Raw genomic sequence first — 57,671 nt, 5'->3', positions numbered from 1 at the left:
AACGAGGGCGTCTGCGAACGGGCCAACGCCTATGGCGCGGCCTTGCGGGCCGAGATGAACCAGGTGCTGCGCGACGAAGGCGTGCGCTGGGCCGTCTATGGCGACTATTCCAGCTTCCATGTCTTCACCAACCCGAAGGCCCGGGCCGATGTGGGACCGGACACGTTCGACCCGCTGACCTATGGCTATGCGGAGTTGAAGGCGAACGCGCCGGGCGCGGTACAGAAGCTGCGGCTTGGCATGATCCTGAACGGCGTCGACATCATGGGCTGGCCCGGCGGCAATGTCTCCGCCGTGCACACGGACGAGGATCGCGCCCAGACCGTCGCCGCCTTCCGTGAGTCGCTGCGCATGATGAAAGCGGAAGGGGATTTGTAGGGGGTTCGGCCGGCGCCTTGCGCGGGCAGGGCGCCGGTGGGCGACGAGCGTGCCTAGTCTACCAGAAACCGCATCAACGTGTTGTCGGCAAAGATTTGCTGCAACACGTCGGTCAGGGAGGCGTTCAGCTTCTGGTCGATAGTGGCGCCGCCCGGCACGACGAGCGTGCGATTTTCCGATGACGAGCGGTAAATCTGGTGAAACCGCTTGCCGTTCTTCCTGGCCTCGATGGCGATGGCCGTATCGACGTTTTCGGCGCCGGTGAAAAAGCCGGATTCGATGAAGAACTTGAAGGATCGAAGGCGTGCCTCGACTTCGGGTCTTTGACCGTCGCTCTGATCGGTGACGTCGAACCCTTTGGCCCGAAAACCGGTTTCAAGCTGGGTCTTGAGCGCGGTCATGACCTGACGCGCGGTGATGTCGGCGCCTTGCATCCCCACGCCTCGCTGGCCGACCACGAGTGTTTCGCGATCGTCCAACGTTTCCAGGGCAATCGTCGTGCCCTTGCCGATATCGGACGGAGTGGCGGGAGCCTTGGCGGTTACGGCAACTTCATGGGGAGTGAAAGCGCACGAAGTCGCAAGCAAGGGAAGGATGATGGCAAAGGCCAGTAATCGCATAACAACACTTCCTGGTATGCCGGCGGGGCCGAAATTCGCTTACCCAAGCCTGAATACTCGCAAAAATTTCCCGAATTTCAATCAGCTATCCTGCTGTGGTGGGCGGTCGGACGGGCGTTCGGGCGAGTCTTGGCGAAGTTCGTCTGCGGGCCTTGAAAGCCCCGGCGTCGCATCCCAATTCTGGGTCATCCTCCAAGGGCGTGCCGCAGCAAGCGGGCGCCCGCCCGGAGGATAGGGCCGGCCCAGGTCGGGCGGTCCTTCGATCCAACTGCCATATTGCTCCGAAGAGGATGTGCGCAAATGACGACGTTTGATTTCTCCCCCCTGTTCCGTTCGACCGTCGGTTTCGACCGCATGCAGCGCATGCTGGAAGCCGCCACCCGTGGCGACGAGGCGAACGGCTATCCGCCCTACAATATCGAGCGGCTCGAAGAGAACGCCTACCGCATCACCATGGCTGTGGCCGGCTTCGCCGAGAGCGACATTGAGATCGAAGTGAAGGACGGCGTCCTGGTCGTCACCGGCCGCCAAGCCGAGGATCAGGCCGAGCGGACCTTCCTGCACCGCGGCATTGCCGGGCGCGCCTTCCGCCGCAGCTTCCAGCTTGCCGATCACGTGAAGGTCCAGGGCGCGGCCCTCGAAAACGGGCTGCTGCATGTCGACCTCGCCCGCGAGATCCCGGAGGCGATGAAGCCGCGCAAGATCGCGATCAACGGCCGCGCGCCGGTCGAGATCGAGGCGCAGGCCGCCTAACGGCCCTCGGGCCGAAACGCAGACGCCCGGTCCGCGGCCAATTCGCTGCGGACCGGCAGCACGAAAGGGCCGGGGCTTTGCGACACCCCGGCCCTTTTTGCGTGTGCGCCAGGGGCGCCTAGAGCAGTTTCCGTTCGCCTTGGCTCACGGCACCTGCTCTAGCCATTTGATTTCACGCAATTATCCGAGTCGCACAGTGATTCTATTGTGCTTGAAATTGCTCTAGCGCGCTTCCGTCATCAGCCCGCGCAGGATCGCCCAGCACATCAGCAACAGGATGATGGTGAAGGGCAGGCCGGTCGATATCACCATGGCCTGTAGCGCGCTCAGGCCGCCGCCGATCAGCAGCACGATCGCCACCGCGCCTTCGAACGTGCACCAGAACACGCGCTGGGGCACCGGGGAGTCGACCTTGCCGCCGGCGGTGATGGTGTCGATCACCAGGCTGCCGCTGTCGGACGAGGTAACGAAGAACACGATCACCAGCACGATACCGATCACCGACGTGATGGAGGCGAGCGGCAACCCTTCCAGCATGGCGAACAGCGAGAGTTCGGGCCGGTAGCTGTCGATCACCTCGGCTTTCACCGCGCTGGTTGCCGGATCGCTCAGCACCTGGTCGATGGCGACGCCGCCGAACACGGCCATCCACAGCACGCAGACCAGCGACGGGATGATCAGGACGCAGATCACGAACTCGCGCACGGTGCGGCCGCGGCTGACGCGGGCGATGAACATGCCGACGAACGGCGACCAGCTGATCCACCACGCCCAGTAGAACGCGGTCCAGCCCTGGCTGTAGTCCGTATCGGTCCGGCCGACGGGATTGCTGAGGGCAAGGATGTCTGCGGCGTAGGTCTCCAGCCCGACGACGAAATCGCTGAGGATCGTCACCGTCGGGCCGGCCAGCAATACGAAGGCCAGCAACAGCGCCGCCACGCCCATATTGATTTCCGACAGCACCTTGACGCCACCGTCCAGGCCGCGCAGGACGGAGATCAGGGCGATGGCGGTGATGCCCGTGATCAGGATGATCTGCACGGTCAGCGTGTTGGGAATGCCGAACACGAATTCGAGCCCCGCATTCGCCTGTTGTGCGCCGAAGCCGAGCGAGGTCGCCAGGCCGAACAGGGTCGCGAACACGGCCAGGGTGTCGATGACATGGCCGGTCCAGCCCCACACCCTCTCGCCAAAGATCGGGTAGAAGGCCGAGCGAATGGTGAGAGGCAATCCCTTGTTGAAAGTGAACAGCGCCAGCGCCAGGGCGACGACGGCGTAAATGGCCCAGGGATGCAGGCCCCAGTGGAAGATCGTGGCGGCCAGGCCCATGGAGCGGGCGGCCTCGACATTCTCCGGAATGATGGCCCCGTCGGCGCCGAAGGGCGAGGGGGTGCCGAGCGGCTGGGATATGGCCATGTGATACACCGGCTCCAGCACGCCGAAAAACATCAGCCCGATGCCCATGCCGGCGGCAAACAGCATCGAAAACCAGCCGACATAGCCATAGTCCGGCACGGCATCCTTGCCGCCCAGGCGGACCCGTCCCCACGGGCTGACGATCAGCACCAGGCAGAACAGCACGAAAATGTTCGCGGCGCCCAGAAAGAACCAGTCAAAGGTCTTGGTAAGGAACGGCCTCAGCCAGCCGAAAAACTCCGCCGCCTGCACCGGCAGGGCCAGGGCATAAAAGACGAAGGCGACAATGGTCAGGCCGGAAATCAGAAAGACCGGGTTGTGAATATCGAAACCGAACGGTCCCACCGAGCCCTCGATATTGTCCTGGCCGATGGTGTAGTCGGTGTCGATCAGATTGGCCTCGCCGTCGGGCGCAGGGATTCCCTGGTCGGCAGTCGGGTCAGTCATGGTTTCTCCCCGTTTTCGGATAGGATCGGTTTCAGGCCATGCGCACGATGAACACGGACGACTTGGCATGGCTCGCGATCCGGCCTCCGTTCGACGGCCAGAAGTGGTCCGTTACGTTCGGGATGTGCGAGGCCATGACCACCAGGTCCGCGCCGGTCTCGTCGATGCCGCGCATCAGGGTTTCGTCCAGATCGATGCTCGGGTCGTGCGAGACCATGGCGTGGGACGTGGCGCTGTGGCCGTGTCTGGCGGCCTGGTCGGCGGCGAAGCTCTTGAGCTTGCCGGCATACTCTTGCGGCGTGTGGGCGATGGCGCTGGGGGCGGAGGTGGTGACGCCCACATAGACCACCGCCGCCCCATAGAGCTTGGCCAGGTCGGCGGCCGTCGCCGTCGCGCGCTCCATGCGGGCGGCATGGGCGAGGTCGACGGGCACCATAATCTTCTGGAACACTGCTGCCTCCTTGCGTTCATCCCTCGGCCTGGCAACCCGCGCCGGAAGGACCTGACGGGCCGCCAGATGAAACAGGCGGGTAATGTGCAAGAAATACGGCGGTTTTTCAATGATTAAGTATTATTTCCGAATTAATGGACAAATGACCGTGTAATAAGTCATAATTAAGAAATGAATTATTGTAGGATTGAATCATTGTTTTATCGCCGTTATCGGGGATTGTATTGTTGCGTCGGCGACTGAAAATATCGATTGGTCGAGGGAATTCCTAAAATTTCCATCGAACATGAACTTTGTTGAATAGTTTGGCAGGGCCCAGGGCACGCCGACCCGGGAGGCCACCCGTATCCCGTCTACCGAATTGCGAACCGGGCCGGTTCGTCCGTCAGCAGCCCTCAGCCATTCCCCGCTTCGGAGGGCTCCCCCTCACGCAACCGCGCTGATGCGCCCGGGCCAGGGCCAGACGACCGACCTTGGGTCCAAAGGCTTGCCGCGAGCGGCGCGCTCGGCCGCCGGCAACACATCCTCGCTGGGCCAGAACCCGGTTTCCAGACAGGCGGCATAGCCGTCCGGCAGGCCCTCCGCGCGCATGCGGGCGGCGGCGGTCGTGTGGTCATAGGCGAGCGCGACCAGCTCGATGCGCAGGCCGCCCCGTTCCGGCGTCAGCACCGAGCACCAGACGCGCGGCGTGCCGTCATGCGCGGGCATGCCGATCACCCCCGGATTGTGCCAGAGCCGGCCGTCGAAAATGCGGGTGAAGGGCAGGCCGCAATGGCCCGCGATCACGCCGGAGAGAGGGCGGACGCGATCGGAAGAGGGAGGGCATCGCCGGAGGAGCAATGCCCGAGACATAACCCGCATGGCCCGGCGTCGGGATCACAATTGCGGGAGGGCTATACCGTCATTGCGAGGCGAAGCCGAAGCAATCCAGGCCGGCTTTCCGGCGTGGCTACGAAGTTCGATTGCTCGTCGCCTGCGGCCTCGCAATGACGCCGGAAGAGGCGGGCGCGATCGAAGAGAAGGCATCGCCGGGGAGCAATGCCTAGACATAACCTGCAGCGGCGTCAGGATCCATTGGAGGCTATACCGTCATTGCGAAGGCGAAGCCGAAGCAATCCAGGCCGCTTTCCGGCGTGTGGCTACAAGTTCGATTGCTTCGTCGCCTGCGGCTCCTCCATGACGCCGGAGAGAGGCGGCGCGATCGAAGGAAGGGCATCGCCGGGGGCAATGCCCGCGACATAACCGCATGGCCCGGCGTCAGGATCCACATTGCGGGAGGGCTATACCGTCATTGCGAGGCGAAGCCGAAGCAATCAGGCCGGCTTTCCGGCTGTGGCTAGAAGTCTGGATTGCTTCGGCTTCGCCTCGCAAGCGCCGGAGAGGGCGGGCGCGATCGGAAGAGGAGGGCATGCCGGGGAGCAATGCCGGAGACATAACCCGCATGGCCCGGCGCCGGGATCACAATCGCGGGAGGGCTATACCGTCATTGCGAGGCGAAGCCGAAGCAATCCAGGCCGGCTTTCCGGCGTGTGGCTACGAAGTCTGGATTGCTTCGTCGCCTGCGGCGCCTCGCAATGACGTCGGAGAGAGGGCGGACGCGATCGGGAGAGGGAGGGCATCGCCGGGCGAGCAATGCCCGAGACATAACCCGCATGGCCCGGCGTCGGATCACAATCGCGGAGGGCTATACCGTCATTGCGAGGCGAAGCCGAAGCAATCCAGGCCGGCTTTCCGGCGTGTGGCTCCGAAGTCTGGATTGCTTCGTCGCCTGCGGCTCCTCGCAATGACGTCGGAGAGAGGGCGGACGCGATCGGGAGAGGGAGGGCATCGCCGGGCGAGCAATGCCCGAGACATAACCCGCATGGCCCGGCGTCGGATCACAATCGCGGAGGGCTATACCGTCATTGCGAGGCGAAGCCGAAGCAATCCAAGCCGGCTTTCCGGCGTGGCTCGAGTCTGGATTGCTTCGTCGCCTGCGGCTCCTCGCAATGACGCCGGAGAGAGGGCGGGCGCGATCGGAAGAGGGAGGGCATCGCCGGGCGAGCAATGCCCGAGACATAACCCGCATGGCCCGGCGTCGGGATCACAATCGCGGGAGGGCTATACCGTCATTGCGAGGCGAAGCCGAAGCAATCCAGGCCGGCTTTCCGGCGTGTGGCTACGAAGTCTGGATTGCTTCGTCGCCTGCGGCGCCTCGCAATGACGCCGGAGAGAGGGCGGGCGCGATCGGAAGAGGGAGGGCATCGCCGGGCGAGCAATGCCCGAGACATAACCCGCATGGCCCGGCGTCGGGATCACAATCGCGGGAGGGCTATACCGTCATTGCGAGGCGAAGCCGAAGCAATCCAGGCCGGCTTTCTGGCGTGTGGCTCCGAAGTCTGGATTGCTTCGTCGCCTGCGGCGCCTCGCAATGACGCCGGAGAGAGGGCGGGCGCGATCGGAAGAGGGCGGGCGTCGCCAGGGAGGGGGCGTCCAGCCCCCGTCACTCTACCCCGCCACTCTACCCCGTCACGCCACCCCGGCCAGCTTTCCGGCCAGCAAATACGGCTGCAAATACCGCCCGGTATAGCTCTCGCTCACCTTGGCCACGTCCTCCGGCGTTCCCGCGGCCACGATGCGGCCGCCGCCGGCGCCGCCTTCCGGGCCCAGGTCCACCAGCCAGTCGGCGGTCTTGATCACGTCCAAATTGTGCTCGATCACCAGCACGGTGTTGCCCTGCTCGACCAGCGCGTGCAGCACTTCCAGCAGCTTGTTCACGTCCTCGAAATGCAGGCCCGTCGTCGGCTCATCCAGAATATAGAGTGTCCGCCCGGTCGCCCGGCGCGACAACTCCTTCGCCAGTTTTACCCGCTGCGCCTCGCCGCCGGAGAGCGTCGTCGCCTGCTGGCCCACCTTGATGTAGCCGAGGCCGACCCGCTGCAAGGTCACCATCTTATCGCGGATCGGCGGCACCGCCTGGAACAGGTCGGCGGCCTCGTCCACGGTCAGATCCAGCACGTCGGCGATGGAGTGGTCGCGGAACTTCACCTCCAGCGTCTCGCGGTTGTAGCGCTTGCCCTTGCAGACGTCGCACTCGACGAAAATGTCCGGCAAAAAGTGCATCTCGATCTTGATGACGCCGTCGCCCTGGCAAGCCTCGCAGCGCCCACCCTTGACGTTGAACGAGAACCGGCCCGGCTTGTAGCCGCGCGCCTTTGCCTCCGGCAGGCCGGCGAACCAGTCGCGGATCGGCGTGAAGGCACCGGTATAGGTCGCCGGGTTCGAGCGCGGCGTGCGGCCGATGGGCGACTGGTCGATGTCGATAACCTTGTCGATATGGTGCAGGCCGTCCAGGCGGTCGTATTCGCCCGGAATCTCGCGGGCATTGGTGAGCGTGCGCGCCAGCGCCTTGTAGAGCGTCTCCACCACCAGCGTGGACTTGCCGCCACCCGAAACCCCGGTCACGGCCACGAAGGTGCCGAGCGGCACGGTCAGGTCGACATTCTTGAGGTTGTGTTCGCAGGCGCCGGTCAGTTCCAGCGTCTTGCCGTTGCCCGCCCGCCGCATCTTCGGCACCGCGATCTCGCGCCGGCCGGTGAGATAGTCCGCGGTGATCGAGTTTTCGGCGCGCATCACCTCATCCGGCGTGCCCTCGGCGACCACATGGCCGCCATGGACGCCGGCGCGCGGCCCCATGTCGACCAGATAGTCGGCGGCGCGGATCGCCTCCTCGTCGTGCTCGACCACGATGACGGTGTTGCCCAGGTCGCGCAGCCGCTCCAGCGTCTGCAACAGCCGGGCATTGTCGCGCTGGTGCAGGCCGATGCTCGGCTCGTCCAGCACATAGAGCACGCCGGTCAGGCCGGAGCCGATCTGCGAGGCGAGGCGGATGCGTTGCGACTCGCCGCCGGAGAGCGTGCCCGATGTGCGCGACAGGTTCAGATAGTTGAGCCCGACCGCGTTCAGGAAGCCCAGGCGCTCGTTGATTTCCTTCAGGATGCGCTCGCCGATTTCCTTGTCCTTGTCGGTCAGCGCGGCGTCCAGCTTCAGGAACCAGTCGCGGGCGTCGGCCACCGACAGTTCGGAAATGCTGGAAATGGTGGCGGCCCAGTCGCGCGGGCCGACCTTGACCGCCAGCGCCTCCGGCTTCAGCCGCTGGCCGTGGCAGGTGGCGCAGGGCTTCTCGCTCTGGAACTTCGAGAGTTCCTCCCGCACCCAGGCGCTGTCGCTCTCGCGCAGGCGCCGCTCCAGGTTGGGGATGACGCCCTCGAACGGCTTGGTCACCTGGTATTTGCGCATGCCGTCCTCATAGACCATGCGCACCGGCTCCTTGCCGGAGCCATAGAGCACCGCCTCCTGCGCCGCCTTGTCCAGGTCGCGGAACGGCGTCTTCATCGAAAACCCGTAATGGTCGGCCAGCCCCTGCAATGTCTGCTTGTAATAGGGGGAGGGGGTCGTCGCACGCGACCAGGGCAGCACCGCACCATCGTCGAGCGACAACAGCGGGTTCGGCACCACCAGTTGCGGGTCGATGAACATCTGCACGCCCAGCCCGTCGCAGGCCGGGCAGGCACCGGCCGGGTTGTTGAAGCTGAACAGCCTCGGCTCGATCTCGGCAATGGTGAAGCCGCTGACCGGGCAGGCGAAATTGGCGCTGAACGTGGTCTGGTCGCCGGTGTCGGCATTTTCCACCAGGGCGATGCCGTCGGCGCGCTCCAGCGCGGTTTCCAGGCTGTCGGCCAGCCGGCCGGCGATGTCGTCCCGCACCACGAGCCGGTCGACCACCACCTCGATATCGTGCTTGAAATTCTTCTTCAGCGCCGGGACTTCGTCGACCTCGTAGAGCGTGCCGTCCACCTTGACCCGCTGGAAACCGGCGCGCTGCAACTCCGCCAGTTCCTTTTTGAATTCGCCCTTGCGCCCGCGCGCGATCGGCGCCAGCAGATAGAGCCGCGTGCCTTCGCCCATGGCCAGGACGCGGTCCACCATCTGGCTGACCGTCATGGCGCTGATCGGCTCGCCGGTCGCGGGCGAGTAGGGGACGCCGATCCGCGCCCAGAGCAGGCGCATATAGTCGTAGATCTCGGTCACCGTGCCGACGGTGGAGCGCGGGTTGCGGCTGGTCGTCTTCTGTTCGATGGAGATGGCCGGCGACAGGCCCTCGATCGAATCGACGTCCGGCTTGTGCATCATCTCCAGGAACTGGCGCGCATAGGCGGAGAGCGATTCGACGTAGCGACGTTGGCCCTCGGCATAAATCGTGTCGAACGCCAGCGAGGATTTGCCGGACCCGGAAAGCCCGGTGATGACCACCAGCTTGTCGCGCGGTAAATCGACATTGACGTTGTTAAGGTTATGTTCACGCGCGCCGCGTACACGAATGGCAGGCGCCTCGCGGTCGTGTATCATACCGGTTCGCTTTGTCGGCGGGGTGGTGTCGTCAGGCATGGGCGGCAGTCTAGTCGAAACGGTCCACAGGCCCTAGTCGCAATGGGGCGGCAAAGGGGTGGATTATCCCCAGCCCGCACGCCTAGTGTGTGACCGAGTCTTTCCGAGTTTTCCAGCAAGTGAGCGCAGCAGATGTCCGGAAGCGTCAACAAAGTCATCCTGGTAGGCAATTTGGGCCGCGATCCGGAGGTTCGTTACATGCAATCGGGCGACAAGGTGGTCAACCTGGCGGTGGCCACGTCCGAGCGCTGGAGCGACCGCCAGTCCGGCGAACGCCGCGAAAAGACCGAGTGGCACCGCGTCGTCATTTTCGACCAGAACATCGCCGACGTGGCGGAGAAATACCTGCGCAAGGGCAGCAAGGTCTATTTGGAGGGCCAACTCCAGACCCGCAAGTGGACGGGACAGGATGGCCAGGAGAAGTATACGACCGAGGTGGTGCTGCAACGCTTCCGCGGCACCCTCACCATGCTGAGCGGCCGCGGCGAAGAATCCGGCGGCTTTGGCGGCCCGTCCGGCGGCGGCTATGAGGACGACGGCGGCTTCGGCGCCGGCCCCGCCGGCGGCCAGAGCTATGGCGGCGGTGGCGGTGGCCAGCAGCGCCGCGGCGGCGGTGGGGGCGGCGGCAGCGCCCCGGCCAACGACCCGATGGACCTGGACGACGACATTCCGTTCTGAGGCCGGGCAACCCGGCTGACTTCGGCAATTTGCATCCCGGAGATGGCGCGAATATGTATCCCGGAGGTGGCGGAGCCGCCGTCCGGGGCCGGTGTCATCCATCGGACACCGCCATTGTCCGTGTCCGCACACTGATACCGGTCCCGGCCCTCGCCTCCGGCTCGGCCGGGAAGCACCGTGCCAATTCCCCTGTCCGATCCCTCGCGTCGATGTACCCCGGAGGTGGCGGAGCCGCCGTCCGGGGCCGGTGTCATCCATCGAACACCGCCGCCGTTCGTGTTCGCACGCTGACACCGGTCCCGGCCCTCGCCTCCGGCTCGGCCGGGAAACGCATGCCGTGCGGGCGAGGGCGGTGTAGACTGGCGGCATGACCGATCCCACCACCAGCATCACCGCCGCCGGCCGCCGCCTCGAACTCCGCTGGGCCGGGCCACCGCCGGAGCAGGCGCCGACCCTCGTCCTGCTGCACGAGGGGCTCGGCTCCGCCGGCCTCTGGCGCGACTTCCCGGACAAGCTGGCGCACGCCACCGGCTTCGGCGTCTGCGCCTATTCCCGCGCCGGCTATGGCGGCTCCGATCCGGAGCCGCTGCCCTGGCCCATCACCTATATGGAAGACCATGCGAGCCATGCCCTGGGCCCCGTCCTCGACGCTATCGGCTTCCGCCGCGGGCTCTTGGTCGGCCATTCCGACGGTGCCAGCATCGCCGCCCTCTATGCCGGCACGGTGAGCGATCCGCGCGTGCGGGGCGCCGTCCTGATGGCGCCGCACTTCTTCATCGAGGATCTCTGCATCCTGGCGATCCGAGAGGCGAAACGGGCCTATGAGTCCGGCGACCTGCGTCCCCGTCTGGAACGTCATCACGGCGCCAATGTCGACAACGCCTTCTATGGCTGGAACGCGTCCTGGTTGAACCCGGATTTCCATCACTGGGACATCACCGACGCGCTGCATCACATTCGCGTGCCACTGCTGGTGTTGCAGGGCCTTGCCGATCCCTATGGCACCCGCGCCCAGGCGGACACGGCCGCGGAGCTCTGCCCCGCTCCCGTCACCTGCCGCCTGCTGGCGGGCATCGGGCATACCCCCTGGCGCGAGGCGGAATCCGAGACCCTGGCCGCGATCGCGACCTTCGCCGCGCGTTTGCTCTGAGCGGCGTTGCCGCGCCTATGCCGCCTCGGCCAGGTCCCGGCGCAGCGTCTCCGGCTCCACCGTCAGGCCGGAGAAAATCGCCCAGGCGTGCACGCCCTGCCAGAAAAACAGCTCATAGCCGCTGATCGCCTGGAGCCCGGCCGCCGCCGCATCGGTCAGGAACCGGGTGTCGCGGGGCGTGTAGACCGCGTCGAAGGCCCATATCGCGCCCGCCATGGCCGGGGCCGGCAGCGGCGTGCCCGGATAGCCGACCATGCCGACCGGCGTGCAGTTCACCAGCCCGTCCGCGCCGTCAGCGGCGGCGGCGGCGCTGGGAGACACCCGCACCGCCATGCCGGCGTCCGCGGCGCGAAGTGCGCTCGCCACCGCCGCCGCGCGGCTGCCGTCGCGGTCGTAGAGGCGCAACTCCCGCGCGCCCAGATTCATCAGGCCAAAGGCGATGGCGCGTCCGACCCCGCCCGCGCCGATCACCGCCACGACACCGGGCGCGCTCTCACCGCGAGCGGCCCGATAGGCGGCCTGGAAACCGGAATAGTCGGTGTTGTGGCCCTGCACCGCCGTGCCGTCCGCAAAAATGGCCGTGTTGATCGCGCCGATCCGTTGCACCAGCGGGTCAGCGATCTCGGCACGCTTGGCCGCGTCTTCCTTATAGGGGTAGGTGATGTTGACGCCGCGATAGCCCTCCGCCTGCACCCGCGCGAACACCGCCGTGAAGTCCAGTCCCATTTCCTGCGGCACCAGCCGGTCATAGGTGACGGAAATGCCGTTCTGGCACCCGGCGAGTTCGTGCAGCAGCGGAGCCTTCGAGGCTGCGATATTGCCGCCGATCAGGCCGAGTTTCAGCGGGGAGGGGGAAAGCATGCAATGGATCCTGAACCGGGCGAGGGGGGCGCATAAATTCTCCGGTTCGCCGCAAATGTCAAACCGCCGGTTGCCGATCAAATGCGTTGCTGAGGCCGCATTGCCCCCCTAGGCTACGGATAACATTCGGCCTTGCCGGATGGACACACCGCCCGCACGGACAACGAGCACTGTGCCTATGGCAACGCGGCTTCGCCGGTTTCCGCTTTCGCCACTGGCCCTGGTGCTGCTGCTGGCGGTGGCCGGGCTGATTGCCCTGGCGATGCGCCTGGCCGAACCCGACTATGGCCTGCCCTGGCTTTACGCCTTTCGCGGCCAGAAATCGGCGCCGCCGGAGGCGTTGGTGGTCGGTCTCGACAAGGCGGGCGTCGACTGGCTCGCCTTCAGCGCCGACCGGCTGGAGACGGAAGCGCCCGGCCTCGCGGCCTGCCTGCCGGCGTCGGTCCGCCGCGAGCTTGCGCGCGCCAGCAATGTGGAGGACCTGCCCCGCGGTCTGCTCGGCTGTCTGTTCCAGGCCCTCGGCGCACTCGACCCGACCACGGTGGTGATCGACATTCATTTCTACGGTACCACCGACGCGGTCAATGACAGCTTGCTGGAGCAAGGCTTGCGCCACTTGCACCGGCCGATCCTGTTGGAAAAGGTGCAGGCCGCCTCGCTCGGCGGCGCCGCGGTGCGGGAGCGGCCGGCGGCCCGGTTCCGTGCCGTCAGCCAGCCGGGTTTCTTCGTCGTCGAGTGGCGCGACGGCGATACTTTCCGCTACGTCGCCTCGCAGCCGGACTTCCCGGGCCTCCGCAGCTTTCCGAGCCTGGCAGCGGAGGCCGAAGGCGTTCCGCTTCTGTTGCCTGGCACGGCCGAGCCGCATTTCCGCCTGCTCAACTTTTACGGCCCGTCGGGAACGGTCGAGACCGTCAGCTTTCTCGACATTCTGACGGGGCATTACACCCGGTCTCTGGCCGGGCGGGTGGTCTTTGTCGGCGCTTCGCATCCAAAGGGCATCGCCCGGCGGGACGATTTCGAAACCGCCTGGTCATCGTCCGGCGGCGGCGATCTGGCGGGCGTCGAGTTGGCCGCCACCGGCTTCCTGAACCTGTTGCACGGAGAGGCGCTGTATCGCCTGCCCGGCGCCGGCGATTGGGCGGCGGCCATGGCGGTGGGGCTGGCGATGCTGGCGCTCGCCGTGGCGATCACCGGGTTTTGGGGCGCGGTGGCCGCTCTGCTGGTCGCCGCGGTGTATGTGGTTGCCGCCGGCGCCGCCTTCGCCTCGGACGCCCTCTGGTTGCCGATTGCCGCCGTGCTCTATGCCTTCGCCCCGTTGTCGCTGCTGGCCGCCATCGGCCTTGGCTACCGCCAGACCTCGGCGGTGCTCTACCGTTTGTTGCCCCGCCGAATCGCCGTGGCCCTGGTGCATGACCACAGCCGAACGCGGTCGGATGCGCTGGTCACCGACGCCACGGTCATGGTGGTCGACCTGGTGAGTTCGACCGCGCTCGCCGAAGGCATGAGCGAGACCGAGTACAACCAGAAAATGACTCAATTCTTCAACCTTCTGAACCGCTCGGTTGAAGCCCATGGCGGCATGGTCCTGAAATACACCGGCGACGGGATCATGGCGGTGTTCGAGGCCCGGCGCCGGTCGGCCAATCATGCCGAACAGGCGCTGGATTCCGCGGTTGCAATCGCACGGGCGCTGGATTCCGCCGCGCAGACCGGGCCGGCGCTTCACGTTCGCATGGGGATCAATTCCGGTCGCATTGCGGTTGGCGAGATCGGCGCCGACACGCGCAGTTCCATCGATGCGATGGGCGATGCGGTGAACGTCGCGGCGCGCCTGGAGCAAATGGCCAAACAGGACTCGGACGCGAACCGAACCGTTATTTTGGTTGCAGATGCCACGATAAGATTGACAGACCAGTGGTTGGAAAGGTCAATCCCAGTGGGGAAACGTACGATACGGGGCCGTCAGGGCGAGGTCTGGGTGTTCCAGCTCGAATGGCGTCCTGCTTCGCCATCCTAGCACAAGGGTATGTCGGCTATGGTCAGGCCAAAAATCCGAACGACCTCCATTTTATCGCCATTGGTTCTTGCGTTTGTTACATTGGTACCGTTGCTTGCCGAAGCCCAGTCCGGCGATTGCCGTGCGGTCGAGGTGATTGCAACCGAAGGTCAGGTGGAAGCCCGGGGAAGCGACGGCGTCAGCTTCGCCGTGGATCAGGGCCAGTGGCTCTGTCCGGCCACGCTGGTCCGCACCGGCAGCGACGGCAAGGTGGTCGTCCGCTACGCCGACAAGAACACGACGCTGCGCCTGAACCACGATGCCGAAATCGTCTTGCAGCCCGCCGCGTCGGAGGACGATGCCAGCCTCGTCAGCGGCATTCTCCATTTTATCAGTTCGGTCCGCACCCGCTTCTCGGTACAGACCCGCTTCCTGACGGCCGGCATCGACGGGACCGAGGCCCTTGTTCACGTCGTTCCCGATCAGGGCACGGTCGTCGCCGTGCGCGAGGGCGTCGTCACCGCCCGGCAGGGCGACACCGCAGTGCCGGTGCCCGGCCACCGCGTCGCCTTTGGCGCCCCCGCCGGCGCGGTTCGCCTCGTCGGGGCGGAAGACGCCGGCAGCCTGCCGCCGGTCTTCCGGGCCTATGTCCTGAATTTCGACGGGCAGGTGGACTGGGCGATCTATTACCCGCCGGCGCTGCTGTTGAGCGTCCCCGCCTCCAACCCCGCCGCCGCCCTGGCGGCCGAGGGTCGGATCGACGCCGCCCTTGAGGCGCTGCATTGCGGTGCGGCCGACGAGGCGCCGGAAGGGGCGGCTCTCTGCCTGCTGGGCGCGGTCAAGCACAACCGCATGACGGAGGTCGAGCGCCGCCTTGCGGACCCGCGCCCCGACGATGGCGCCTGGCAACTGGCCGCCTCCTATGGCTATCAGCTGCGCGGCCAGCTCCGCGCGGCGGAGACGGCCGCGCGCGCCGGTCTGGCGCTGCGCCCGGACGACGGGTTTGCCAAGGCGCGGCTCGCCGAAGTGTTGTTGCTGCGGGGCGCCGTCCGGCAGGCGCTGGACGTGCTGCCACCTGCCGGCGCCGACTGCGGACCGCAGGCGCTGGTGGAGGCCATGACAGGCTTCGCCCTTCTGGCGGATCGGCATGGCCGCGCGGCGCTCGCCCGGTTCGATTGTGCCGTGAAACGGGACGGCGGTCTGCCGCTCGCGCGGCTCGGTCGCGGTCTCGCGCTGATCCGGTTGGGTCGCGTTCCGGAAGGCCGCGCCGAACTGGAGAATGCCGCGTCGCTGGACCCCCGCCGCGGCTCGTTGCGCACGGCGCTGGGCCGCGCCTATTTCGACGAGGGCCTGCCGAAAAAGGCCGTGGCCCAGTTCGACCTCGCCCGGGCCGAGAACCCGGACGATCCCGAAGCCGACCTGCTGACCGCCCTGGAACGCTTTGCGGCCAACGATCCCATTGCCGCCCTGCATGCGATCAGCGCCGCCAGCGCCAAAAGCAGCGCGCGCGCGCCGATCCGCGACCGTCGCGGCCTCGACGAGGATGCTTCGGTGAACGGCACCGCGCTCGGCCGTGCCTACGATGTCCTGGGCTTCGACCAGTTGTCCCGCCGCACCGCCTCGCAGGCGGTGGAGCAGGACCCGAGCAACCCCGGCGCCCACCGTTTCCTGGCCGAGTCCTATCTGGGCCAGCCCGGCCTGGAGGTCGCGCGCACCTCCGAGGCGTTGCAGGCCGACCTGTTCTCCGGCCCTTCGAAGGCACCGATCCAGTCGGAACTGGGGGAGGTGCAGTTGGGCCTGCTCGACAGCATCGGGCCTTCTCGCGTGACCTTCCGCGAATTCGGGCCGCTCTACGACGGCAACGGCGTCCGCTTCGATGCCTCCGGCCTGGCCGGCACGCAACAGCGCTATGGCGGCGAAGCGTCGGTGTCGGGCCTGCATGACGGTATCTCCATCGCCGCCGGGCAGTTCTACCTGACCGATGACGGCTTCCACACCAACAACGACCAGGAAGAGAAGATCACCGCCCTGCAGGTGCGTGTCGCGCCCAGCGCGGCCCTGTCGGTGTTCGGCGAGTTCCGCTATCGCGAGTCCGATACCGGCGACCTGACCGAGGATTTGCTCACCGGCACCAGCGACCTGAGGGTTCATCAGGACGACCGGCGGGCGCGTCTGGGCGTGAAGATCAGCCCGACGGCCGACCTGGACGTGGTCGCGCTCGTGACCTACCGCGACCGCAGCCTCAACCAGTCCCAGCCGAGTGCCAGCAAGACGCTGTCGGACCTGGACGAGCATGGGGGCCAGTTCCAGGTGCGCGGCGACTGGCGACCGCTCGATGGTCTGACCCTGATTGCCGGCGGCGAAACCGGGAGGACGGAAGCGGATTCCGCCGGGTCCATCGAGGTTCGGCTGACGCCGTTCCCGCCGCCGTTCCCGCCCATCATCCGGCGCGCCGCGTTGTTCGACTATCAAGACGAGACCAAGCAGGCGACCGGTTACGCCTACGCCTACTGGTCGCCCATGGCCTGGCTCGATGTGACGGCGGGGTTGGCCTACAGCCACTACGATCAGGAAATCGAAGGCGGGGCGGCTCTGGAACGCGATACCATTGCGCCGAAACTGGGCGTGGAAGTGCGGCCGGTGCCGGACGTGACGCTCAGGGCGGCCGTGTTTCAGGCGGTCAAGCATCGCCTTCTGTTCGATCAAACGCTGGAGCCGACCACGGTCGCGGGCTTCAACCAACTGTTTCAGGACCCGAACGGCACCCGTTCCACCACCTACGGCATCGGTGCCGACTGGAAGGCCCGGCCCTGGCTCTGGGTCGGCGGCGAGGCCAGTTGGCGGGATATCGACCGCCCGGTGCTGACCTTCGTCGGCAGCACGCCGAATGGCTTCCGGTCCGAGGATTGGAAGGAGAGCAATCTTCGGGGCTATGTCGGCGCCACGTTCGGCCCCCGCTTTTCGGCAACCCTGGGCGGCCAGTTCCAGCGGCTCAACCGGGACACGAATCTTTCGGGGAACGAGCGACTCGACACCATCCTGGTGCCGGCCTCGGTGCGCTGGTTCCACCCTTCCGGGGTCTTCGCCGCCGCGGAGGCGATTTACTACAATCAGGACCTGCGCCTGCGCGCATCCGGCGGCGGTGTCTCCACCGCGGATAGCCAGGGCGTGGTGGTCAATCTGGCCGCCGGCCTACGCCTGCCGAACCAGCGCGGTGCCCTCAGCCTGGAGGTGCGGAACCTGCTGGATCGCAATGTCCGTTATGAAGAACCGACCTACCGGACCGGCGATGTCGGCAACCGCCAGCTTGCCCGCGGCCTCGCGGTGACCGCGCGAGCGACGTTAAGCTTTTGATGAAAGTGCGGAGGGGGAACGGTCAAAGCTCCGCCCACCGGTTCGTGCCGATGTCCGGACGAGCCGCAATAACAGGAGGCCGATAAGGAGTAATCCATGAGTTTGGGGATTTCGAGGACACTGGCGCTGTTCGCGCTTGCCCTGGGATTGCTGCCGATTGGTGGCGGCGCGGCGCAGGCCGCGAACTGTAGCTTCACCTACAGCGGCGAGAACCGACCCGGCGACTATGCGGTGGATTGGACGCCGATTTGCGACATGGTGAACGGCGGCCTCGGCGATGCGACGATTGAGTTGCAGGCCATGACGATGCGCTGGCGGGGCAGAAATCTGGCGAAAGGCCGGTTTTGCGGCACGTACGCCTACACCGTGAAGCCGCCCGAGCCCGGCGCCAAACCGGGTCCCGCCCATGTCGTCTATCTGGGTGCGGGGCAGCACAAGGGTGCCTGTAAAGGCTATGTCAACACCCCGCGCCGGCCGAAATCGCCGACCGAGGCGCGGGCGATGAACAACCGCGACGCCAACATCGCGGCCGACAAGACCCTGAAGGGCCAGGGGTGGAACGGCGACGGCATCACCCAGATCATCGTGACCGCCAATTATCGGCCGAAGGCCTATCCGGGCAGCGTCTGGCCGATCGTCATGCGTCTGACCCGCGGCCATGGCGGCGGGCCGGGATGGCAGATCCGGTCCTACGAATATGTCTGCGTGGACAAGCTGAAAAACCCGAACATCCCGCCCGGCTGCCCCGGCTCTACGTCCCTGATCAAGGCGGAGGCCGAGGCCGAGACCATGGTGCCGGTCGCGTTCGGCCTGGACAGGACCGTCAGGGCGATGTCCCGACCGAGGATCAGCCCCGCCTCGGGTCTGTCCGGTTGGACCGCATACGAGGTGCTGAACCCACCGAAGCAGAACGCCCAGCGTCTGGACGAGGTGGTCTATCGTTACGATGACGGTAGCGGAACGGTCATGGATCTGATCTGGCAGGAATATTGCGATGGCAATGGCCTCTATGTCACGGCGGCCAAGGATTATTTCCTGACCGTGCTGACGGCGCCCAACAACAACATCTTCAATTGCTCGGTCACGGCCACCGGCGGGCAGTGCGTGCAATAGACGGCGGGCATCCACGGCGCTCCGGCCCCGCTCGCCGGTAAGACCGTGGACTTTTGCACCGGTTCCTTTCAAACAGGGACCGACCGCTAAAACCGACACCGCCGCCTTCGGGCGGCGGCTCCCGCTTTGAAGGACGCCTCCCATGCCCGGACCGCTCGACGGCATCACCATCCTCGACCTGACCACGGTCGGGTTCGGTCCCTATGGCGTGCAGCTGCTCGCCGACTATGGCGCCGACGTGATCAAGGTGGAGGCGCCGCCGGACGGCGACATCACCCGCGGGATCAAGCCCTACCGCAACGCCGGCATGGGCCATTTCTACCTGAACGCCAACCGCAACAAACGCTCCGTCGTCCTCGATCTCAAGCACCCCAAGGGCCGCGAGGCCCTGCTGCGCCTCGTCGAGAATGCGGACGCGCTCATCAGTTCCGTGCGCCCGGCGGCGATGGAGCGGCTCGGCCTCGGCTATGACGACTGCGCGGTGGTGAACCCGAAACTGGTCTATGTCGCCCTGGTCGGCTTCGGCCAGGACGGCCCCTATGCCCGGCGTCCGGCCTATGACGACATCATCCAGGGCCTGTCCGGCATGGCGGACATGCAGGGCGGTCGCTCCGGAGTTCCCAAGTTCATCAACGCCTCGATCTGCGACAAGATCGGCTCGCAATTCTGCGCCCACGCCACCATCGCCGCCCTGTTCGCCCGCGAACGCACCGGCGAGGGCCAGCTGGTCGAGGTGCCCATGCTGGAAAGCCTGGTCGGCTTCAACATGGTCGAGCACAATGCCGGCCGCACCTTCGAGCCGCCGCTGGGCACCGCCGGCTATGAACGCACCATGGTCGAATACCGCCGCCCCTATGCGACGACCGACGGCTATGTCTGCGTGCTGCCCTACAACACCAAGCAGTGGCAGGCGTTTTTCCGCGCCATGGGCCGGCCCGAACTGATGGACGACCCGCGCGTCACCGATCCGGCGCTGCGCAGCGAGAAGATCGGCGAGTTGTACGCCCTGGTTTCCGACTGCGTCTCCTCCTGGGGCACCGAGGCCCTGCTGGCCACCCTCGACGCCGCCGACATCCCCTGCGGCCGGGCCACGCGCCTGGACGATCTGGCCGAGGACCCGCATCTGGCCGCCGTCGGCCTGTTCCAGGAATTCGAGCACCCGAGCGAGGGCAAGATCCGCCTGGTCGGCCCCGGCGTGAAATTCTCGAAAACCCCGCCCGGTATCCGCACCCTGCCGTGCGCTCTCGGCGAGCACAGCGCCGAAGTGTTGCGGGCCGCCGGCTATTCGGAGGACGAGATCGCCGGCATGGCGGGCGAGGGGGTGACCGTGGCGCGCGCCGGCTGAAGGGCCGAACCGCCCGATTGCGCCCGGCCCGGTTTGCGCCACATCAATGTGATCCGGTCGCCACGGGCGCATGGCTCGGCGGTTGCCGCTCAACCCATAGCTGAGGACTCCCGGCCGCATGAACGATCACAGCCCTTCCGCCGCCCGCGCCGCGACGCCCGACCTTCGCGCCACGGTCAGCCGCCAGTTCGACCTGGCGGCCGCCCGGATTCCCTCGCTCAAGTCCGGCCTGATCGACTTCCTGCGCTATCCCAAGCGCACCATCAGCCTCTGCTTCCCGGTGGAGATGAACGATGGTTCGGTCCGCACCTTCCACGGCTACCGCGTCGTGCACAACACGGCCAAGGGGCCGGGCAAGGGCGGCATGCGCTATCACCCGGACGTCACCATGGACGAGGTGATCGCGCTCGCCACGCTGATGACCTGGAAATGCGCCCTGATCGACGTGCCCTTCGGCGGCGCCAAGGGCGGCGTCATCTGCGATACCAAGGCGCTGGACGAGTCCGAACTCCGCCGCATCACCCGCCGCTTCATCCACGAACTCGGCGACAATATCGGCCCCTATACCGATGTGCCGGCGCCGGACATGTACACCAACGAGCAGACCATGGCCTGGGTCTACGACACCTATGCCCAGGAGCATCCCGGCCGCAACAACCTGCCCGTCGTCACCGGCAAGCCCATCGACATGGGCGGCTCGCTGGGCCGCAGCGACGCGACCGGCCTCGGCACCTGTTTCGCGGCGGAGCGGCTGGTGATGCTGGGCGGGGTGCCGGGCCTGCCCTCGCTTCAGGGCGCGCGCGTCGCGGTCCAGGGCTTCGGCAATGTCGCCAACGCCGGCGCCCGCAGCTTTCAGGCCGCCGGCGCCCGCATCGTCGCCGTCAGCGATTCCCAGGGCGGCATCTACTGCGAGGACGGCCTGGACCTGGACGCGGTCGCGGCCTTCAAGCGCGAGCATGGCACGGTGGTCGGCCTGCCCAACACCCAATCGCTCACCAATGAGGACCTGCTGGCCACCGATTGCGACGTGCTGGTGCCCGCCGCCATGGCCGGCCAGATCCACGAGGGCAATGCCGATGCCATCCGCGCCCGCCTGGTGGTCGAGGGCGCGAACGGCCCCGTCACGCCGGCGGGCGACGCTTTGCTGGCCGCTCGCGGCGTCGTGGTGTTGCCCGACATTCTGGCCAATGCCGGCGGCGTCTGCGTCAGCTATTACGAGTGGGTGCAGAACAACGAGAACGAGCAGTGGGACCTGGAGGACGTGAACCGGAAGATGAAGCGCAAGATGGAGCGCGCCGTCGATACGGTCCTTGCCCGCCAGCGCCGCCTTGACCGGTCCCCCGACGTGGCCGAGGCCAACGACCTGCGCATGGCCGCCATCGTCGTCGCCGTGGAGCGCATCGCCGACATCACCCTGAAGCGCGGCATCTGGCCCTGAGGCTATAGCCTATTTGGCGCGAGCGTGTCCCCGCCGTCGCGGAGCGGCGGGCCGGGTTCGGTCGGCGGGAGCGAACACCGCCGTCCAGGGTGTTCGAAGGATGACACCGGCCCCGGAAGGCGGCTCTGCCACCTCCGGGGAACACCGTGGGCCTCACCGTTCCGCGGCGGCCAGGGCCTTGATGCCCTCGAACGCCGGCTCGTGGGTCGGCAGCAACAGCCCATGGTCGGCCAGGTCCTGCCATTTGGCCGCCGCCATGGACCAGCTCACGCCGCTGCCTTTCAACTGGGCCAGTTTCACCAGGGTGATGGCGATATGGCGGTGCCACATCGGGTTGGTCGGGTCCGCCGCCAGCAATTGCTGGACGATGGCGAGGCCCGCCTTGTTGCGCTCGATGGCGCCGGCGATATCGCCCTTGGCCTTCAGGATGTTGGCCACCTTCTCATAGCTGACCGCCATGTCCCGTTGCAGCAGCGGATTGTGCGGCATCATCGCGGTCAGACGCTTGCGGATCGCGAGGCTCGCCCCATAGGCCGCCAGCGCCCGATCCAGTTCGTCAGTGATGAACAGCATGTCGCCGATCCGGTCCTGGCTGACCGAGAGATCGCGCAACAGGGCGACACTGTGCGGGTTCGCCGCCACCAGCCGTTCGCGGATTTTCAGGCTGGCCCGATAGGCCACCAGCGCCTCGACCTGGTCGTCCAGCTCGCTCAGTGCGTCGCCGATCTTCTCCTGGCTGACCGCCAGATCCCGTTGCCAGTCGCCCCGGTCCGGCGCGGCAGTCGCAAGCCGGGCGCGAATGGCGAGGCTTTTGCGATACCGGGTGAGGGCGTTTGCCGAATCGCCTTGGATTCGGAGCCCGTCGCCGACCCGCTCCAGGCTGACCGAAAGATCGTACTGGCGCCGGTTGTCGCCCGGCGCGGCATCGGCCAGTCGCTGGCGAAGGACGAGCGCGGTCCGGTCCTCCGCCAGGGCCGCGGCGGCATCGCCCTGGGTCCGCAACGCCCCGCCGAGACGGACATGGGCCCGCGCCAGTTCCTCCTGGCGGGCGGGGTCGTCGCCGGCGGCATCGGCCAAGTCCTGGCGCGCGGCCAGCGCGGTTCGGAACCGCTGCGTCGCAGCCGGCAGATCGCGACGCAGGAGGTCCACCTCGCCCAGCGCCGTGGCCACGACGGCCCGGTCTTCCGCGGCGTCCTCCGGCTGTACGGCCAGGGCGTCCGCCAGGATCTTGCGTGCGGCATCGACCTGACCGGTGTGGACATAGGCGCGGCTCAGCGCCAGGGCGTCCCACGCGGCAAGAGGGTGCCGCTTTGCGGCGGCCTCATACGCCGCCAACGCCTTGTCCGAACGCAGCGCATAGGCCAGATGGGCCAGGCGGAGCCATTGCGCCGGCTTGTTCGCCGCCAACGCCTCCAACTCTTGCAGGCCCGCGTCGGTCTCGCCGGCCGCGATCCGTTTCAGCGCATCGACCTCCACCGGTAGGGCGGCGGCCGTCATGCGATCCACCGCATCGCGCGCCGATTGGATCACCCGGGAAACGCGGGGCGGCGTCGCCGGTTTTGCGTTCCGCTCGCGAATGACGGCCTGCACCTGCCGGTCGAGCGCCTGCATTTGCTTGCGCTGTTCCCGGTCCAGGCCGCAGGCCGGGACGATGGGACGATAGCCGATGCCTTCCAGAGCGTTGCAGATCGGCTCCGGCGCGGTCGCATAGATCGCGAACGCCGCACCCGCCACCGCCAGAACGGCAGCCAGCGTTCCGCCAATGCGTTTGTAGGACATGCCCGTTCCCATGGATGTCATTCTCTGCTGCGACCGCAGGGGGCCGCATTTGCGGTCGCGCATGCCATATTTATGGCCCGATCGGTATTTGCGGGCATTCTAATGCGCAAGATCGCTCCGCGATACAAGCATTGGCTGTAACCGCGAACCGGAGGCGGCATTGCCGGTGCAACCGAGCCTCGCCGGCGGAAAAGCCGTAGTCTGCCGATTTCCCGGCCCACAGCCCGCCCAATAGCCTGAAATGCGGTACTTTCCTTGTGGAGCACCGGAACATTTTGGGCCGCGCCGGCGCATTCCGCTTAACAATCTCCGCCCTGCCGGGCCACACTGGCGCAACCGACCGTTTTTCGTACCAGGAGCCAGGAGCCCTATGTCTTCTCCCGTTGCCTACACCCTAGCGGACGGCATCGCCACGCTTGCCATGGACGATGGCAAGGCCAATGCCATGGCCCCCGCCATGAGCGCGGCCCTGAACGCCGGCCTGGACCGCGCGGCCAAAGAGGGCGCCCGCGCCGTCGTCATCCGCGGCCGGCCCGGCCTGCTCTCCGGCGGCTTCGACCTGAAGATCATCCGCGGCGACGACGAGGCGCTGAAGGCGCAAATGCGCGACGCCGGCATGGCCTTGCTGAAGCGCCTCTATCTCTCGCCGCTGCCCATCGTCTTTGCCGTCACCGGCCATGCCGTCGCCATGGGCGCGCTGCTGCTGTTCGCCGGCGATGTGCGCATTGGCCTCGCCGGCGACTTCCGCATCGGCCTGAACGAGGTCGGCATCGGCCTGTCGCTGCCCATTGCCGGCATCGAGCTCGCCCGCGACCGCCTGTTGCCGACCGAGTTGTCCCGCGCCATCGTCTACGCCCAGCTCTACCGCCCGGACGAGGCCGCCGCTGTCGGCTATCTCGATCAGGTGGCCACGGCCGATGCGTTCGACGACCGGGTCCGCATGGCCGCCGAGGCCCTGGCCGCCCTCGACCCCGCCGCCTTTGCCGAAACCAAGCGGCGCCTCCGCCAACCGACACTCGACCGTATCGCAGCCCTGGGAGCCTGACCCCATGACCGAAAAGAAACTCGCGGGCAAAGTGGCCCTCATCACCGGCGGCGCCCGTGGCCTCGGCCGCGGCTACGCGCTGCGCCTTGCCAAGCTGGGTGCCGACATCGCCATCATCGACCGCAATCTGCGCGGCGCCGACGTCTATGAGTTCGAGCGCTCGCTGCTGACCGCCGACACCGTCATGGCCGAATGCGAGGCGCTGGGCGTCCGCGCCATGGGGCTGGAGGTCGACCTGACAGACCGCAAGGCGACCGAGGCAGCGCTGGCCCAGGTGGCGGAGCGCATGGGCCGGCTTGACATCGTCGTCGCCAATGCCGGCGGCGGCACCGTCCTCTTCGCCGACGAAAAGCAGGCCGGGGAGGGGGCGAACCAGGTGCTGGACGACGTCACCACCGGCACCCCCTCCGACACGCCGGAGGAAATGCTGACCCGCGTCATGGACATCAACGTCAAGACCTGCATGTACACCTGCATGGCCGCGACCCCGTATCTGAAGCAGGCGGGCGGCGGCCGCATCGTCACGGTCTCGTCGACCGCCGGCGTCGACGCGCGCGGCGCCTATCACCCCTATGGCACCGCCAAGGCCGCGATCATCCATTACACGCGGGCGCTGGCGCAGGAGCTGGGGCCGTTCAACATCAATGTAAATGCCATCGCGCCCGGCATTGTCCGCACCGGCCGCCTCGGCGACCGCTCGGCCATGGCAGAAGAGCGGGTGGCATTGCGGCGCGAAGGCACGATCGACGATTGCGCCGGCGTGGTGGAGTTCCTGACCACAGACCTATCCGCCTACGTCACCGGCCGGGTGATCCTGATCGACGGCGGCATGATCCACTAGCCTCTTGGACCTCGGGCGGGGGCTGTGCGATAGTCCCCGCTGGCTCTTTACCGCCAATCGAAACGAGGAAAGCCCATGAAAGCCGCCGTGCTGTTCGAGCCGCACAAGCCGCTCGAAATCTGCGAAGTGAAGGTTCGCGATCCCGGCCCGCACGAGGTGGTGGTGCGCACCGCCGCCGCCGGTCTCTGCCACTCCGACCTGCACTTTATCGAAGGCCTATATCCGCATCCGATGCCGGTGATCCTCGGCCATGAGAGCGCCGGCGTGATCGAGGCCGTGGGCTCCGAAGTGACCTATGTGCAGCCGGGCGACCATGTCATCACCTGCCTCAGCGTGTTCTGCGGCACCTGCAAGAACTGCACCGCCGGCCGGCCGAATCTCTGCCTCAACACCGCGGTCAAGGAGCCGCCGGGACAGGCCGAGAAATATATCTGGGACCGCCCGGAGAAGCTGAACAACTTCACCAACCTCTCGTCCTATGCGGAGCAGATGCTGCTGCACGAGAATGCGGTGGTGAAGGTGCGCAAGGATATGCCGCTCGACCGTGGCGCGCTGATCGGCTGCGGCGTCATCACCGGCTTCGGCGCGGCGGTGAATTCGGCCAAGGTCCGCTTCAACGATTCCGTGGCGATCATCGGCTGCGGCGGCGTCGGCATGGCGGCCCTGCACGGCGCCCATATCGCAGGTGCGAGCCGGGTGATCGCGGTCGACACCAACCCGGTCAAGCTGCAACTGGCGGCGAAACTGGGCGCGACCGACCTCGTCAACCCCAGGGACGGCGACCCGGTGCAGCAGATCCTGGATCTCACCAGCGGCGGCGTCGACCATGCCATCGAATGCCTCGGCACCAAGCGCACGGCGGAGCAGGCGTTCGAAATGCTGGCCATCGGCGGCACGGCGACGATTGTCGGCATGGTGCCGTTCGGCCAGAAGCTGGAAATCCACGGCGCCGACTTCCTGCGCGAGCGCAAGATCCAGGGCTCGTCCATGGGCTCCAACCGCTTCCGCACCGACATGACCAACCTGGTCGAGCTCTACATGAACGGCCGCCTGCAACTCGACGACTGGATTTCCAACCACATCAAGCTGGAGGAAATCAACGAGGGCTTCACGGCGATGAAGGAAGGCCGCGTGGTCCGCTCGGTCATCGACTTCGGCGTGACCAAGTTCAACTGACGCACGCCCCTCCCACTGCGCGCGCCCCGGTCTTCGTGCCGGGGCGTTTGCGTTGGAGCGCGCCGCACGTGTTCCCCGGAGGCGGCGGAGCCGCCATCCGGTGCCGGTGTCTTCGTGCGAACACCGCCGCCATGGGTGTTCGCACGAGGACACCGGTCCCGGCCCGTCGCTCCGCGGCGGCCGGGATACGCCGGCGATCTTACGCCGCCACCACCCGGTCCGCCGGCACGGTCAGGCGCGCGAGGGTGCCCGCTTGGGGCGCGCTCTCCAGCGCGATGTCGCAGCCCAACAATTGCGCCATGCGGTCGGCAACCGGCAATCCCATGCCGACGCCCGCCGGGCATTGCGGGTTGGCGCTGTCGAAGCGAACGAACGGCTCGCGGATGGCGGCCAGGGCCTCCGGCTCAATGCCGCGGCCCCGGTCGCGCACCTCGAAGGCAAGCCCGCCCTCTGCCGTCCGCCGGCAGTGCAGTCCGACGCGACCCGGCGCATCGGTCGCCGCAACGGCATTCTCCAGCAGATACGTCAATGCGCTCGACACCAGAAAGCGGTCGACGAACAGCGTGGTTTCCGAGTCGTCGTCGCCGGCGAACTCCAGCACCACGCCCGCGGCAGCGGCCAGCGGCTCCACGGTTTCCACCGCCATGGCAATCAGCACCGCCGCCGTGACCGTTTCGGATTGCGGCCGCACCAGCCCGGCTTCCAGCTTCACCAAAAGCGCGATCCGGTCGACTGCGCTCAGCAGCACCTGGCCGCTGTCGTGGATGTCGTTGGCGTAGTCGGCATAGCTGGGATTGCCGAGCGGGCCGATGGCCTCCGAGCGGATCAGATCGGAAAAGCCGAGGATCGCGTTCAGCGGCGTGCGCAATTCATGACCCATATGCGCCAGGCCGCGCGCCAGCGGCGCCTCGCGCTCCGAAATCTCCCCCAGATGGCGGACTTCCTGCTCCAGCCGCTTCTGGTTCGAGACGTTCAGCACCCGACACAGCCGCTTGCCGTCGGGAAGGCGGGTGAACAGGGCCTGCCACCACTGGCCGTCCTTGCCGCGCCATTCGACCTCGCCGCCCTTGCGGTGCGCGGTCAGCATCTGCTCGATCCACGCGGACGCCTGGCGACTGCCGGCCTGGCGCAGGCCGGCGAGCATCAGAACCTGCTGAAGCGAGGCGCCGGGCCGGCAAACCTCGTTGCGCTGGCCCAGCAGGTCGACGAAGAGGGCGTTGCACCGCAGCAGAACGCCATCCGGGCTCCAGAGCGCCAGACCGAGGTCGAGCCCCTCCAGAACCGCCCAGGGATTGGCGCCGCAATCGGGACGATAGGTGTCCATATTCGGCTCTCCCACCGCATCCGGCAGGATCAGTTCACTCCAACTCACCATGACGCACCCTCGGTTCGGACGATCAATCGCAGGATTGCCGTGCCCTGTTTTCAAGGCGCTATCTTAGGTGCGGAAGGATTGCGGTTTCATTAACGCGCGCTTCATGCGGACTCTCCGCCGGCGCAGCAATCGCCTGTCTGGATGGGCGGACAGGGAACCGTTCCGTAAGAACAGAAGACGCAGCAATCTCCCGCCTTCGGTTTCAAAACGGTGCCACAGCCATTGCAGCGATAGAACCACTGGCAGGAGTCGGTTGGCATGGTTTCGGTTTCCCTGTGTCCGCAATCGGGACATGTCAGGGTCGATTCCCGCTTGATCGTCTGCGCCATTGGATCAGGGCCGCACCTTGGACGGGTAGCCGGCATCGGTCGTCGCCTTGATGAGATCGGCGACGCTCGCCCGGGCATCGTCGAAGGTGACGGTCGCGGTCTTGTCCGCGTTGGAGATGGCGACGACTGCGACACCGTCGATGCGGTACAGACTCGTCGAGACGATATGCGGGCAGGCAGCGCAATACATGTTGTCGACCGCGAGGATCACGGTGCGCTCAGCCGCATGCGCTAGCGAGCCGAACAACGCGGTGGCGGTGAAGACGGCCGTCCAGAGGGCACGCATCGGTGTTCTCCAAGTCTCAGGGGGCCAGAAGGATGGGGGCAACGAAATCAAACGCGACCGCTGCGACCGTTAACACGGTTGCAAGCACCAGCCCCGAGAGCACCAGACGGTTCGGGAGGGGGCGAGCGCACAGGTCGCCATCCGCGCAGGCCCGTCGGCGGGTGCGATAGACCAGCCAATAGCCGTATGCGAGACAAACGGCGGTGAAGGCCAGGATGTATGGCTGGTAGGGCGCAAGGACGGTGAGATTGCCGATCCATGCTCCGCTCAGACCGAGCATGAACAACGCAAGCGGGACGATGCAGCAAGCAGTTGCCGCGAAGGCACCGACCAGACCAGCGGCCAGGGAAACCCTCTGCCCGGTTGGCCGATCGGCACTGGATGGTGGAAGTGTCTTGATCGTCATGCCGGGCAACCTGCATCCTGTAGCGACTACAGAAGCAAGGATCGAACGGCGATGCCGATGTTCACATCTTCGAGAGCGGACGGCCTGACGATTGGCGAACTCGCCAAGCGAACGGGGGTCAATATCGAGACGATCCGCTATTACGAGCGCATCGACCTGCTGCCGCCGCCACCTCGAACGCCAAGCGGCAGACGCAGCTATGCCGAAAGCCATGTCCAAGTGCTGGCATTCATTCGGCGCGGCCGAGAACTGGGCTTCCCGATCGCCGATATTCGCACCCTCCTTCGCCTGGCAGAGCCGGACGATACGTCGTGCGCCGAGGTGGAAAGCATCGCCCGTGCCCATTTGGACAGCGTCCGGTCGAAGATCGCGGACTTGATGCGGCTGGAGCGACTCCTGTCGGAAACCGTGTCTCAATGCGGCGGCGATGGCGCGCCGTCCTGTCCCGTCCTGGACGTGCTCAATGCCTCGGACCGTTGACCGAGTGCATCGGATATCGCCGCGGTGAGCCTAGGCGGCGGGCAGGGGGTCCGCCTCGCCGATATCCCAATAGAGACCGGCCATCATGCCCAGCCCCTCGCGTGCGACCGCCAGCAACAGGTGCTCGTTCGGGGCGTGCTGGCTGCAGCCGGCATAGGAATGCGGCACCCAGACGGTCGGCATGCCCAGCAGGTCAGTGAACACGTCGTTGGGGATCGAGCCGCCCAAATTTGGCAGCACCGCCGGCCGCTGTCCCAGCGTCTGACCCAGCGAGGCCACTGCACGCTCCACCCATGGGTCGTCCAGGCTGGTGCGCGTGGCGGCCATGGCCATGCGCAGGGACTCGACCGTCACCATGCCGAAACCCTGGGCTTGCAGATGATCGCGGATCGCCTGCTCGAACCCGGCCTGGTCCGAGCCGGCAATGAAGCGAATCTGGCAAACCGCGCTGGCGCTGGCCGGCACGGCGTTGACCGGGTTGGCCGGATTGCCGGCCTCGAAGGCGATCACCTCGAACGTGTTCCAGCCGAACACCCGTTCCCAGGGGGTGAGGCCCGGCTCGCCCCAGTCCGGGTCGATCTGCGGCGCGTCCGGGCCGCCGTCGACCTCGCAGTCCGCAATCGCTGCGCGCACGGCGTTGGAGAGCGGCGGCGGCTTCAACCCCTCGACCTGGATGGCGCCGCGACGGTCGACAATGCTGCCGACCGCGTGCAGCAACTGGATGGCCGGGTTCGAGATCAGCCCGCCCCAGTTGCCGGAATGGTGCGCGCCCTCGCGGGCGGTGATCGAGAGCTTGAACGTCGCCACCCCGCGCGAGCCCAGGAAGATGGTCGGCCGGTCCGGCTTCAGCCGCGGCCCGTCGGAGGCGATCAGCACGTCGGCGGTCAGCGCCTCCTTCTGCGCCTCGGCAAACTCGCGCAGGCCGCGCGAGCCGACCTCCTCGCTCATCTCGATCAGGATGCGCAGGTTGAAGCCCAGGCTGCCGCGCGCCTCCAGCACGGTCAGCAGCGCCAGCAGGTTGATGGCGTGCTGGCCCTTGTTGTCGGCGGTGCCGCGGCCATAGAGCCGGTCGCCCTCGCGCACCGTCTGCCAGGGCTCCAGCCCGTCGCGCCAGCGGTTGTCCTGGCCCTGCACCGTGTCGCCATGGCCATAGAGCAGCACGGTCGGCCGGTCGGCGGCCTCCCATCGCTCGGCGATCAGGAAAGGGCCGCCCGCCGGGTCCGGGTTCTCGTGGATCTCCCAATGGCAGCCCAGCGCCTCGATGGCCGGCACGATGGCCTCGCTCAGATAGCGGGTCAGCGCGTCGCGCTTGTCTGCCTCCTGCAAGGTGGAGGGGATGGCCACCCAGCGGGCCATGACGTCCTCGAAGGCGCCGTCGTCCACGAGGGCCTGCGCCTGGGCAATCGCGTCGGCGCGGGTTCCCGTCGGTTCGGCGGTTTCAGCGGTTTCGGCGGTCGGATCGGTCGCGTCGGTCACGGGTTGGGTCTCCTCAATCCTCTTCGCGGACGATGGCCAGGATGCGCCGCGTCTTGTCGGCCGCCCTGGCCTTGTAGGCGGCCATGTCGACGCCGGTCCAGTCGTAGAAGCCCTTGCCGGACTTCACGCCGTGCTCGCCCCTGGCGGCCATGTCCTGCACCAGTTGCACCGGCTCGGCCGAGTGATACAGCGCCGGCACGATGGAGCGTTGCGAGGCGGCATTCACGTCCAGCCCGCCCACGTCCTTCTGCTCGATAATGCCGGTCACGCACATGCGCGGCCCGAAGGCGAGGCGGCCGTATTTGTCGATATCCTCCGCCGTCACCCAGCCTTCTTCCAGCATGTGATAGGCCTCGTGCAGCAGGGCGTGTTGCAGGCGATTGAACAGGAAGCCGACAATGGGCTTGTTCAGCACCACGGCGTCCTGCCCCACCCGCTTCAGCGCCGCCACCATGCGCTCGACGGTCTCGTCGGAGGTCTCGGCGATGCGGGTGGCCTCGGCCAGCGGGAAGGCGTCCGGCGGTTGCAGATAGTGCACGCCGATGAAGCGGTCCTTGTGCGCCAGCGGCGCCGCCAGCTCGGTCAGGTCCAGGCCGGATGTGTTGGTGGAAAGGATCGGGTGGCCGCCATAGGCCGCCTCCAGCCGGGCGTAGAGCGCCTGCTTGGCGGCCAGGTCCTCCGGGTAGTTCTCCATCACCAGATCCGGCGCGTCGGCCGGCAGGTCGGCGCCGGCGGTGGCGCCCTCCGGCAGGTCGCCGGCGATCCTGGCCGGGTCGCGGGTCAGGACCGAGACGCGGAAGCCGCCGCGGGTGAACAGGGTCACGATACCGCGGCCCATGGTGCCGTAGCCGCAAACGAGAACATGATGGATCGGGGCAGCAGGCAAGGCGACCTCCCGTCGGCGCTGGGGTTCGGTTGTCGCTTATGCCGGAAGCGGTTGCCGCCTGTCGACCCCATAGCCGTTCGGCGGCATCTGCGGCGCCACGGTTCTGCAAAAGACATTCGCGGCGCCACCCGTCTTGCTTCGCCGCCGGGAATGGGCAAACAGTAGCGATGTCGAAACAAGACGCATCCCCAGATGCCGGAGGAGCCCGCCATGGCCTTGAAACGCATTCACCACGTCGCCTATCGCTGCAAGGACGCGCTGGAGACCGTGAAGTGGTACGAAAAATACCTCGGCATGACCTACCAGCTGGCCTTCGCCGAGGATCGCGTGCCCTCCACCAAGGAACCGGACCCGTACATGCACGTGTTCCTGGATTGCGGCGGCGGCAATGTGCTGGCCTTTTTCGAACTGCCGACCAAGCCCGACATGGGCCGCGACGAGAACACCCCGCCCTGGGTGCAGCACATCGCCTTCGAGGTGGAGAGCATGGACGAATTGCTGGCCGCCAAGGCCAGGCTGGAGGCGGGCGGCATCGCCGTGGTCGGCCCCACCGACCACACCCTGTTCGAATCCATCTACTTCTTCGACCCGAACGGCCACCGCCTGGAGCTTTCGGTCAACACCCCGATCGACGGCGTGATGGAGCGCCTCGACGCGGTAAAATGGCCGATGCTGGAGGAATGGGCAGAGACCAAGCGCGCCCCCGGCCATGCCCGCTGGATGCACGACGGCTCGTTGAAGAAATAGCGTCGCCAAAGGCCGGAGCCCCACGCCATGCCCAGTTGGATCGAAACGGCCAACGCGCCCGACGGCGACTTCCCGCTGCAAAACCTGCCCTATGGCGTCTATAGCCGAGGGGAGGGGCCGCGGCGCTGCTGCGTGGCCATCGGCGACCGCGTGCTGGATCTGGCCGCGCTGGAGGCGGCCGGCGTGCTGGATGCGAGCGGCGACGGCCCGGTGTTCGACCGGCCGGCGCTGAACGCCTTCATGGCGTTGGGGCCAGCGGCCTGGGCGGCGGTGCGGGCGCGGCTCACCTCGCTCTTGCGCCGCGACGGCGACCCGGCCCTGCGCGAAAGCCTGGATCTGAAGGGCAAGGCGCTGGTGGCGATGGCGGACGCGGACCTGCACCTGCCGTTCCAGGTGGCCGACTACACCGACTTCTATTCGGCCAAACAGCACGCCTTCAATGTCGGCGTCATGTTCCGCGGGCCGGAGAACGCGCTGCCGGCCAACTATCTGCACATCCCCATCGGCTATAACGGGCGCGCCTCGTCCGTGGTGGTGAGCGGCACCGATTTCCGCCGCCCGCTGGGCCAGTTGAAGGCGCCGGAGGCCGATGCGCCGCATTTCGGCCCCTCGCAACGCTTCGATTTCGAACTGGAACTGGGCGCGGTGGTCGGCACGCCCTCCACCTTCGGTCAGCCGGTCAGTGTCGCCGAGGCGGATGCGATGATTTTCGGCTTCGTGCTGCTGAACGACTGGTCGGCACGCGACATCCAGGCCTGGGAGTATGTGCCGCTCGGCCCGTTCCAGGCCAAGGCCACCGCCACCACCATCAGCCCCTGGGTGGTGCCCCGGGCGGCGCTGGAGCCGTTCCGCACGGTGGCGCCCGAGCGCGAGAAGCCGTTGCTGCCCTATCTCGACGACCCGGCGCCGCGCCATTACGACATCGTGCTGGAAGCCGCGCTGACGCCGGAGGGCAGCGCCGAAACCGGCCTTTCCCGCACCAATGCGAAATATCTCTACTACTCCGCGGCGCAGCAACTGGCGCACCACACGTCCAGCGGCTGCCCGATGCGCACCGGCGACCTGCTGGGCTCCGGCACGATCAGCGGCCCGGACAAGAGCGAGTGGGGCTCGCTGCTGGAACTCTCCTGGGGCGGGCAGGAGCCGTTCCCGCTTGCCGATGGCAGTCGCCGCTCCTTCCTGCAGGACGGCGACACGCTCACCCTGCGCGGCTGGTGCCAGGGCGACGGCTACCGCATCGGCTTCGGTGAATGTTCGGGAAAACTGCTGCCGGCGTTGACGGTTTGAGGGCGCGGCGCGTCCGCATGGGACGCGCCGCCTTCGGCATCACTCCGCGACGGTCGCCGAAAGGCGCTCCACCGCGGCGGCATAGTCTTCCATGAAGTCATAGACGACCGAGCGGGCGGACTGTTCCGCCGTCATCAGCCCCACGGCCTGGCCGACGAAATAGGTCGCCAGCTCCTTGGCACCCTCGTGGCCGCTTTCCGCGAGCTTGTCGATCTTGAGCATGGCCGGCTTCGAGAGCAGGCCTTGCAGCGGCATCGGCAGCGGGGCCGGCGCGCCCTCCACATGCCAGGCATCGGTCCAGGCCGATTGCAACTGGCGGGTCGGCTTGCCGGTGCGCCCGCGCGAGCGGATGGTGTTGCGCGAGCCCGCCTCCAGCATTTTCTGCTTCACGGTCGGAATGGTCTCGGCCTCGGCGGTGGTCAGCCAGACCGAGCCGGTCCAGGCGCCGGCCGCGCCCATGGCCATGCAGGCCGCCATCTGCCGGCCGGTGGCGATGCCGCCCGCCGCCAGCACCTCGACATTCGGGTAGGCCTCCATCGCCTGGATCACCTCCGGCACCACGACCATGGTCGAGATCTCGCCGCAATGGCCGCCGGCTTCGGTGCCGGAGACCACCAGGATATCGACCCCGGCTTCGGCGTGCTTGATCGCGTGCTCCTTTGCGCCGGTCAGCGCGCCGACGGCGATGCCGCGGGCGTGCGCCTGCTCCAACATGTATTCCGGCGGCACGCCCAGCGCGTTGACGATCAGCTTGATCGGGTGGGCGAAGGCCACGTCCATCAACGGCACCGCGCCGGCGGCGCGATAGTTGTCGCCGTAATTGGCGTCGACCGGCGTATCCCACAGGTCGCTGGTGTCGATGCCGTGGCTCTCCAGCAGGTCGGTCACATATTTGCGATGCTCCGGCGGCACCCGCGCTTCATAGTCGGCGGCGGTCAGGCTGCCGTCCTTGCCTTCCAGCTTGTTCGGCACCAGCAGGTCGACGCCATAGGGTTTGCCGCCCACATGCTCGTCGATCCAGTTGAGTTCGATCTCCAGGCTTTCCGGTGTGTGCCCGACCGCGCCCAGCACGCCCATGCCGCCGGCATTGGTCACCGCGGCCACCACATCGCGGCAATGACTGAAGGCGAAAAGGGGAAACTCGATGCCGAAGCGATCGCAAAGGACGGATTTCATCGGGGGCGCTCCAAAAAGGGTTCTGATCGGTTGCTTGTGCCGGGCGCTTGCCGCCATGCCGGCCGGCCCGATACCCGCTTGTCGAAGGAGCCTAGCAGCGCATTCCCCCCGCGCAGTGTCAACCGGAAACCCGACCTGGAGCGCCATGCCACGCTTGGCGGCCACAGCCTTGCCCGCTAGGGTCCCGCCTGAGGCTGCACCGCCGGCCCATCCCCGATTGCAAGGACCCGTCGCCATGACCGACGCCGCCATCAGCCGCTACCCCGTTCCCGACCTGGCCGACATGCCGGAGGACATTCGCGACATGATCCTGGCCGTTCAGGAAAAGGCCGGCTTCGTGCCCAACGTCTTCCTCGCTTTCGCCCACCGGCCGGACGAATTGCGGGCCTTCTTTGCCTATCACGACGCGCTGATGGAGAAGGACAGCGGCCTGTCCAAGGCCGACCGCGAAATGATCGTGGTCGCCACCTCCGGCGCCAACAACTGCCTCTACTGCGTGCAGGCGCACGGCGCGATCCTGCGCATCCGGGCCAAGAACCCGCTGATCGCCGATCAGGTCGCCGTCAACCACCGCAAGGCCGACATCACGCCGCGCCAGCGGGCGATGCTGGACTTCGCCCTGAAGGTCAGCCTGGATTCCCGCGCCATCGAGGACGAGGACCTGGACGCGCTGCGCCGTCACGGCTTTTCCGACGACGACATCTGGGACATTGCCGCCATCACGGCGTTTTTCGGCCTCAGCAACCGCATGGCCAATTTCCTGTCCATGCGCCCGAACGACGAGTTCTTCACCATGGGCCGCAGCCCCGCCAAGCCGAAATAGGCAGCGGCCGGAACACCCGCGGGCGGGGAGGGGGCCTCAGGCGCCGTTTTCTTTTCGGCGTCATTGCGAGCCCGCGTCAGCGGGTGCGGCAATCCAGGCAGGCCGTGACCGGACACAAGGGCCGGTCTGGATCGCCACGGGGCTTCGCCCCTCGCGATGACGCCAAGACGGCGGGAAGCCTCGCGCCCCCCTTACGTCGATAGCCTTTCAGCGCGGGGTATCGTGCCCGAACGCCGCCCGCTCCATCTCGCGCCGCAGTTGGTAGGCGGCGCCGGAGGTGTCGGCCTCCACATCGGCCCAGGTGACGGGTTCGCCGTCGGCCACCGGCCGCACCAGCTTCACATTGTGCGCCAGCCCCAGCGGCACCATGCCGGCCTTGACCGACGCCTCGGCCGGGCGCAGGCCGCCGGAGACGGTGTAGCCGCCTTCGCCGTCCAGCACCTCACCCGCCGCCAGGTCGCGCTTGGCCAGTGCCACCACGTCGCCGATGAAGTGCCGCGCCACGCCCGTCGCCTCGCCGCGCAGGCCGATGGAGGCGACGGAATAGGCCAGTTCCAGCCCGATCAGGTGCCATTTCTTATAGAGCGCCATATAGCGCCCGCTCGGGTCGGTGGTGACCTGGTATTCCTCGAAACAGTTGCGGATATAGTCGGTGTCGCCACGGAAGCAGACCCAGACGCCCTTGCGGATGTCGTTGGCGATCGGCGTGCCGTCGCGGGTCAGGCTGGAGACGACCTCCACCATGCCCTCGCGCTCCAGCACGCCGCCCTCGGCCTGGGGGCGCATCAGCGTCGGAATGTCGTCGACCGAGCCGGGCGGCAGCAGCAGGCCTTCCGCCGGCACGCCCAGGCCGGTGGCGTTGGCGATGGCGGCGGACTCGATGGCCGGCTTGGAGCCGTCCAGAAACGCGTTGAACATTTTCGGGTTCAGCCGGCCGCGCTCCGCCTGCTCGGCGCTCAGGCCCCAGTAGTCCCACACCGTCTCCGGCGTCGACCGGCGATATTCCGGCAGCCATTTGTGGCCCCGCCCCGCCGCGGTGACGATGAAGCCGCAGGTGCGCGCCCAGTCCACCAACTCGCAGGTGAGCGCCGGCTGGTCGCCATAGGCCATGGAGTAGAGCACGCCCGCCTCTGCCGCCTTCATCGCCAGGCCGTAGCCGCAGAAGGCATCCGCCTCGACCGTGACATTGACCACGGGCTTGCCCTGGGCGAAGGCGGCCAGGCAATGCTCGACCGCGGCGGGCGGATGTCCCGTCGCCTCGATCACAATGTCGACGGCGGGGTGGGCGATCAGGGCTGCGGCGTTGTCCGTGACGCAGGTCGCCCCGCTTTTCGCGGCGTCGTCCAGGCTCGGGGCCGCATAGCGCTCCGCCGGCCAGCCGACATAGGCCAGGTTCGAGCGCGCGGCCTCGACCCGCAGGTCGGCCACGCCCACCACATGAATCCCCGCGATCCGCTGCGCCTGGGCCAGGAACATGGAGCCGAACTTGCCCGCGCCGATCATGCCGACGCGCAGGGGCCGGCCCGCCTCGGCGCGCTGCTGGAGTTTCAGGAACAGGCTCATCGGGCACCTCGTCCGGTCGCGCGGGGAAGGGGGAGGCTTATCCGCTCGGACCGGCCCCGGCAATGGCCCCGGTCGGTTTCGACCATTTGCCGCCGTGACAGCGCCGGCGAGCCGCGGCAGAAGGGGCACCTCATTCCATCTCCTTCGCTTTCGGGAGCCCGCCCATGCGCACCTACGACATCGCCGCCATTCCCGCCGACGGCATTGGCCCGGAGGTGATCGACGCCGGCATCGCCGTGCTGGAGGCCCTGGCCGAGCGCATGGGCGACCTGAACCTGCGCTTCAAAACCTTCGACTGGGGCACGGACTACTACCGCAAGCACGGCGTGATGATGCCGGCGGACGGGCTGGAGCAGCTCAAGCCCTACAACGCGATCTTTTTCGGCGCCGTCGGCGCGCCGGACGTGCCGGACCACATCACCCTCTGGGGCCTGCGCCTGAAAATCTGCCAGGGCTTCGACCAGTACGCGAATGTGCGTCCGACCCGCATCCTGCCCGGCATCACCTCGCCGCTGCGCAATGTCGGCGTCGGCGACCTGGACTGGGTGATCGTACGCGAGAACTCGGAAGGCGAGTATGCCGGCAATGGCGGCCGCACCCATGTCGGCCTGCCGGAGGAAGTCGGCACCGAGGTTTCGATCTTCACCCGCACCGGCGTCACCCGGATCATGCGCTATGCGTTCCGCATCGCCCGGTCGCGCCCGCGCAAATTCCTGACCGTCGTCACCAAGTCGAACGCCCAGCGCTTCGGCATGGTCATGTGGGACGAGATCGCGGCCGAGGTGGCGCAGGAATTCCCGGACGTCACCTGGGACAAGATGCTGGTCGACGCCATGACCGTACGCATGACCCTGAATCCGCAGAGCCTGGACACCATCGTCGCCACCAACCTGCACGCCGACATCCTGTCGGACCTGGCGGGCGCGCTTGCCGGCAGCATCGGCGTTGCGCCGACGGCGAACATCAATCCGGAAGGCGCCGTTCCCTCCATGTTCGAGCCGATCCACGGCTCGGCCTTCGACATCACCGGCAAGGGCATCGCCAACCCGGTCGCCACCTTCTGGACCGCGGCCCAGATGCTGGAACACCTGGGCGAAGGCCCCGCGGCCGAGCGCCTGCTCCGCGCCGTCGATCAGGTCTGCGCCGCCGGCATCATGACCCCGGACGTGGGCGGCAAGGCCACCACGAAGGACGTCACCGCGGCCGTCATCGGCGCGATCAAGGGATCGAACGTCTAGATCAGCCGAGCTCCATCGTCGCAATGGCCTGTAGCAAGCTGGACCGCTGCGGCGGTGCCCCGCGATACATGCGTGCGGTCGCGAAGGTGTCGTTGAAGCCTCGCGCTTGAAGTGCAGAGAGGAACGCGCTGTTCTCCGAGGGCACGTCGATGATGACAGGGTCCGCGGGGAGCAATGCCAGGCCGGCGCGCACCAGGCACAGCGCATCCTCTGCGGTTGGCGCAACAATAGGGCCGATCTTGACCCCTTCGCGGCATCGCCGCAGTGTCGCGAAGCCCGTGATGTCATCGGCATCCCCGAGCACCACGCTCCGTCGGCTCTGCGTTTCGGCGAGCCACGACGTCAGAAATCCCGGTCGGGAAAATCCGTTTGCCTTGGCGTCCAGCATCAACAGGCGATCCAGATCGCCGTCCTGCATCCGCCTGACTCGGGCATCGTCCTGGGGGGAAAGCGAACCCGCCATCCGCATTGACGCACCCGTGCGGACAAAACCAGATTTGGCGTAGTTCGCTTCTTGGTCGGCAACGCCGTCAAGCCCGACCGTTCGGTTCCCCGCATGGGCCATCGCATGGGTCCACAAGCCCATCCCGATACCCTGACCGCGATAGTCGGGATGACAGATATAGAAGCCGAGAAATGCAAAATCCGCATTATGGTTGACCACGGAAATCGAGGCGACCGAGCGGTTGTCCATCTCCGCGACGAAGAACCCGTCTGGGTCGCTTGCAAAAAAGGGGTTTGCGTCGTCCAGCCCCGGGTTCCAGCCCTCGTCGGCAGCCCAGTTGATCATGGTTGCGAGATCGCTGGGAGTCCCGGTCCGGAAAAATGCGGTCGTCATTTCACTGGCTTCTCTGACATTCAGATTTAAACGCAACTTATTGACATCAAATAATTATGCGTCAACCATCATTGTCGAGAGGGTGGGGGATGGGATGCCCAGGAATGATACCGCCCACCAGCAGGGACTGTGCGGAATTCTGTGCCCTGGCGTGCTAGAGCGGTTTTTTTTTCCAGCTGGCTCACCAGCCCCGCTTGCGCGGGAGAGGGGGTAAACCAGGACCGAAAGCGCGCCAAGTCTGAGATGACGCGGCCCGCGTATGAGGCCGGGATTGAACACCAAATTCCGACAGCGACGCAAACCCGTCTCGTGCTTTCACCCTTGGCGGGCGCTCGCAAGAGCGCCCGCCAAGGCCGTGATCAGGCGGCGTAGGCGAAGGGCGAGAATTGGGCGGAGCGGCCGCTGACGTCCAGGCTCAGGCCGTGATCGTTGACCGTCAGCTTGTCGGACCGGGCAATCGTCGCCGGCTCGCCGGGGGCGATGGCGAGAGGGTGGCCACTGACCTTGACCGGCCCGCCGCCCTGGCCGGCCAGCACCGTCATCTCGACCGAGCCGACGCCGTCGACGCTGACGGAAAACTGCTTGTCCGAGCCGGAAAACCCGATCTTGGCCGCCCGCACGCCCAGCACCTCGCCGATCAGCGGGCCCAGGGCGGAGAGATGGCCACCAGCCTGTCCGGAAAAAATCCCGGCCAGCGCCTGGGACTGGGCCTCGCTGGCGCGCTCGTCGGTGTAGAGCGCTACCTTCCAATTGCCCTCCATCATCGGACCGGGCGAATGGGCCAGCAGCGCCGCGTTCAGGCCGGCGATGTCGGTGCCGTCGAATTGCCCCTCGTCCACGTGCCAGCCGACCAGGACGGTGCAGGACTCGCCGGTTGGCGGGGAGAGAAAGATACAGGGGCAGACGGCTTCGCAGTCGCAAGCTTCGATATAGGTGCCCTTGGCAGACCAATTGGCCATGGCGAAACTCCTGAGATAATGGAAACACTTAATTACTACATAAACATTGTACAGGGCGAATTGTCATTGCAATTAACGTCAAGTCAAGGGCAATCGTCGGCAGGGAAGCGCCTGCCGGCTTGGCAGTGCGGCGGTCTCTGGGGTATCACGAAAGCCACGCTCACCGCTGCCAACCCGAGGACCCGCTGCCCATGCCCGCGACCGCCACCACCGGCCTGCCGCTCTCGCGTTTCAAAGTGCTCGACCTGACCCGCGTCCGCGCCGGCCCCACCTGCGTGCGCCAGCTCGCCGACTGGGGTGCGGACGTGATCAAGGTGGAAAGCCCGCCCGACGGCAAGGAGGGCCTCGGCGGCTCGCGCGACGGCTCGGATTTCCAGAACCTGCACCGCAACAAGCGCTCGCTGACCTTGAACCTGAAAGACCCGCAGGGCCTGGAAGTGTTCATGAAACTGGTGCAGGACGCGGACGTGGTGGTGGAGAACTACCGCGCCGACGTGAAATACCGGCTCGGCATCGACTATGACAGCCTCGCCAAGGTCAACCCGCGCATCATCCTGGGCTCGATCTCCGGCTTCGGCGAGGACGGCCCCTATCGCGACCGGCCCGGCTTCGACCAGATCGCCCAGGGCATGGGCGGCATCATGTCGATCACCGGCGAGGTCGGCGGCGGCCCGATGCGCGCCGGCATCCCGATTGCCGACCTCTGCGCCGGCATGTTCTGCGCCCAGGGCATCCTGCTGGCGCTGCTGGAGCGCGAGCAGTCCGGCAAGGGCCAGTGGGTGACCACGTCGCTCCTCCAGGCACAGATCCAGATGCTGGACTTCCAGGCCGCACGCTATCTGAAAGAGGGCGAAGTGCCGGTCTCCGCCGGCAACGACCACCCGACCAGCATCCCGACCGGCGTCTTTCCCACCTCCGACGGCCACATCAACATCGCGGTCGCCGGCGGCCCGATCTACGAGCGTTTCTGCCACGCCATCGGCCATCCGGAGTGGATCACGGACGAGCGCTTCGACACGGCCGCCAAGCGCTCGAAGAACCGCAAGGAGATGAACGCGGTCATCGCCGCGGTGACGCAGCACCAGCCCAGCAATCACTGGGTCGAGCTGTTCGAGGAAAAGGGCGTGCCCTGCGGCCCGATCTACAACATGGAGCAGATGTTCGCCGACCCGCAGGTCAAGCACCTGCAAATGGCGACGCCGATCCAGCACCCGCGGCTTGGCGAATTCGGCGTGGTCAACCAGGCCATCCGCCTGTCGCGCACCCCGCACCAGATCCGCACCGCCACGCCGGAACAGGGCGAGCATACGGACGCCATCCTGGCCGACCTCGGCTATGACGCCGCCACCATCCAGGCCATGCACGACAAGGGCACGGTCTAGCCGCGCCGCATCTTCTCGTTCAATCGCACCGCTTCATCCCGAGTAGCCGCGGAGCGGCGTATCGAGGGATCCTGCCGCAAGCCGCGCTCCCTCGATACGAGCCTCCGGCTCTACTCGGGATGAAGGCGGGTTGGGAGACTTTGACGAATGACCACCACCGAATACGCCGGCGGCCGCATGATCGCCGAGACGCGCGACGGCATCGGCTGGATGATTTTCAACCAGCCGCAAAAGCGCAACGCCATGACCTACGCCATGTGGGAGGCGATCCCGCCCATCATCGCGGGCTTCCAGGCCGACCCGGATGTCCGCGTCGTCGTCATGAAAGGTGCGGGCGACAAGGCCTTCGTCTCCGGCGCCGATATTTCCGAGTTCGAGACCATGCGCTCCTCCCCGGAGCAGACCCGCGAATACGATCTCTCCGGCGACCGGGCGCACGCGGCCATGGCGGCACTGGAAAAGCCGCTGATCGCGCAGATCCGCGGCTGGTGCATGGGCGGCGGCGCTGCGATCTCGCTGGACGCGGACATTCGCATCTGCTCCGACGACAGCCATTTCGGCGTGCCGGCGGCCAAGCTGGGGGTCGGCTATGGCTATGACGGCATCCGCACCCTGGTGGATCTGGTCGGCCCCACCTTCGCCAAGGAAATCTTCTTCCTCGGCAAGCCGTTCACGGCCGAGGACGCCCGCATCATGGGCCTCGTCAACCGGGTCGTGCCGGCGGAAAAGCTGGAAGAGACCGTCCTGGAATACTGCACCATCATCAAGCACAACGCGCCGATGACCATCCGCGCCGCCAAGGCCGCGATCAATGCCGCGGTGAAGGACGAAAGCGGCCGCAACCTGGCCGCCGTCGCCGAAATGGTCGAGGCCTGCTTCGCCAGCCGCGACTATACCGAGGGCTATACGGCGTTCATGGAAAAGCGCCGCCCGGCCTTCCAGGGCCGTTAAAGCCCTCCCGCGCGCTCACCGCCCATAGGGGTAGCAGCGGGCGCGGTCCAGGCGCAGGCCATAGACCGCGCCCAGCGCCTGGATCGCATCGGCATAGTCGGGATAGGGGTCGCTGTTGTCCCGGCCGACGATGATCGGGCGGAAGCGCGGGTCTTCCTTGCCGCCCGGCGGCAGCATGCCGGTCACGTGCGGTTTGCCATCCGTGTCGCGCAGGGTGACGAACAGCGGCATGGTGCGTTGCAGATGCGCGTTCAGGCCGATATTCGCCTCGAAAGACGCGCCCGAGGCCGGCACATAGCTCTGGCGGGCCGCGTCCATGGCGCGGAGGAAATGCTTCGCCACCGCATGGCCCATGGCGGCGGATTCCATCTCCGCCTCTCCATCGCTCTCCAACCGGAACCACGTCTTGCCGGCTGGAGCGTCACCCACATACTTCATGGTTGCTCCGTTCGCAAAGCGTCGATGCGACTATGGTATAGAAGCCTGCGGAATTTCCACCCCCTTAATTGCCGGGGCCGGCGTTTTCGGACTGCCGGGCCGCGACGCCTCCCCCGAAAGGGCTTGAGACCAAAAGGTCCGGGCGGTAGCCTGTTTGCACTGTTCGCAGTATCGATTGGCGATTTCTCGCAATCCTTGCGGGACCTGAAAAGGAACAGCCATGAGTTCTCGCGCTGGCCAAGTCTGGAAACCCCGTCGTCTGTCCGGCACGGACGGTGACCGCGAACGGCAACGTCCTGCAGCCACCCCTGCGCTATCCGCGAGCCGCCCGCAGGTTCGGGCGCTCCAGGCCCTGCAACAACGGGTCGATGGCAGCCAAAGGGCAGCGGAATTGCGTGGCCTCCAGGCGATCAGCCACAACAATGCGGGTGTGATCCAGGGCGTGCGCTGGCAGGACATGGCCAATCGCAGCTTCGCCGCGCACGCCGATGCCGAAGGCCTCAACTCCGGGCCGGCGGGGTTGGCATTGCAGCGGCAGAAGGCGAATGGCTGGTATCGCATGAAGTCGTCCGGCAATCTGCGCAACGACGACGCCACCCATACCGTGGTTCGTCCCCTGCCGAAGAACACGGTCGTCAAGGTCGTGGACAACGGCGGCAAGGTATCGAACTTCAAGGCCGGCCTGTTCCTGACTAACGAGCATTCCTGGGCGAAAATCCCGTTGCAGAACGAGGACGGTTGGATCGAGGACGGCAAGCTCGATGCCACCGCCAAGAGCGGCGTGCTGCCCCATGACCAGTTTCTGAACGCAATTGGCGCCGGGCGGACCGACTATCATTTCGGGCTGAACGGCGCTGGCGCCGCCAATCCGCTCGGCCCCCGCATGGATTACGTGGATGAAATCGAAGCGGGCACGGTCGCGGAATACGACTGGGGCACGGGCGGCGGACTCCCCGCGCATATTATGCCTGGCGATCACGCACGGCTGGCCGGCGCGGTGAACCAGGGTCAAAACATTGCTCCGATGTATGGAGCGATGGATCCGGTTCGTATTGCCGCTGCCACATTCAAGGACCCGATGACGGCCGCGCCGGTCGTGCCGGCTTATGGGACCAAATACGAGGAATACACATGGTACCGCAAGGCGATGAATTCCGGCCAGGCGCACAACCAGATCGAAACCAATGTTGACTATTCAACCCATGTTCATCCCGGCGTCGACTTTTCAAAGTCCGCCCTCATCGACCAATTGGTGCAGCATAAGCACATTCATTTTCACGTCTCGGGCATGCAATCACTGTGGAACGGCGTCGCCGCGGCCGATATGACCGGTGCGGATTTCCAGGAAGTGCTCCACAAGGCTGGCAACTATGCGGCCGTGGGTGGTGCTTTCGGAGCCCAAGGCGGCGACATGAAGGACGACGTGACCTTCCGGGAGTTGCGGTTCATCTGGCGCTATTGGAACAGAAACCTGATCATGCCCGACAATACCGGTGTTCCGCAGGCCTACCAGTTCCAGGGCAATGTCACCTTCTACTGCAACGGCACCAAGGTGAAGCCGCCGTGGCAGTGGAGGGCCGGCGATACCGGCGCCTCCCCAGCCTCCCGCGCCTGACGCCGCGCCGTTTGCATCTCCGGGCGTCTTTTCCTGCCCGCCAAAACGATTAAGCCGAATAGCGGATAACTGTTAACACATGGTCACGTTCGCTCACGCGTAGCGCCGTTTTCCCCTCACGCGCCCGCCAGCCGCCGAGCGGCTTCCGCCGCCAGGGTTTTGCGGTCGATCTTGTTGGTGCTGGCCAGCGGCAGTTCGTCGAGGAACCAGACCCGGCGCGGGTGCATGTAGGCGGGCGCGTTGGCGAGCGCGTGTTGCTTGACCGCGTCCTCGTCCACGTCCGCCGCCTTGACCACGAAGGCCACCGGCATGTTGCCGCGTACGTCGTCCGGAACCGGGATCAGCGCCGCCTGGGCCACCGCCGGGTGGTTCTCCAGCACCTTCTCGACCTCGCCCGGATAGACGTTCTCGCCGTTGCAGGTGAACATGTCGTCGACCCGGCCGACGAAGAAATAGAAGCCGTCCGCATCCCGCCGCATCACGTCGCCGGTGCGATAGAGGCCGTCCGCCGTCATCACCTCCGCGGTCTTGGCCGGCAGCTTGTGATAGCCGGGCATCAGCGCCGGGCAGGCCATCCACAACTCGCCCTCGTGCGGCTGGCCGGCGCCGATATTGTCGGCCGCGTCACCGTCCAGCCGCAGCCGCACCGGATCGCTCATGGGATAGCCGAGGGCCAGGTCGGGCAGGGGCTTCTTCTCCGGATGCGGGCCGAACACGCACGGGCCGGCCTCCGTCGTGCCATAGCCAAAGGTGATGCGCGCACCCGGGAAGCAGGCGCGGATCGCATCGAACAGGCCCTGGGTCGCCGGCGCCGAACCCATGCGCACCACCCGCACGCTGGCGACGTCACGCTGGCGGATCAACTCCGCCCGCTGCGTCACCAGCGCCATCATGGTCGGCACGCTGGTCAGCCACGAGCAGCGATGGCGGGCAATGGCCTCGATATAGGCGTCGGCCGTGAACACCGGCAGTTGCACCATGGTGCCGCCGCCCGCCAGCACCGCTTTGGCCGTGCTGAGCGCGTTCATGTGGTAGAGCGGAGCGGCCACCAGCGCCCGGTGCTCGCCGGTGTCGGGCGCGCCCTTCAGTCGGGTGTCCGTCACCCACATATGGCCCGCATGGGTCAGCGGCACGCCCTTGGGATTGCCGGTCGAGCCGCTGGTGTAGAGAAACATGCAGACATCGTCCCGGCCCATGGGTGCCGCCTCGAACGGACCGGGGTCCAGAAACGCCTCGTAGTCCGGGCCGAACGCCACGGTGGCATAGCCTTCGGGGATCGAGCCCAGCCGTTCGCTGTCGGCGAAGATCATGCGGGCGTCGCTGTCGCCGAGCACATGGTGCAGTGCTGCTTCCGGCAGTTTCCAGTTCACCGGCACCGAGACGCAGCCGGCCAGCATCGTGCCCAGATAGGTCGCCAGATAGTCCTCGACATTGGCGGCCAGGATGGCGATGCGCTCGCCGCGGCCATAGCCGGCCCGCACCAGCCCCCGCGCCACCGCCTGGCTGCGCGCCTGCAACGCGCCATAGGTGATCGTGGTGGCCGTCTCGGGCGTGTGCGCGACGATCAGGGCCGGCTTGTCGGCGTCGACGCCCGCCGGGAAGATGTCGCCCAGATTACCGCTCTCGTGCATGCCCATGGCCGGAAGACGCCTCCTTGGCGCGGGGTGTTGGGTCCGATACGTTGCCTCTCCCAGACATATCGCCATCCGAACCGGGAGCCAACGCCCATGCGTGCCGCCGTCCTCTACGAACACGGAGCCGTCGAGAACCTCACCTTCGAGCCGAATTACCGCGAGCCCAAGGCCGGACCGGGCGAGGTGGTGCTGAAGGTGCGGGCGTCGAGCCTGAACTATCATGACGTGTTCACCTGCCGCGGCATGCCCGGAATCAAGGTGCCGCTGCCGGTGATCCCCGGCCTCGACGTGGCGGGCGAGGTGGCGGAACTCGGGGCCGGCGTCGAGGGCTGGAGAGTGGGCGACCCGGTCCTGGTCAACCCGATCTATCCGGGCAAGGGCCTGATGGGCGAGATGCTGGACGGCGGCCTCGCCGAATACTGCGTCTGCGCGGCGGAGCAGCTGATTCGCATCCCCGCGGGCGTGAGCTTCGCCCAGGCGGCCGCGCTGCCGGTGGCCTATGGCACGGCGCATCGGATGATGTTCGACAATGGCGGCCTGAAGGGCGGCGAGAAGGTGCTGATTCTGGGCGCCTCCGGCGGCGTCGGCACCTGCTGCGTCATTCTGGCGAAAATGATGGGCTGCGAGGTCGTCGTCGCCTCGCAAAGCCAGGACAAGTTGGATCGGCTGAAGGACATCGGCGCCGACCACGGCATTTTCTACGACAAGTTCGAGCGCAAAATCTGGGAAATGTACGGCAAGCCGCACCGTCGCACCTATGACGGCGGCGTCGACGTGGTGGTGAACTTTACCGGCGGCGATAGCTGGGTCCCGTCGATGAAGGCGTGCCGGCGCGGCGGCAAGATCCTGACCTGCGGCGCCACCGCCGGCTTCGATCCCAAGACCGACATCCGCTATATCTGGACCTTCGAGCTGAAAGTGCTCGGCTCCAACTCCTGGAGCATTCGCGACCTGGAAATCCTGATGCAGATGATTGCGGACGGCCGCATGAACCCGGTCATCGACAAGGAATTGCCCATCGAGGAGGCGGTTGCTGGAGTCAAACTGCTCGAAGATCGGCAGGTGTTCGGTAAGGTGGTAATATCGCCCTAAAGTAAGCTTGTTGGGTAGTTTCGAATACTTTAAGGCTTAGGTGATCATCTGCGGATGCCATCAGTTCGGAGGACGGACGATGACCGCCAGCCCCGAGGCCAACACCGCCCCCGCCAGACCGGCGGGGCGTCGCTTCGAAACTGTCCTGATCAAGCCGTCCCACTACGATGACGACGGCTATGTCATCCAGTGGTGGAAGGCGTGGATCCCCTCCAACTCGCTGGCCTGTCTCTATGCGCTGGTGCAGAACCTGGCGCAGAAACAGGCGCTGGGCGAGGGGGTGGAGATCGGCCTGACCGCCTATGACGAGATGAACACGGTCCTGCCGGTCGACCGGATCATCCGGCAATTCCGCGACAACGGCTTTTGCGGTCTGGTCTGCATGGTCGGCGTGCAGTCGAACCAGTTTCCCCGCGCCATGGACGTCGCGCGCCGGTTCCGTGCTGCCGGCGTGCCGGTGGCCATCGGCGGGTTCCATGTCTCCGGCTGCCTTTCCATGCTGCCGGAACTGCCGATGGATTTGCAGGAGGCGAAGGCGCTCGGCATTGCGCTGTTTGCGGGCGAGGCGGAGGAGCATCTGGCCGAAGTGTTCCGCGACGCCCATGCGGGCCAGCTCAAGCCGATCTACAACTTCATGCACGACCTGCCGGATTTGCAGCAGCAGGTAACGCCCTTCCTGCCGCGCGATCTGGTGCAGCGCTATGACGGCGTCATTTCCTCGTTCGATGCGGGCCGGGGCTGCCCGTTCCAGTGCTCGTTCTGCACCATCATCAACGTGCAGGGCCGCAAGTCGCGCTGGCGCGATGCGGACGATATCGAGCGGCTGGTGCGGGCCAACCGCGAACAGGGCATTTTCCGCTTCTTCGTCACCGACGACAATTTCGCCCGCAACAAGAACTGGGAAGCCATTTTCGACCGCCTGATCGAACTGCGCGAGAGCGAAGGCATCGAGGTCCGCTTCCTGATCCAGGTGGATACGCTCTGCCACAAGCTGCCGAACTTCGTCGACAAGGCGGCGCGGGCCGGCTGCACCCACGTCTTTATCGGGCTGGAGAACATCAACCCGGACAATCTGGCGGTGATGAAAAAGGCCCAGAATCGCATCACGGAATACCGCAAAATGTTCCAGATGTGGAAGCGGAAGGGGGTCATCACCTATGCCGGCTACATTCTGGGCCTGCCCACGGATACGCCGGAAACCCTGAAGCGCGACATCGAGATCGTGCAGCGCGAGTTGCCGGTGGACCTGCTGGAATTCACGGTTCTGACGCCGCTGCCGGGGTCGGAGGACCACAAGAACCTGTATCTGAAACAGGTCTGGATGGACCCCGACATGAACAAATACGACCTGGAGCACGTCACCACCGCCCATCCGCTCATGAGCGCCGACGTCTGGCAGCGGACCTATCGCGAGATCTGGCGCTGGTACTACACCGACGCGCATATCGAGCGAATGATGAAGCGCAACATGCACTATGGCATCAAGCCGGTGCGCATCTGGCACGGCATCCTGCAGATCTACTGCGCCATGGCGTTCGAGGGCGTGCACCCGCAGCAATGCGGCTATCTTCGCCGCAAGGTGCGCAGCCAGCGTCGCAGCGGCCTGCCGCGGGAGCCGGCGCTGACCTTCTACCCTAAGCGGATATGGCAGACGCTTTCGACCTATGGCCGGCTCGGCCTCTATGCCTGGCACATTCATCGCATGCGGAAACGCTTGCAGAAGGACCCGTCCGTGAAGGACTATACCGATCTAGCCATTACCCCGGTCGACGAGGCCGAGGCGGAAGATCTGGAGATGTTCCGCCTGAACGAGTCCTCGGTGGCCGCGGTCGCAAAAGCCAAGCGCCAGGCTGCCGGTCGCCGCAAGCAGGAGGCCGGCAACGCCCCGGCGGCTTGATCCCCCCAAAGACCGCGTCCCCCAGGGACCGAGCCTGCCGAAGGACCGAGACATGCCCGACACCCACGTTTCCGCCGCCCGTCCCGGTGCCGCCGAACTGCGGGAGATCGCCCGCAAGGCCCTGCCGGCCGGCGGGTTCGGCAACGTCAATTACGACATCATCATCGAACGCGGTCTCGCCGGCCATGTCTGGGATGTCGAAGGCCGCGAATACATCGACTATCTGCTGGGGTCCGGGCCGATGATCGTCGGCCATGCCAACCCGGAGGTGACCGAGGTGGCGCTGGAGAAGGTGGCGAAAGGCTCCACCTTCTTCGCCAACAATGCCGACGGCATTCTGCTGGCGGCCGAGATCGTCGATGCCGTCGCCTGCGCCGAGCAGGTGCGATTCGTTTCCTCGGGCTCGGAGGCGGATGCCTATGCCATGCGCCTCGCCCGCGCCCACACCGGCCGCGACAAGATTCTGAAGTTCGAGGGCGGCTATCACGGCATGAGCGACTACGGCCTCATCAGCTTGGCGCCCACCACGTTCAGCAACTTCCCCCAGGGCGTGCCGGATAGCGCCGGCATTCCGGCCAGCGTCCAGGCGGAGATGCTGGTGGCGCCCTACAACGACCTCGAAACGGTCGAGGCGCTGGTGAAGGAGCACAAGCACGAAATCGCCGCCATCATGGCCGAGCCGTTCCAGCGCCTGATCCCGCCGAAGCCCGGCTTCCTGGAGGGGTTGCGCCGCATCACGCAGGAAAACGGCCTGCTGCTGATCTTTGACGAGGTCGTCACCGGCTTCCGCTTCGCCTATGGCGGCGCACAGGCGTATTACGGCGTGGTTCCCGACATCTGCACGCTGGGCAAGGCCATCGGCGGCGGCTATCCGCTGGCGGCGATCGCCGGCCGTGCCGACATCATGGCCCATTTCGACAAGAAGGCCGTGGCCGCCGACAAGTTCATGACCCAGGTCGGCACGCTCTCCGGCAACCCGGTGGCCGCGGCCGCGGGACTGAAAACCCTGGAAATCCTGAAGCGGCCCGGCGCCTACGAGCACATTTTCAAGATCGGCCGCGCCATCATGGACGGCTATACCGAAATCCTGGCCAAGACCGATCTCAAGGCCAAGGTGGTGGGCGACGCCCCGATGTTCGATGTGATCTTCACCGAGAAGGACGTGATCGACTACCGCTCCTCCAAGAGCGACCCGGCGCTGACCACCCGCTGGAACCAGTTGATGCGCGAGCGCGGTATTCTCAAAAGCGAGGGCAAGCACTACATTAGCTGGGCTCATACCGAGGCCGACGTGACGGCGACGCTCGCCGCATTCGGCGACTCCATTGACCAGTTGGTGCGAGAGCGGGCAGCCTAGAGCCACCGCCCATCCGCCCTGTCCCCCGATACGAACGAGGCCCTGGTCGCGTGTCCGACCCGTTGAAGCAATTCGCCTTTGCCGCCCTCGACGCGGAAGACCTCGGCGGCGAGACCGCCGCGGACATGCGTCCGTGCGACTGGGAAGGCTGCGAGGCCGAGGGCGCCCATCCGGCGCCGCGCAGCCGCCAGCGCCTGTCGGACCGCTACTGGTTCTGCAAGGAACACGCGCGCGAATACAACCGCGCCTGGAACTATTTCGCCGGCATGTCCGCCGCGGAAATCGAGCAGGAACGGCGCAAGGACACGATCTGGCAGCGGCCGACCTGGCCGTTCAGCCGCGGCCATGGCGGCGCGGGCGGCGGGGCGTCCGGGCCCGATGCCGACGCCTCCGCCAGGCCCCGAAACGGCGGTCGCCGGCCGATTACTGCGGCAGAATGCCGTGCGGCCTCGACTTTGGGGCTTGTGACACCGTATACCAAAGCGTCGCTGAAGGCTTGCTATCGCGAGCGGGCAAAAGCGGCCCACCCGGACCTGAACCCCGACGATCCGCATGCAGAAGAACGCTTCAAAGTCTTGCGCGAAGCGTATATGACACTGCTACGACCGTTATCGACCTAGCCTGAAGTGCGTTGGAAATCCCACGATGAGCGTTGAAAGAGATTCCACCGGTATGCCAACGGGAATGCCGGACACCCAGGTCTCGGTGCGCGAGACCTTTGGCATCGACACCGACATGGTATGCCCGGCCTTCTCCGAAGGCAGCGAGCATGTGCCGGATCTGGACGAGACCTACCATTTCGACCCGCAGACCACGCTGGCGATTTTGGCGGGCTTCGCCCACAACCGCCGCGTGATGATCCAGGGCTATCACGGCACCGGCAAGTCCACGCATATCGAGCAGGTGGCCGCGCGCCTGAACTGGCCCTGTATCCGCGTCAACCTCGATAGCCATGTCAGCCGCATCGACCTGGTCGGCAAGGACGCCATCGTCCTGCGCGACGGCCAGCAGGTGACCGAATTCCGCGAGGGCCTGCTGCCCTGGGCGCTGCAACACCCGACCGCGCTGGTGTTCGACGAGTACGACGCCGGCCGCCCGGACGTGATGTTCGTCATCCAGCGCGTGCTGGAGGTCGAGGGCAAGCTGACCTTGCTGGACCAGAGCCGCGTCATCCGCCCGCACAAGGGCTTCCGCCTGTTCTCGACGGCGAACACCGTCGGCCTGGGCGACACCACCGGCCTCTATCACGGCACGCAACAGATCAACCAGGGCCAGATGGACCGCTGGAACATCGTCGTGACCCTGAACTATCTGGAAGCGGACGAGGAAATCAAAATCGTCTCCTCCAAGCTCAAGGCGTTGCAGAACTCGGAAGGTCAGAAGCTGGTCGCGCAGATGGTGTCGCTGGCGGAAATGACCCGTCACGCCTTCATCAAGGGCGACATTTCCACTGTGATGTCGCCCAGGACGGTGATCACCTGGGCCGAGAATGCCGAGATTTTCGGCGACCTGGGCATGGCGTTCCGCTTCACCTTCCTGAACAAGTGCGACGAGTCCGAGCGCTCGCTGGTGGCCGAGTACTATCAGCGCTGCTTCGGCAAGGAACTGCCGGAATCCGTGGTCGCGCGCGCGGCCGAATAGGCGCGCGATTAAGGAGGAGGGCATATGGCTACGCCCGAGAAGCGCTCGGCGATCGAGGACTTCAAGCGCGCGACGGCATCGACCATGCGCGCTCTCGCCCTGGCGGAGGACGAGGTCGAGGTCGTGTTCGGCCCCGATCCCTCGCGCATGGACGGCAACACCGCGCGCCTGCAAATGCCGGCGCGCAACCTGCCGCCGGCGGAAGTGGCGCAGATCCGCGGCGAGTCGGACGCGATGGCGCTGAAAAAACGCCATCACGACGCCAAGACGCACCGCCGCCTCAGCCCGAAATCCAAGACCGCGCGGGCGGTGTTCGACGCGGTCGAACAGGTGCGCTGCGAGGCCCTGGGCTCGCGCCACCGTTCCGGCGTGGCGGAGAATCTCCAGGCGGCGCTGGAAGAACAATGCCGGCGCAAGGGCTATGCCCGCATGAGCGAGGTGGAGGCCGGCCAACTGCCGGACCTGCTGGCCATGCTGGCACGCGAGGCCATGACCGGCCAGGCCGTGCCCCATGACGCCACCGCCCTGGTCGACCAGTTGCGCGAGAAGGTGTCGGATGCGGCCATGGAGTCCATGCGCCACCTGAACGACACCGCGAGCGACCAGACCGCCTTTGCCAACATGGTGCACGAACTGCTCCAGGAACTGGACCTGGAGGCGGAATTCGCCGACGATTCTGACGACCAGGAAGAGGGCGAGCAGTCCGAAGACCAGCAGGAATCGCAGTCCGACGAGACGGGCGAAAGCGACGATACCTCCTCCATGTCCGCCGAAGGCGAAATGGACTCCTCCGACAGCGACGACTCGTCGATGGAAGAGGGCGAAATGGACATGGACGAGGACGCCGCCCTCGGCGAGGACGAGATGGACGGCTCCACCACGCCGCAGCAGCGGCCGATGGACCGGTCCAACAGCGGCGCCGCGATCTACCGTCCCTACACCATGCAATATGACGAGATCGTCACCGCGGAAGCGCTCTGCGACGAGGACGAGCTCGGCCGCCTGCGCCACCATCTGGACCAGCAACTGGCGGCGCTGCAAGGCGTGGTCACCCGGCTCGCCAACCGGTTGCAGCGCAAGCTGATGGCGCAGCAGACCCGCTCTTGGGATTTCGACCTGGAAGAGGGGATTCTGGACACGGCGCGGCTCGCCCGCGTGGTGGCACAGCCGACGCACGCGCTCAGCTACAAGATGGAGCGCGAGACCGAGTTCCGGGATACGGTCGTCAGCCTGCTGATCGACAATTCCGGCTCGATGCGGGGCCGTCCGATCACGGTCGCGGCCATGTGCGCCGACATCATGGCGCGCACGCTGGAGCGCTGCGGCGTCCGGGTCGAGATCCTGGGCTTCACCACCCGCGCCTGGAAAGGCGGCCAGTCGCGCGAGAAATGGCTCGCGGAGGGCAAGCCGTCGAACCCGGGCCGCCTGAACGACCTGCGCCACATCATCTACAAGGAAGCCGATGCGCCCTGGCGCCGGTCGCGCCGCAATCTGGGCCTGATGCTGCGCGAAGGTATTCTGAAGGAGAATATCGACGGCGAGGCGCTGCTCTGGGCGCACAACCGGATCGTCAACCGGCCGGAAGACCGTCGTATCCTGATGGTGATCTCGGACGGTGCGCCGGTGGACGACTCGACCCTGTCGGTCAATCCGGGCAACTATCTGGAAAAGCACCTGCGCGACGTGATCGAGTATATCGAGCGCCGTTCGCCGGTGGAGCTGATCGCCATCGGCATCGGCCACGACGTGACCCGCTACTATCGCCGCGCCGTCACCATTTTCGATGCCGACCAGTTGGGCGGCGCGATGATGGCGCAGTTGACCGACCTGTTCGACGACGAACGCAGCCGCCCGGCCCCGCCCCGCGGGCGCTGATCGGTTGCGCCGCAAGGCAGAGCGAAAGCCCCGTGTTCCCCGGACGGTGCGGAGCGCCGATCCGGGGCCGGCGTCAGCGGACGAACTCCGTTATTCCAGGTGCTCGCGACAGACGATAGGGGTCCCGGCTCTCGCCTGCGGCTCGGCTGGGAAAGCTCTGTAGCGGTGCTGGTCGGTGGCTGGGGCGCCTCTCGCACGGGCTGACGTCGCGAATAAGGGCAGCCCGCTTTCCCGAGCCCTCGGCACCACGGCCCCGTAACTCCCAGCTTCCCCGAAGGTGGCGCAGCCACCATCCGGGGTCTCTCTCGGCGTGCAAAGACCGCCGGGCCACTGCCGCGACCCGCCGCGCTCAGCCGTTGAACTGCACAGGTCCGCGGAAGGGGCGCATGTCCGGATAGCCGCTGACCGCCCAGGCGCCATCCACCAACAGGCTCGCCCCATTGACATAGGAGGCGTCGTCGCTGGCGAGAAACAGGGACGGCGCCGCGATCTCTTCCGGCTGGGCCGGGCGGCGCTGCGGGATGCGGTCCATGAAAGCGGCCAGTGCGGCCTCATTGTCGAAATGGCGGCGGGTGAGGGGGGTCTGTACCAGCCCCGGCAGGATGGCGTTGACGCGGATGGCGTGGTCCGCGAATTCCAGCGCCGCGTTCTTGGTCAGCATCTCCACCCCGGCCTTGGCCGTGGCATAGGCCGCGCCGGCATGCATGGGCACATGGGCGTTCAGGCTGGCGATGTTGACGATGGCACCACCCTTGCCGCCCCGCACCATCTGCCGCGCCTGGTGCTTGACGCCCAGGAACACGCCTTTCAGGCAGAGGTCGATGGTCCACTGCCAATCGTCCTCCGACAGATCCAGCAGATAACCGGGTCGGCTGCCGCCGGCGACGTTGAAGGCCAGGTCGAGGCCGCCGAACCGGTCGACCGCCAGAGGCCACCAGGCTTCGCCGTCGGCTTCAGCGGTTACGTCGGCCAGGGCGAACGCGAACGAATCGCCCAGTTCGTGCGCCAAGCTGGTTCAGGCCGTGCTCGTTGCGATCGCCGCCGACCACACGGGCGCCCTCGGCCACCAGGCGTGCCGCGATTGCCCGGCCAATGCCGGAGGCCGCGCCGGTGACGAGGGCGATCTTCCCGGCAAATCGGTTGGTGTTGGGTTCCATTTCGTCTCTCCTGGATTGCGGAAAAGTAAGCGAATGACGCGAATTGTATGTTGAAACTGCGGATTGAGATCGGTAATTTTGCGTATACAACATGCGAATGTTGCACCATACCCAAACAAGAAAAAATGCCGAGTGGCAACAATGAAAAAATAATCCTGGGTATCCTCACCGTAGTATTCATCGTGGCAGCCGGGTGTGAAAACGAACTCGGCTATGACGGTATACTCAAAATCGGGTTCGTTTACCAAGGTCGGGCTTCCCAGCCCGGCTGGAGCCGTAGCCACGATCTTGCGCGGCGAGCGGTTGCGACTGCGCTCGCGGGTCAGGTGGAAACCACATCTGTCGAATTTGTTGCGCCGAAATTCGCCGAGCATGCGATGCGCCGATTGGCTCTCAGCGGCCTATCGGCTGATTTTGCAACAGCGATCGCCTACCAGGATGCGACGGCCAGGGTCGCGGCAGACTTTCCCGGTGTCAGGTTCGAGCAATTGGGCGGCCATCGTCGAACGGCAAATGTCGCGACCTATACGGCACGCTTTTATGAGGCGCGCGCGGTGTTGGGGCTGATTGCCGGAAATATGACCAAGACAAACATTATCGGCTATGTCGCCAGCATTCCGGTTCCGGAGGTTGTGCAGGGAATCGACGCGTTCACGCTTGCCTTGCGACAGGTACGGCCGAATGCGGTGGTCAAGGTCATTTGGATCGGCAGCTTTACGACCGGGCTGCGGAAGCCCGGGCTGCGGAGCATCTGGTCGACCTCGGGGCCGACGTGCTGGTGCAACACACCGGTTCGGCCGCCGTGGTCCAAGTGGCCGAACGGCGCGGGGTCTATGCGTTCGGCAAGAGCGGCGACATGCGGGAATTCGGTCCGACCGCCCAACTGACCGCCAGTCTCGACCGCTGGGACGGGTACTATATCGCACGGGCCAAAGCGGTGATCGAAGGGCGATGGAAGAGCCAGGACACATGGAGCGGCATCGGCGACGGCATGGTCGAGTTGGCGCCCTATAGTTCGTTGATCCCGCCTTCCGTCCGCCAGCAGGCCGACGACATGACCCACGCGATTGCCCAGGGCACGCTGAACCCGTTTGCCGGGCCCGATCATCGACCGGGATGGCCAGGAACGCATCCCGCAAGGCAGGGTGGCCAGCGACCCATGCTGCAAACATTGGACTGGTATGTCCCCGGCGTCGAGGACGTCTGGCTCTAGGGGCCGCATGGCAGGCCGGCGAACCCATGTCGGCCTGCCGCGCATCCCGGAAGCTTACTCGGCCGCGGCCTTGGTCTTCCACGCGCCGAGGGTCGGCTTGGGCAGGCCCAGGGTCTCGCGCAGTGTCGTTCCCGGATATTCCTTGCGGTAGAGCCCGCGTTTCTGGAGTTCCGGCACCACGAATTTGACGAAATCCTCGAACGAACCCGGCAGCCAGGTCGGGCCGACCACGAAGCCGTCGCAGGCATGGGAGGAGAAATATTCCTCCATCTTGTCGGCGATGTCTTGCCGGTGCCGACCCAGGGGTCGTCCATGCGGCCGCGGCCGGTGACCTCCATGAAGTCGCGCGGCGTCGGGTTCTTGATGCCGGCGGTCTTGACCACGCGGTCGCGCATCGCCTGCATGCCGCTGATGCCCTCCAACTCCTCGTCGGTGAAGGGCTCGTCGATACCTTCTGGGCAAAGTCGTAGTTCAGCGCCTCCGACAGCAGCGAGAGCTGGTCGACCTCGTTCGGCAGCGTGTCGTAGAAGGCTTTCTTGTCCTCCGCCTCGGCCCGGGTCTCGGCCACCATCGGATAGAACAGGTTGCAGAGCTTGAAATGGTCCGGGTTGCGCCCGAGGAGGCACAATCCTCCTTCATCGCCTTGTACTGCTTCTGCGCCAGTTCCAGATTGTGCCAGGCGGTGAAGATCACGTCGCCCCAGCGCGAGCCGAATTTCATGCCGCGGCCGGACGAGCCCGCCTGGATCAGCACCGGATTGCTCCTGCGGCGAGCGCGGCACGGTGAACGGCCCGCGCGAGGAATAGTATTTGCCGTGATAGTCGAGGCGGCGGATCTTGTTCGGGTCGGCGAACTTCATGTTCACCTTGTCGTAGAGCACCGCGTCATCGTCCCACGAATCCAGTGGCCGCGGACGATTTCCAGGAACTCGTCGGCGCGGTCATAGCGGTAATCGTGGTCCAGACCCTTTTCCCAGCCCCAGTTGCGGGCCTCGTTGTCGTTGACGCTGGTCACGACATTCCAGGCGGCGCGGCCGTTGGTCATCAGGTCGACGGTCTGGAACAGGCGGGCGACATGGAACGGGTTGAAATAGGTGGTGGACATGGTCGCGCCCAGGCCCAGATGCTTGGTCGCCAGCGCCATCACGGTCATGCAGGTAACCGGGTCCATCTTCACGCAGCGGATGCCGTGCTCGACCGTGTGGGCATGATCGCCCATATACATGTGCCGGGCATGGCCAGCCGGTCGTCGAAGAAACCCATGTCGAACTTGCCTTCTTCCA

The 57,671-nt window shown here is 66.3% G+C and carries 46 protein-coding genes and 2 pseudogenes (2 of these 48 running past the window's edge); 28 read left to right on the top strand and 20 right to left on the bottom strand.

Annotated elements, in window-relative coordinates; genetic code table 11:
* Window positions 1-378, top strand: partial view of an aspartate aminotransferase family protein gene (locus H6844_19080; GenBank protein MCB9931510.1) — the 3' end only. Its footprint begins 1,050 nt before the window's first position; the window shows 378 of its 1,428 coding nt (coding positions 1,051-1,428); its start codon lies beyond the left edge, outside the window; it ends in the stop codon at window positions 376-378.
* A gap of 53 nt (window positions 379-431) precedes the next feature.
* Here H6844_19080 and H6844_19075 read toward each other — a convergent pair whose 3' ends face one another.
* A complete protein-coding gene (locus H6844_19075; GenBank protein MCB9931509.1) occupies window positions 432-998 on the bottom strand; it encodes a hypothetical protein in 567 nt (188 codons plus the stop codon).
* A 300-nt stretch (window positions 999-1,298) separates the two neighbouring features.
* Between H6844_19075 and H6844_19070 the strand changes: the two genes are divergently transcribed.
* The gene (locus H6844_19070; protein MCB9931508.1) at window positions 1,299-1,751 is read left to right on the top strand and encodes an Hsp20 family protein; all 453 of its coding nucleotides are present in this window, start codon (window positions 1,299-1,301) and stop codon (window positions 1,749-1,751) included.
* Between the two features lie 222 nt (window positions 1,752-1,973).
* On the opposite strand, the gene H6844_19065 is transcribed toward H6844_19070, so the two are convergent.
* From H6844_19065 to uvrA, 4 genes are all read right to left on the bottom strand, one after another.
* Window positions 1,974-3,614, bottom strand: a complete 1,641-nt coding sequence (locus tag H6844_19065) for a BCCT family transporter (GenBank protein ID MCB9931507.1) — start codon at window positions 3,612-3,614, stop codon at window positions 1,974-1,976.
* A gap of 31 nt (window positions 3,615-3,645) precedes the next feature.
* Complete coding sequence (locus H6844_19060) at window positions 3,646-4,065, bottom strand: universal stress protein (GenBank protein ID MCB9931506.1); 420 nt, start codon at window positions 4,063-4,065, stop codon at window positions 3,646-3,648.
* A 426-nt stretch (window positions 4,066-4,491) separates the two neighbouring features.
* Window positions 4,492-4,851, bottom strand: coding sequence for a hypothetical protein (locus H6844_19055; protein ID MCB9931505.1), 360 nt, complete (start codon window positions 4,849-4,851; stop codon window positions 4,492-4,494).
* Window positions 4,852-6,573: 1,722 nt separating this feature from the next.
* Complete coding sequence (gene uvrA, locus H6844_19050; protein MCB9931504.1) at window positions 6,574-9,453, bottom strand: excinuclease ABC subunit UvrA; 2,880 nt, start codon at window positions 9,451-9,453, stop codon at window positions 6,574-6,576.
* Window positions 9,454-9,624: 171 nt separating this feature from the next.
* On the opposite strand from uvrA, the gene ssb reads away from it, so the two are divergent.
* Entirely contained in the window at window positions 9,625-10,170 is a 546-nt protein-coding gene (ssb, locus tag H6844_19045; protein ID MCB9931503.1) for a single-stranded DNA-binding protein, read from the top strand.
* A gap of 367 nt (window positions 10,171-10,537) precedes the next feature.
* Window positions 10,538-11,320, top strand: coding sequence for an alpha/beta hydrolase (locus H6844_19040; GenBank protein ID MCB9931502.1), 783 nt, complete (start codon window positions 10,538-10,540; stop codon window positions 11,318-11,320).
* A gap of 15 nt (window positions 11,321-11,335) precedes the next feature.
* On the opposite strand, the gene H6844_19035 is transcribed toward H6844_19040, so the two are convergent.
* Window positions 11,336-12,181 (bottom strand): NAD(P)-binding domain-containing protein, encoded by an 846-nt coding sequence (locus H6844_19035; protein MCB9931501.1) that lies wholly within the window; start codon window positions 12,179-12,181, stop codon window positions 11,336-11,338.
* Window positions 12,182-12,359: 178 nt separating this feature from the next.
* On the opposite strand from H6844_19035, the gene H6844_19030 reads away from it, so the two are divergent.
* From H6844_19030 to H6844_19010, 5 genes are all read left to right on the top strand, one after another.
* On the top strand, window positions 12,360-14,198 hold the full coding sequence (locus H6844_19030; GenBank protein MCB9931500.1) for a CHASE2 domain-containing protein: 1,839 nt from the start codon (window positions 12,360-12,362) through the stop codon (window positions 14,196-14,198).
* 81 nt (window positions 14,199-14,279) lie between these two features.
* Window positions 14,280-17,531 (top strand): FecR domain-containing protein, encoded by a 3,252-nt coding sequence (locus H6844_19025; protein ID MCB9931499.1) that lies wholly within the window; start codon window positions 14,280-14,282, stop codon window positions 17,529-17,531.
* A gap of 96 nt (window positions 17,532-17,627) precedes the next feature.
* Entirely contained in the window at window positions 17,628-18,644 is a 1,017-nt protein-coding gene (locus H6844_19020; protein ID MCB9931498.1) for a hypothetical protein, read from the top strand.
* Window positions 18,645-18,786: 142 nt separating this feature from the next.
* Window positions 18,787-19,989: a CoA transferase gene (locus H6844_19015; protein ID MCB9931497.1), complete on the top strand. Its 1,203-nt coding sequence runs from the start codon at window positions 18,787-18,789 to the stop codon at window positions 19,987-19,989.
* Window positions 19,990-20,107: 118 nt separating this feature from the next.
* Window positions 20,108-21,427 (top strand): Glu/Leu/Phe/Val dehydrogenase, encoded by a 1,320-nt coding sequence (locus H6844_19010; GenBank protein MCB9931496.1) that lies wholly within the window; start codon window positions 20,108-20,110, stop codon window positions 21,425-21,427.
* 153 nt (window positions 21,428-21,580) lie between these two features.
* On the opposite strand, the gene H6844_19005 is transcribed toward H6844_19010, so the two are convergent.
* Window positions 21,581-23,206 (bottom strand): hypothetical protein, encoded by a 1,626-nt coding sequence (locus H6844_19005; GenBank protein MCB9931495.1) that lies wholly within the window; start codon window positions 23,204-23,206, stop codon window positions 21,581-21,583.
* Window positions 23,207-23,576: 370 nt separating this feature from the next.
* Here H6844_19005 and H6844_19000 point away from each other — a divergent pair, with 370 nt between their 5' ends.
* The 3 genes from H6844_19000 (at window position 23,577) to H6844_18990 (ending at window position 26,268) form a co-directional block, all read left to right on the top strand.
* On the top strand, window positions 23,577-24,251 hold the full coding sequence (locus tag H6844_19000; protein ID MCB9931494.1) for a crotonase/enoyl-CoA hydratase family protein: 675 nt from the start codon (window positions 23,577-23,579) through the stop codon (window positions 24,249-24,251).
* 4 nt (window positions 24,252-24,255) lie between these two features.
* Window positions 24,256-25,092 carry an SDR family oxidoreductase gene (locus H6844_18995; GenBank protein MCB9931493.1) on the top strand — a complete coding sequence of 279 codons (837 nt, stop codon included), beginning with the start codon at window positions 24,256-24,258 and terminating at the stop codon, window positions 25,090-25,092.
* A gap of 75 nt (window positions 25,093-25,167) precedes the next feature.
* The gene (locus tag H6844_18990; protein ID MCB9931492.1) at window positions 25,168-26,268 is read left to right on the top strand and encodes a Zn-dependent alcohol dehydrogenase; all 1,101 of its coding nucleotides are present in this window, start codon (window positions 25,168-25,170) and stop codon (window positions 26,266-26,268) included.
* Between the two features lie 199 nt (window positions 26,269-26,467).
* On the opposite strand, the gene H6844_18985 is transcribed toward H6844_18990, so the two are convergent.
* The 3 genes from H6844_18985 to H6844_18975 all read right to left on the bottom strand — a co-directional run bounded on the left by H6844_18985 (window position 26,468) and on the right by H6844_18975 (window position 28,664).
* A complete protein-coding gene (locus H6844_18985) occupies window positions 26,468-27,643 on the bottom strand; it encodes a hypothetical protein (GenBank protein ID MCB9931491.1) in 1,176 nt (391 codons plus the stop codon).
* Window positions 27,644-27,976: 333 nt separating this feature from the next.
* Window positions 27,977-28,258 carry a cation transporter gene (locus tag H6844_18980; protein MCB9931490.1) on the bottom strand — a complete coding sequence of 94 codons (282 nt, stop codon included), beginning with the start codon at window positions 28,256-28,258 and terminating at the stop codon, window positions 27,977-27,979.
* 16 nt (window positions 28,259-28,274) lie between these two features.
* Entirely contained in the window at window positions 28,275-28,664 is a 390-nt protein-coding gene (locus H6844_18975) for a mercury transporter MerT (GenBank protein ID MCB9931489.1), read from the bottom strand.
* A gap of 51 nt (window positions 28,665-28,715) precedes the next feature.
* Between H6844_18975 and H6844_18970 the strand changes: the two genes are divergently transcribed.
* On the top strand, window positions 28,716-29,144 hold the full coding sequence (locus tag H6844_18970; GenBank protein MCB9931488.1) for a helix-turn-helix domain-containing protein: 429 nt from the start codon (window positions 28,716-28,718) through the stop codon (window positions 29,142-29,144).
* 30 nt (window positions 29,145-29,174) lie between these two features.
* Here H6844_18970 and H6844_18965 read toward each other — a convergent pair whose 3' ends face one another.
* Together H6844_18965 and H6844_18960 are read right to left on the bottom strand one after the other, a co-directional pair.
* Window positions 29,175-30,548 carry a M20 family metallopeptidase gene (locus tag H6844_18965; GenBank protein ID MCB9931487.1) on the bottom strand — a complete coding sequence of 458 codons (1,374 nt, stop codon included), beginning with the start codon at window positions 30,546-30,548 and terminating at the stop codon, window positions 29,175-29,177.
* Window positions 30,549-30,633: 85 nt separating this feature from the next.
* A complete protein-coding gene (locus tag H6844_18960) occupies window positions 30,634-31,506 on the bottom strand; it encodes a hypothetical protein (protein ID MCB9931486.1) in 873 nt (290 codons plus the stop codon).
* Between the two features lie 210 nt (window positions 31,507-31,716).
* Here H6844_18960 and H6844_18955 point away from each other — a divergent pair, with 210 nt between their 5' ends.
* Together H6844_18955 and fahA are read left to right on the top strand one after the other, a co-directional pair.
* A complete protein-coding gene (locus H6844_18955) occupies window positions 31,717-32,253 on the top strand; it encodes a VOC family protein (GenBank protein ID MCB9931485.1) in 537 nt (178 codons plus the stop codon).
* A 27-nt stretch (window positions 32,254-32,280) separates the two neighbouring features.
* Window positions 32,281-33,540 carry a fumarylacetoacetase gene (fahA, locus tag H6844_18950; protein ID MCB9931484.1) on the top strand — a complete coding sequence of 420 codons (1,260 nt, stop codon included), beginning with the start codon at window positions 32,281-32,283 and terminating at the stop codon, window positions 33,538-33,540.
* Between the two features lie 39 nt (window positions 33,541-33,579).
* On the opposite strand, the gene H6844_18945 is transcribed toward fahA, so the two are convergent.
* Window positions 33,580-34,716, bottom strand: coding sequence for a nitronate monooxygenase (locus tag H6844_18945; protein MCB9931483.1), 1,137 nt, complete (start codon window positions 34,714-34,716; stop codon window positions 33,580-33,582).
* 235 nt (window positions 34,717-34,951) lie between these two features.
* Between H6844_18945 and H6844_18940 the strand changes: the two genes are divergently transcribed.
* Window positions 34,952-35,539 carry a peroxidase-related enzyme gene (locus H6844_18940; GenBank protein ID MCB9931482.1) on the top strand — a complete coding sequence of 196 codons (588 nt, stop codon included), beginning with the start codon at window positions 34,952-34,954 and terminating at the stop codon, window positions 35,537-35,539.
* Between the two features lie 207 nt (window positions 35,540-35,746).
* Here the strand turns inward: H6844_18940 and H6844_18935 are convergent, their stop codons facing one another.
* On the bottom strand, window positions 35,747-37,102 hold the full coding sequence (locus tag H6844_18935; GenBank protein MCB9931481.1) for a Gfo/Idh/MocA family oxidoreductase: 1,356 nt from the start codon (window positions 37,100-37,102) through the stop codon (window positions 35,747-35,749).
* Between the two features lie 164 nt (window positions 37,103-37,266).
* Between H6844_18935 and H6844_18930 the strand changes: the two genes are divergently transcribed.
* On the top strand, window positions 37,267-38,340 hold the full coding sequence (locus H6844_18930) for a tartrate dehydrogenase (GenBank protein ID MCB9931480.1): 1,074 nt from the start codon (window positions 37,267-37,269) through the stop codon (window positions 38,338-38,340).
* Window position 38,341: 1 nt separating this feature from the next.
* Here the strand turns inward: H6844_18930 and H6844_18925 are convergent, their stop codons facing one another.
* Window positions 38,342-39,178, bottom strand: a complete 837-nt coding sequence (locus H6844_18925) for a GNAT family N-acetyltransferase (GenBank protein MCB9931479.1) — start codon at window positions 39,176-39,178, stop codon at window positions 38,342-38,344.
* A 359-nt stretch (window positions 39,179-39,537) separates the two neighbouring features.
* Window positions 39,538-40,137: a DUF1326 domain-containing protein gene (locus H6844_18920; protein MCB9931478.1), complete on the bottom strand. Its 600-nt coding sequence runs from the start codon at window positions 40,135-40,137 to the stop codon at window positions 39,538-39,540.
* Between the two features lie 191 nt (window positions 40,138-40,328).
* Between H6844_18920 and H6844_18915 the strand changes: the two genes are divergently transcribed.
* Window positions 40,329-41,519: a CoA transferase gene (locus H6844_18915; protein MCB9931477.1), complete on the top strand. Its 1,191-nt coding sequence runs from the start codon at window positions 40,329-40,331 to the stop codon at window positions 41,517-41,519.
* Between the two features lie 147 nt (window positions 41,520-41,666).
* On the top strand, window positions 41,667-42,470 hold the full coding sequence (locus H6844_18910) for an enoyl-CoA hydratase/isomerase family protein (protein MCB9931476.1): 804 nt from the start codon (window positions 41,667-41,669) through the stop codon (window positions 42,468-42,470).
* A 15-nt stretch (window positions 42,471-42,485) separates the two neighbouring features.
* On the opposite strand, the gene H6844_18905 is transcribed toward H6844_18910, so the two are convergent.
* Window positions 42,486-42,908 carry a hypothetical protein gene (locus H6844_18905; GenBank protein MCB9931475.1) on the bottom strand — a complete coding sequence of 141 codons (423 nt, stop codon included), beginning with the start codon at window positions 42,906-42,908 and terminating at the stop codon, window positions 42,486-42,488.
* A 220-nt stretch (window positions 42,909-43,128) separates the two neighbouring features.
* Here H6844_18905 and H6844_18900 point away from each other — a divergent pair, with 220 nt between their 5' ends.
* Entirely contained in the window at window positions 43,129-44,523 is a 1,395-nt protein-coding gene (locus H6844_18900) for a hypothetical protein (protein ID MCB9931474.1), read from the top strand.
* 116 nt (window positions 44,524-44,639) lie between these two features.
* Here H6844_18900 and H6844_18895 read toward each other — a convergent pair whose 3' ends face one another.
* Window positions 44,640-46,160 (bottom strand): acyl--CoA ligase, encoded by a 1,521-nt coding sequence (locus tag H6844_18895; GenBank protein MCB9931473.1) that lies wholly within the window; start codon window positions 46,158-46,160, stop codon window positions 44,640-44,642.
* A gap of 90 nt (window positions 46,161-46,250) precedes the next feature.
* Between H6844_18895 and H6844_18890 the strand changes: the two genes are divergently transcribed.
* The 6 genes from H6844_18890 to cobT all read left to right on the top strand — a co-directional run bounded on the left by H6844_18890 (window position 46,251) and on the right by cobT (window position 54,019).
* Window positions 46,251-47,249 carry a zinc-binding dehydrogenase gene (locus H6844_18890; protein ID MCB9931472.1) on the top strand — a complete coding sequence of 333 codons (999 nt, stop codon included), beginning with the start codon at window positions 46,251-46,253 and terminating at the stop codon, window positions 47,247-47,249.
* Between the two features lie 79 nt (window positions 47,250-47,328).
* Entirely contained in the window at window positions 47,329-49,146 is a 1,818-nt protein-coding gene (locus H6844_18885; protein MCB9931471.1) for a radical SAM protein, read from the top strand.
* A gap of 52 nt (window positions 49,147-49,198) precedes the next feature.
* Window positions 49,199-50,503, top strand: coding sequence for an aminotransferase class III-fold pyridoxal phosphate-dependent enzyme (locus H6844_18880; protein ID MCB9931470.1), 1,305 nt, complete (start codon window positions 49,199-49,201; stop codon window positions 50,501-50,503).
* 50 nt (window positions 50,504-50,553) lie between these two features.
* Window positions 50,554-51,123 (top strand): J domain-containing protein, encoded by a 570-nt coding sequence (locus H6844_18875; GenBank protein ID MCB9931469.1) that lies wholly within the window; start codon window positions 50,554-50,556, stop codon window positions 51,121-51,123.
* A gap of 25 nt (window positions 51,124-51,148) precedes the next feature.
* The gene (gene cobS / locus H6844_18870) at window positions 51,149-52,144 is read left to right on the top strand and encodes a cobaltochelatase subunit CobS (protein MCB9931468.1); all 996 of its coding nucleotides are present in this window, start codon (window positions 51,149-51,151) and stop codon (window positions 52,142-52,144) included.
* A 24-nt stretch (window positions 52,145-52,168) separates the two neighbouring features.
* Window positions 52,169-54,019: a cobaltochelatase subunit CobT gene (cobT, locus tag H6844_18865; protein ID MCB9931467.1), complete on the top strand. Its 1,851-nt coding sequence runs from the start codon at window positions 52,169-52,171 to the stop codon at window positions 54,017-54,019.
* 349 nt (window positions 54,020-54,368) lie between these two features.
* Here cobT and H6844_18860 read toward each other — a convergent pair.
* Window positions 54,369-55,176: pseudogene (locus H6844_18860) on the bottom strand (SDR family oxidoreductase).
* A gap of 47 nt (window positions 55,177-55,223) precedes the next feature.
* Between H6844_18860 and H6844_18855 the strand changes: the two are divergent.
* Entirely contained in the window at window positions 55,224-56,063 is an 840-nt protein-coding gene (locus H6844_18855) for a BMP family ABC transporter substrate-binding protein (GenBank protein MCB9931466.1), read from the top strand.
* Window positions 56,033-56,389, top strand: a complete 357-nt coding sequence (locus H6844_18850) for a hypothetical protein (GenBank protein MCB9931465.1) — start codon at window positions 56,033-56,035, stop codon at window positions 56,387-56,389. The genes H6844_18855 and H6844_18850 overlap by 31 nt, the downstream gene beginning before the upstream one ends.
* A gap of 54 nt (window positions 56,390-56,443) precedes the next feature.
* Here the strand turns inward: H6844_18850 and H6844_18845 are convergent.
* Window positions 56,444-57,671: pseudogene (locus tag H6844_18845) on the bottom strand (LLM class flavin-dependent oxidoreductase); it runs 130 nt beyond the window's last position.

The sequence above is a fragment of the Alphaproteobacteria bacterium genome, assembly GCA_020638555.1.
Classification (GTDB): domain Bacteria; phylum Pseudomonadota; class Alphaproteobacteria; order Bin95; family Bin95; genus JACKII01.
This window is presented reverse-complemented; position numbering and strand designations above follow the sequence as displayed.

Coding starts and splice junctions, on each gene's coding strand:
- H6844_19075 (MCB9931509.1), bottom strand. CDS start 998: ATGCGATTACTGGCCTTTGCCATCATCCTTCCCTTGCTTGCGACTTCG.
- H6844_19070 (MCB9931508.1), top strand. CDS start 1,299: ATGACGACGTTTGATTTCTCCCCCCTGTTCCGTTCGACCGTCGGTTTC.
- H6844_19065 (MCB9931507.1), bottom strand. CDS start 3,614: ATGACTGACCCGACTGCCGACCAGGGAATCCCTGCGCCCGACGGCGAG.
- uvrA (MCB9931504.1), bottom strand. CDS start 9,453: ATGATACACGACCGCGAGGCGCCTGCCATTCGTGTACGCGGCGCGCGT.
- ssb (MCB9931503.1), top strand. CDS start 9,625: ATGTCCGGAAGCGTCAACAAAGTCATCCTGGTAGGCAATTTGGGCCGC.
- H6844_19040 (MCB9931502.1), top strand. CDS start 10,538: ATGACCGATCCCACCACCAGCATCACCGCCGCCGGCCGCCGCCTCGAA.
- H6844_19035 (MCB9931501.1), bottom strand. CDS start 12,181: ATGCTTTCCCCCTCCCCGCTGAAACTCGGCCTGATCGGCGGCAATATC.
- H6844_19030 (MCB9931500.1), top strand. CDS start 12,360: ATGGCAACGCGGCTTCGCCGGTTTCCGCTTTCGCCACTGGCCCTGGTG.
- H6844_19020 (MCB9931498.1), top strand. CDS start 17,628: ATGAGTTTGGGGATTTCGAGGACACTGGCGCTGTTCGCGCTTGCCCTG.
- H6844_19015 (MCB9931497.1), top strand. CDS start 18,787: ATGCCCGGACCGCTCGACGGCATCACCATCCTCGACCTGACCACGGTC.
- H6844_19010 (MCB9931496.1), top strand. CDS start 20,108: ATGAACGATCACAGCCCTTCCGCCGCCCGCGCCGCGACGCCCGACCTT.
- H6844_19005 (MCB9931495.1), bottom strand. CDS start 23,206: ATGTCCTACAAACGCATTGGCGGAACGCTGGCTGCCGTTCTGGCGGTG.
- H6844_19000 (MCB9931494.1), top strand. CDS start 23,577: ATGTCTTCTCCCGTTGCCTACACCCTAGCGGACGGCATCGCCACGCTT.
- H6844_18995 (MCB9931493.1), top strand. CDS start 24,256: ATGACCGAAAAGAAACTCGCGGGCAAAGTGGCCCTCATCACCGGCGGC.
- H6844_18990 (MCB9931492.1), top strand. CDS start 25,168: ATGAAAGCCGCCGTGCTGTTCGAGCCGCACAAGCCGCTCGAAATCTGC.
- H6844_18985 (MCB9931491.1), bottom strand. CDS start 27,643: ATGGTGAGTTGGAGTGAACTGATCCTGCCGGATGCGGTGGGAGAGCCG.
- H6844_18980 (MCB9931490.1), bottom strand. CDS start 28,258: ATGCGTGCCCTCTGGACGGCCGTCTTCACCGCCACCGCGTTGTTCGGC.
- H6844_18975 (MCB9931489.1), bottom strand. CDS start 28,664: ATGACGATCAAGACACTTCCACCATCCAGTGCCGATCGGCCAACCGGG.
- H6844_18970 (MCB9931488.1), top strand. CDS start 28,716: ATGCCGATGTTCACATCTTCGAGAGCGGACGGCCTGACGATTGGCGAA.
- H6844_18955 (MCB9931485.1), top strand. CDS start 31,717: ATGGCCTTGAAACGCATTCACCACGTCGCCTATCGCTGCAAGGACGCG.
- fahA (MCB9931484.1), top strand. CDS start 32,281: ATGCCCAGTTGGATCGAAACGGCCAACGCGCCCGACGGCGACTTCCCG.
- H6844_18945 (MCB9931483.1), bottom strand. CDS start 34,716: ATGAAATCCGTCCTTTGCGATCGCTTCGGCATCGAGTTTCCCCTTTTC.
- H6844_18940 (MCB9931482.1), top strand. CDS start 34,952: ATGACCGACGCCGCCATCAGCCGCTACCCCGTTCCCGACCTGGCCGAC.
- H6844_18935 (MCB9931481.1), bottom strand. CDS start 37,102: ATGAGCCTGTTCCTGAAACTCCAGCAGCGCGCCGAGGCGGGCCGGCCC.
- H6844_18930 (MCB9931480.1), top strand. CDS start 37,267: ATGCGCACCTACGACATCGCCGCCATTCCCGCCGACGGCATTGGCCCG.
- H6844_18925 (MCB9931479.1), bottom strand. CDS start 39,178: ATGACGACCGCATTTTTCCGGACCGGGACTCCCAGCGATCTCGCAACC.
- H6844_18920 (MCB9931478.1), bottom strand. CDS start 40,137: ATGGCCAATTGGTCTGCCAAGGGCACCTATATCGAAGCTTGCGACTGC.
- H6844_18915 (MCB9931477.1), top strand. CDS start 40,329: ATGCCCGCGACCGCCACCACCGGCCTGCCGCTCTCGCGTTTCAAAGTG.
- H6844_18910 (MCB9931476.1), top strand. CDS start 41,667: ATGACCACCACCGAATACGCCGGCGGCCGCATGATCGCCGAGACGCGC.
- H6844_18905 (MCB9931475.1), bottom strand. CDS start 42,908: ATGAAGTATGTGGGTGACGCTCCAGCCGGCAAGACGTGGTTCCGGTTG.
- H6844_18900 (MCB9931474.1), top strand. CDS start 43,129: ATGAGTTCTCGCGCTGGCCAAGTCTGGAAACCCCGTCGTCTGTCCGGC.
- H6844_18895 (MCB9931473.1), bottom strand. CDS start 46,160: ATGGGCATGCACGAGAGCGGTAATCTGGGCGACATCTTCCCGGCGGGC.
- H6844_18890 (MCB9931472.1), top strand. CDS start 46,251: ATGCGTGCCGCCGTCCTCTACGAACACGGAGCCGTCGAGAACCTCACC.
- H6844_18885 (MCB9931471.1), top strand. CDS start 47,329: ATGACCGCCAGCCCCGAGGCCAACACCGCCCCCGCCAGACCGGCGGGG.
- H6844_18880 (MCB9931470.1), top strand. CDS start 49,199: ATGCCCGACACCCACGTTTCCGCCGCCCGTCCCGGTGCCGCCGAACTG.
- cobS (MCB9931468.1), top strand. CDS start 51,149: ATGAGCGTTGAAAGAGATTCCACCGGTATGCCAACGGGAATGCCGGAC.
- cobT (MCB9931467.1), top strand. CDS start 52,169: ATGGCTACGCCCGAGAAGCGCTCGGCGATCGAGGACTTCAAGCGCGCG.
- H6844_18855 (MCB9931466.1), top strand. CDS start 55,224: ATGTTGAAACTGCGGATTGAGATCGGTAATTTTGCGTATACAACATGC.
- H6844_18850 (MCB9931465.1), top strand. CDS start 56,033: ATGCGGGAATTCGGTCCGACCGCCCAACTGACCGCCAGTCTCGACCGC.